Origin of the sequence: Curtobacterium sp. MCLR17_059 (assembly GCF_003234665.1) — a bacterium.
GTDB classification, from domain to species: domain Bacteria; phylum Actinomycetota; class Actinomycetes; order Actinomycetales; family Microbacteriaceae; genus Curtobacterium; species Curtobacterium flaccumfaciens.
Genome location: NZ_QKSU01000003.1, coordinates 224,447 through 281,822, shown reverse-complemented (window position 1 = coordinate 281,822; position 57,376 = coordinate 224,447). Strand labels below are relative to the sequence as shown.

At 71.3% G+C, this 57,376-nt stretch carries 54 protein-coding genes (2 of these 54 cut by a window edge); 17 read left to right on the top strand and 37 right to left on the bottom strand.

Annotated features, from left to right (window positions below):
- Together rfbD and DEJ12_RS06900 are read left to right on the top strand one after the other, a co-directional pair.
- On the top strand, positions 1-789 hold the 3' portion of the coding sequence (rfbD, locus tag DEJ12_RS06905; protein ID WP_111029467.1) for a dTDP-4-dehydrorhamnose reductase. 63 nt of this gene lie to the left of the window's left edge; the window shows 789 of its 852 coding nt (coding positions 64-852); its start codon lies off the left edge, out of view; its stop codon occupies positions 787-789.
- Between the two features lie 190 nt (positions 790-979).
- A complete protein-coding gene (locus DEJ12_RS06900) occupies positions 980-2,122 on the top strand; it encodes a glycosyltransferase family 1 protein (RefSeq protein WP_110863315.1) in 1,143 nt (380 codons plus the stop codon).
- A 13-nt stretch (positions 2,123-2,135) separates the two neighbouring features.
- Here the strand turns inward: DEJ12_RS06900 and DEJ12_RS06895 are convergent, their stop codons facing one another.
- From DEJ12_RS06895 to DEJ12_RS06870, 6 genes are all read right to left on the bottom strand, one after another.
- On the bottom strand, positions 2,136-2,903 hold the full coding sequence (locus DEJ12_RS06895) for a family 16 glycosylhydrolase (protein WP_111029466.1): 768 nt from the start codon (positions 2,901-2,903) through the stop codon (positions 2,136-2,138).
- Positions 2,904-3,139: 236 nt separating this feature from the next.
- Positions 3,140-3,412, bottom strand: a complete 273-nt coding sequence (locus DEJ12_RS06890; RefSeq protein ID WP_111029465.1) for a hypothetical protein — start codon at positions 3,410-3,412, stop codon at positions 3,140-3,142.
- A 40-nt stretch (positions 3,413-3,452) separates the two neighbouring features.
- Positions 3,453-3,965: a 5-(carboxyamino)imidazole ribonucleotide mutase gene (purE, locus tag DEJ12_RS06885; protein ID WP_206647624.1), complete on the bottom strand. Its 513-nt coding sequence runs from the start codon at positions 3,963-3,965 to the stop codon at positions 3,453-3,455.
- A gap of 9 nt (positions 3,966-3,974) precedes the next feature.
- Positions 3,975-5,072, bottom strand: a complete 1,098-nt coding sequence (locus DEJ12_RS06880; RefSeq protein WP_111029464.1) for a glycosyltransferase — start codon at positions 5,070-5,072, stop codon at positions 3,975-3,977.
- 87 nt (positions 5,073-5,159) lie between these two features.
- Positions 5,160-6,815, bottom strand: coding sequence for a glycoside hydrolase family 6 protein (locus DEJ12_RS06875; protein ID WP_111029463.1), 1,656 nt, complete (start codon positions 6,813-6,815; stop codon positions 5,160-5,162).
- A gap of 221 nt (positions 6,816-7,036) precedes the next feature.
- On the bottom strand, positions 7,037-8,173 hold the full coding sequence (locus tag DEJ12_RS06870; protein ID WP_111022330.1) for a 5-(carboxyamino)imidazole ribonucleotide synthase: 1,137 nt from the start codon (positions 8,171-8,173) through the stop codon (positions 7,037-7,039).
- Between the two features lie 113 nt (positions 8,174-8,286).
- Between DEJ12_RS06870 and DEJ12_RS06865 the strand changes: the two genes are divergently transcribed.
- Entirely contained in the window at positions 8,287-8,775 is a 489-nt protein-coding gene (locus DEJ12_RS06865) for a GtrA family protein (RefSeq protein ID WP_071406423.1), read from the top strand.
- Between the two features lie 15 nt (positions 8,776-8,790).
- Entirely contained in the window at positions 8,791-10,347 is a 1,557-nt protein-coding gene (locus tag DEJ12_RS06860; protein WP_111029462.1) for a DUF2142 domain-containing protein, read from the top strand.
- A gap of 293 nt (positions 10,348-10,640) precedes the next feature.
- Here the strand turns inward: DEJ12_RS06860 and DEJ12_RS06855 are convergent, their stop codons facing one another.
- Positions 10,641-11,672 carry a lysylphosphatidylglycerol synthase domain-containing protein gene (locus DEJ12_RS06855; protein ID WP_111029461.1) on the bottom strand — a complete coding sequence of 344 codons (1,032 nt, stop codon included), beginning with the start codon at positions 11,670-11,672 and terminating at the stop codon, positions 10,641-10,643.
- A gap of 110 nt (positions 11,673-11,782) precedes the next feature.
- Positions 11,783-13,654 (bottom strand): glycosyltransferase family 39 protein, encoded by a 1,872-nt coding sequence (locus DEJ12_RS06850; RefSeq protein WP_181433032.1) that lies wholly within the window; start codon positions 13,652-13,654, stop codon positions 11,783-11,785.
- Positions 13,655-13,760: 106 nt separating this feature from the next.
- On the opposite strand from DEJ12_RS06850, the gene DEJ12_RS06845 reads away from it, so the two are divergent.
- Together DEJ12_RS06845 and DEJ12_RS06840 are read left to right on the top strand one after the other, a co-directional pair.
- Positions 13,761-15,038 carry an acyltransferase gene (locus DEJ12_RS06845; RefSeq protein ID WP_181433031.1) on the top strand — a complete coding sequence of 426 codons (1,278 nt, stop codon included), beginning with the start codon at positions 13,761-13,763 and terminating at the stop codon, positions 15,036-15,038.
- Between the two features lie 136 nt (positions 15,039-15,174).
- Positions 15,175-16,125, top strand: coding sequence for a GH25 family lysozyme (locus tag DEJ12_RS06840; protein ID WP_111029458.1), 951 nt, complete (start codon positions 15,175-15,177; stop codon positions 16,123-16,125).
- 6 nt (positions 16,126-16,131) lie between these two features.
- Here DEJ12_RS06840 and DEJ12_RS06835 read toward each other — a convergent pair whose 3' ends face one another.
- Together DEJ12_RS06835 and DEJ12_RS06830 are read right to left on the bottom strand one after the other, a co-directional pair.
- Positions 16,132-16,359 carry a hypothetical protein gene (locus tag DEJ12_RS06835; RefSeq protein WP_111029457.1) on the bottom strand — a complete coding sequence of 76 codons (228 nt, stop codon included), beginning with the start codon at positions 16,357-16,359 and terminating at the stop codon, positions 16,132-16,134.
- 131 nt (positions 16,360-16,490) lie between these two features.
- The gene (locus DEJ12_RS06830; protein ID WP_181433030.1) at positions 16,491-17,714 is read right to left on the bottom strand and encodes a polysaccharide pyruvyl transferase family protein; all 1,224 of its coding nucleotides are present in this window, start codon (positions 17,712-17,714) and stop codon (positions 16,491-16,493) included.
- A 48-nt stretch (positions 17,715-17,762) separates the two neighbouring features.
- Here DEJ12_RS06830 and DEJ12_RS17820 point away from each other — a divergent pair, with 48 nt between their 5' ends.
- Positions 17,763-18,965 (top strand): glycosyltransferase, encoded by a 1,203-nt coding sequence (locus DEJ12_RS17820; protein WP_146245540.1) that lies wholly within the window; start codon positions 17,763-17,765, stop codon positions 18,963-18,965.
- A gap of 71 nt (positions 18,966-19,036) precedes the next feature.
- On the opposite strand, the gene DEJ12_RS06820 is transcribed toward DEJ12_RS17820, so the two are convergent.
- The 3 genes from DEJ12_RS06820 to DEJ12_RS06810 all read right to left on the bottom strand — a co-directional run bounded on the left by DEJ12_RS06820 (position 19,037) and on the right by DEJ12_RS06810 (position 21,768).
- Positions 19,037-20,344, bottom strand: a complete 1,308-nt coding sequence (locus DEJ12_RS06820) for a UDP-glucose/GDP-mannose dehydrogenase family protein (protein ID WP_111029455.1) — start codon at positions 20,342-20,344, stop codon at positions 19,037-19,039.
- Positions 20,345-20,414: 70 nt separating this feature from the next.
- A complete protein-coding gene (locus tag DEJ12_RS06815; RefSeq protein WP_071244247.1) occupies positions 20,415-20,963 on the bottom strand; it encodes a PH domain-containing protein in 549 nt (182 codons plus the stop codon).
- A gap of 4 nt (positions 20,964-20,967) precedes the next feature.
- Positions 20,968-21,768, bottom strand: a complete 801-nt coding sequence (locus tag DEJ12_RS06810; protein ID WP_111029454.1) for a biotin--[acetyl-CoA-carboxylase] ligase — start codon at positions 21,766-21,768, stop codon at positions 20,968-20,970.
- 74 nt (positions 21,769-21,842) lie between these two features.
- Between DEJ12_RS06810 and DEJ12_RS06805 the strand changes: the two genes are divergently transcribed.
- Positions 21,843-23,438 (top strand): acyl-CoA carboxylase subunit beta, encoded by a 1,596-nt coding sequence (locus tag DEJ12_RS06805; RefSeq protein ID WP_071406413.1) that lies wholly within the window; start codon positions 21,843-21,845, stop codon positions 23,436-23,438.
- The gene (locus DEJ12_RS06800) at positions 23,438-23,692 is read left to right on the top strand and encodes an acyl-CoA carboxylase subunit epsilon (RefSeq protein WP_111029453.1); all 255 of its coding nucleotides are present in this window, start codon (positions 23,438-23,440) and stop codon (positions 23,690-23,692) included. Before DEJ12_RS06805 ends, DEJ12_RS06800 begins: the two co-directional genes overlap by 1 nt.
- Positions 23,693-24,353: 661 nt before the next feature.
- Here the strand turns inward: DEJ12_RS06800 and DEJ12_RS06795 are convergent.
- From DEJ12_RS06795 to DEJ12_RS06780, 4 genes are all read right to left on the bottom strand, one after another.
- Positions 24,354-25,403 (bottom strand): hypothetical protein, encoded by a 1,050-nt coding sequence (locus tag DEJ12_RS06795; protein ID WP_111029514.1) that lies wholly within the window; start codon positions 25,401-25,403, stop codon positions 24,354-24,356.
- Positions 25,400-26,653 (bottom strand): sensor histidine kinase, encoded by a 1,254-nt coding sequence (locus DEJ12_RS06790; RefSeq protein WP_071406412.1) that lies wholly within the window; start codon positions 26,651-26,653, stop codon positions 25,400-25,402. The genes DEJ12_RS06795 and DEJ12_RS06790 overlap by 4 nt, the downstream gene beginning before the upstream one ends.
- Positions 26,654-26,658: 5 nt before the next feature.
- Positions 26,659-27,378 (bottom strand): response regulator transcription factor, encoded by a 720-nt coding sequence (locus tag DEJ12_RS06785; protein WP_017888757.1) that lies wholly within the window; start codon positions 27,376-27,378, stop codon positions 26,659-26,661.
- 176 nt (positions 27,379-27,554) lie between these two features.
- Positions 27,555-28,814, bottom strand: coding sequence for a class I SAM-dependent RNA methyltransferase (locus DEJ12_RS06780; RefSeq protein WP_111029452.1), 1,260 nt, complete (start codon positions 28,812-28,814; stop codon positions 27,555-27,557).
- Between the two features lie 14 nt (positions 28,815-28,828).
- Between DEJ12_RS06780 and DEJ12_RS06775 the strand changes: the two genes are divergently transcribed.
- On the top strand, positions 28,829-29,623 hold the full coding sequence (locus DEJ12_RS06775) for a nucleoside triphosphate pyrophosphatase (RefSeq protein ID WP_111029451.1): 795 nt from the start codon (positions 28,829-28,831) through the stop codon (positions 29,621-29,623).
- 79 nt (positions 29,624-29,702) lie between these two features.
- Positions 29,703-31,487: a biotin carboxylase N-terminal domain-containing protein gene (locus tag DEJ12_RS06770; RefSeq protein WP_111029450.1), complete on the top strand. Its 1,785-nt coding sequence runs from the start codon at positions 29,703-29,705 to the stop codon at positions 31,485-31,487.
- Positions 31,488-31,572: 85 nt separating this feature from the next.
- Here DEJ12_RS06770 and DEJ12_RS06765 read toward each other — a convergent pair whose 3' ends face one another.
- From DEJ12_RS06765 to DEJ12_RS06705, 13 genes are all read right to left on the bottom strand, one after another.
- Positions 31,573-32,247, bottom strand: a complete 675-nt coding sequence (locus DEJ12_RS06765; protein WP_146245539.1) for a hypothetical protein — start codon at positions 32,245-32,247, stop codon at positions 31,573-31,575.
- A 443-nt stretch (positions 32,248-32,690) separates the two neighbouring features.
- The gene (locus DEJ12_RS06760) at positions 32,691-34,355 is read right to left on the bottom strand and encodes a phospho-sugar mutase (RefSeq protein ID WP_111029448.1); all 1,665 of its coding nucleotides are present in this window, start codon (positions 34,353-34,355) and stop codon (positions 32,691-32,693) included.
- Positions 34,352-35,194, bottom strand: coding sequence for a purine-nucleoside phosphorylase (locus DEJ12_RS06755; protein ID WP_111029447.1), 843 nt, complete (start codon positions 35,192-35,194; stop codon positions 34,352-34,354). Before DEJ12_RS06755 ends, DEJ12_RS06760 begins: the two co-directional genes overlap by 4 nt.
- Positions 35,195-35,282: 88 nt before the next feature.
- Positions 35,283-35,561 (bottom strand): PTS sugar transporter subunit IIB, encoded by a 279-nt coding sequence (locus DEJ12_RS06750; protein WP_027466460.1) that lies wholly within the window; start codon positions 35,559-35,561, stop codon positions 35,283-35,285.
- On the bottom strand, positions 35,558-36,004 hold the full coding sequence (locus DEJ12_RS06745; protein WP_111029446.1) for a PTS sugar transporter subunit IIA: 447 nt from the start codon (positions 36,002-36,004) through the stop codon (positions 35,558-35,560). The genes DEJ12_RS06750 and DEJ12_RS06745 overlap by 4 nt, the downstream gene beginning before the upstream one ends.
- 3 nt (positions 36,005-36,007) lie before the next feature.
- The gene (locus DEJ12_RS06740) at positions 36,008-37,120 is read right to left on the bottom strand and encodes an adenosine deaminase (RefSeq protein WP_111029445.1); all 1,113 of its coding nucleotides are present in this window, start codon (positions 37,118-37,120) and stop codon (positions 36,008-36,010) included.
- A 120-nt stretch (positions 37,121-37,240) separates the two neighbouring features.
- Positions 37,241-38,539 carry a thymidine phosphorylase gene (locus DEJ12_RS06735; RefSeq protein ID WP_111029444.1) on the bottom strand — a complete coding sequence of 433 codons (1,299 nt, stop codon included), beginning with the start codon at positions 38,537-38,539 and terminating at the stop codon, positions 37,241-37,243.
- Between the two features lie 5 nt (positions 38,540-38,544).
- On the bottom strand, positions 38,545-39,027 hold the full coding sequence (locus tag DEJ12_RS06730; RefSeq protein WP_111029443.1) for a cytidine deaminase: 483 nt from the start codon (positions 39,025-39,027) through the stop codon (positions 38,545-38,547).
- 19 nt (positions 39,028-39,046) lie between these two features.
- Positions 39,047-40,339 (bottom strand): ABC transporter permease, encoded by a 1,293-nt coding sequence (locus DEJ12_RS06725; RefSeq protein ID WP_181433029.1) that lies wholly within the window; start codon positions 40,337-40,339, stop codon positions 39,047-39,049.
- Positions 40,336-41,703 (bottom strand): ABC transporter permease, encoded by a 1,368-nt coding sequence (locus DEJ12_RS06720; protein WP_181433028.1) that lies wholly within the window; start codon positions 41,701-41,703, stop codon positions 40,336-40,338. Before DEJ12_RS06720 ends, DEJ12_RS06725 begins: the two co-directional genes overlap by 4 nt.
- Positions 41,700-43,220 (bottom strand): ABC transporter ATP-binding protein, encoded by a 1,521-nt coding sequence (locus tag DEJ12_RS06715; RefSeq protein ID WP_071406403.1) that lies wholly within the window; start codon positions 43,218-43,220, stop codon positions 41,700-41,702. Before DEJ12_RS06715 ends, DEJ12_RS06720 begins: the two co-directional genes overlap by 4 nt.
- A gap of 167 nt (positions 43,221-43,387) precedes the next feature.
- Complete coding sequence (locus DEJ12_RS06710; RefSeq protein ID WP_111029442.1) at positions 43,388-44,452, bottom strand: BMP family protein; 1,065 nt, start codon at positions 44,450-44,452, stop codon at positions 43,388-43,390.
- Between the two features lie 198 nt (positions 44,453-44,650).
- On the bottom strand, positions 44,651-45,766 hold the full coding sequence (locus DEJ12_RS06705; RefSeq protein WP_071244281.1) for a mannose-1-phosphate guanylyltransferase: 1,116 nt from the start codon (positions 45,764-45,766) through the stop codon (positions 44,651-44,653).
- 154 nt (positions 45,767-45,920) lie between these two features.
- Between DEJ12_RS06705 and DEJ12_RS06700 the strand changes: the two genes are divergently transcribed.
- The 6 genes from DEJ12_RS06700 (at position 45,921) to DEJ12_RS06675 (ending at position 51,453) form a co-directional block, all read left to right on the top strand.
- Positions 45,921-47,156, top strand: a complete 1,236-nt coding sequence (locus tag DEJ12_RS06700) for a glycosyltransferase family 1 protein (RefSeq protein ID WP_228513213.1) — start codon at positions 45,921-45,923, stop codon at positions 47,154-47,156.
- Positions 47,157-47,234: 78 nt separating this feature from the next.
- Positions 47,235-47,684 (top strand): succinate dehydrogenase, cytochrome b556 subunit, encoded by a 450-nt coding sequence (gene sdhC / locus DEJ12_RS06695; RefSeq protein WP_017888739.1) that lies wholly within the window; start codon positions 47,235-47,237, stop codon positions 47,682-47,684.
- Positions 47,685-47,695: 11 nt separating this feature from the next.
- Positions 47,696-48,142, top strand: coding sequence for a succinate dehydrogenase, hydrophobic membrane anchor protein (sdhD, locus tag DEJ12_RS06690; protein ID WP_111029440.1), 447 nt, complete (start codon positions 47,696-47,698; stop codon positions 48,140-48,142).
- A gap of 49 nt (positions 48,143-48,191) precedes the next feature.
- Positions 48,192-49,985 (top strand): succinate dehydrogenase flavoprotein subunit, encoded by a 1,794-nt coding sequence (gene sdhA / locus DEJ12_RS06685; protein WP_027466445.1) that lies wholly within the window; start codon positions 48,192-48,194, stop codon positions 49,983-49,985.
- A gap of 1 nt (position 49,986) precedes the next feature.
- The gene (locus DEJ12_RS06680; protein ID WP_017888736.1) at positions 49,987-50,760 is read left to right on the top strand and encodes a succinate dehydrogenase iron-sulfur subunit; all 774 of its coding nucleotides are present in this window, start codon (positions 49,987-49,989) and stop codon (positions 50,758-50,760) included.
- Between the two features lie 51 nt (positions 50,761-50,811).
- A complete protein-coding gene (locus DEJ12_RS06675) occupies positions 50,812-51,453 on the top strand; it encodes a TNT domain-containing protein (protein WP_071244287.1) in 642 nt (213 codons plus the stop codon).
- Positions 51,454-51,520: 67 nt separating this feature from the next.
- Here DEJ12_RS06675 and DEJ12_RS18305 read toward each other — a convergent pair whose 3' ends face one another.
- The 7 genes from DEJ12_RS18305 to DEJ12_RS06640 form a co-directional block, all read right to left on the bottom strand.
- On the bottom strand, positions 51,521-52,279 hold the full coding sequence (locus DEJ12_RS18305; protein ID WP_181433027.1) for a DUF805 domain-containing protein: 759 nt from the start codon (positions 52,277-52,279) through the stop codon (positions 51,521-51,523).
- Positions 52,276-52,860: a DUF805 domain-containing protein gene (locus DEJ12_RS06665; RefSeq protein ID WP_111029439.1), complete on the bottom strand. Its 585-nt coding sequence runs from the start codon at positions 52,858-52,860 to the stop codon at positions 52,276-52,278. Before DEJ12_RS06665 ends, DEJ12_RS18305 begins: the two co-directional genes overlap by 4 nt.
- A gap of 82 nt (positions 52,861-52,942) precedes the next feature.
- Positions 52,943-53,479 (bottom strand): DUF805 domain-containing protein, encoded by a 537-nt coding sequence (locus tag DEJ12_RS06660; RefSeq protein ID WP_111029438.1) that lies wholly within the window; start codon positions 53,477-53,479, stop codon positions 52,943-52,945.
- A 102-nt stretch (positions 53,480-53,581) separates the two neighbouring features.
- Positions 53,582-54,514, bottom strand: coding sequence for an NADP-dependent oxidoreductase (locus tag DEJ12_RS06655; RefSeq protein ID WP_111029437.1), 933 nt, complete (start codon positions 54,512-54,514; stop codon positions 53,582-53,584).
- A 113-nt stretch (positions 54,515-54,627) separates the two neighbouring features.
- Positions 54,628-55,785 (bottom strand): mannitol-1-phosphate 5-dehydrogenase, encoded by a 1,158-nt coding sequence (locus tag DEJ12_RS06650; protein ID WP_111029436.1) that lies wholly within the window; start codon positions 55,783-55,785, stop codon positions 54,628-54,630.
- A complete protein-coding gene (locus tag DEJ12_RS06645; RefSeq protein WP_071244331.1) occupies positions 55,782-56,219 on the bottom strand; it encodes a PTS sugar transporter subunit IIA in 438 nt (145 codons plus the stop codon). The genes DEJ12_RS06650 and DEJ12_RS06645 overlap by 4 nt, the downstream gene beginning before the upstream one ends.
- Before the next feature lie 88 nt (positions 56,220-56,307).
- A protein-coding gene (locus tag DEJ12_RS06640) for a PTS mannitol transporter subunit IICB (protein ID WP_071406396.1) crosses the window boundary here: on the bottom strand, positions 56,308-57,376 show its 3' portion. It continues 488 nt past the right edge of the window; only the last 1,069 of its 1,557 coding nucleotides appear in the window; its start codon lies beyond the right edge, outside the window — the gene reads right to left on this strand; its stop codon occupies positions 56,308-56,310.

Genomic DNA, 57,376 nt, shown 5'->3' with positions numbered 1-57,376 from the left:
GCCGGCCGCGACGTCACCGCGCTGTCGCGGGCGGACCTCGACATCACCGACCCGGCCGCGGTGGACGCCGCCGTCGCCGGGCACGACGTCGTGATCAACTCCGCCGCCTACACGAAGGTCGACGACGCGGAAGACCACGAGGACGACGCCCACGCGGTCAACGCGACGGGGCCGAAGCTCCTGGCCGAGGCCGCGGTCCGCCACGGCGCGAAGCTCGTCACCGTGTCGACCGACTACGTCTTCGACGGCAACGGCACCGCGCCCTACGCCGAGGACGCCCCGACCGACCCGATCAACGCCTACGGCCGCACCAAGGCCGCCGGCGAGGCGTTCGTGCGCGCGATCGCCCCGGACACCTCGTACGTCGTCCGCACCGCGTGGATCTACGGCGCGCACGGGCCGAACTTCGCCGCGACGATGCTCCGGCTCGCAGGGTCGCACGACACCGTCAGCGTCGTCACCGACCAGGTCGGCCAGCCGACGTGGACGGGCGACCTCGCCGCACGGATCCTCGAGCTCGTCGACGGGGACGCCCCCGCGGGCATCTACCACGGGACGAACGCCGGCCAGGGTTCCTGGTTCGACTTCACGCAGGCCATCTACCGCGAACTCGGGCTCGACCCGGAGCGCGTGCTGCCCACCGACAGCGCCGCCTTCGTCCGGCCGGCGCCGCGCCCGGCGTACAGCGTGCTCGGCCACGACGGCTGGTCGCGTGCCGGACTCGCGCCGATGCGCGACTGGCGCGACGCGTTGCACGCTGCGGTCGCGGCGGGTGCGCTGACCGCGTAGGCACGGCTCTCGACCGGGAGGCGCGGGTCGGGTTCCGCACACCGCGGACCCGACCCGCGCCTCCTGTCCGACCACCGACCGCGCCCAGGGGGCGCCGGGACCACCCTGGTAGTGTCGGGCAGCCGAGCGCGGGGCCGGCCCTCGGCCCCCTGACCACGGGTCCACGAACCACGACGAGGAGCACAGCACCATGACCACCCTCCACGTCATCGTCGACCAGATCGTCGCGCCCGTGCCGGGCGGCATCGGGCGCTACGCCGAGGAGCTCGCGCGACACCTCGTCGAGCACGCGCCGAGCGGCTGCGAGGTCGCGGGTGTGGTCTCCGCCGTCGGGTCCGACGAGATGGCGCACCTGCGGACGCTCCTGCCCGGACTGTCCGACCTGCAGCGACTGCCGCTGCCGCGTCGTGAGCTGTCGCTCGCCTGGCAGGGCGGGTTCGTGGGCGGCATCGCGAAGGGCATGGTGCACGCGCCGAGCGTGCTCGCACCACTGGTCAAGCACGACCGTTTCCAGGACCCGGGCCGGCAGACCGTGGTGACCGTGCACGACGTGGTGCCGTGGACCAACCCCGAGACCCTCACGCCGCGCGGCGTCCACTTCCACAAGGCGATGGTGAAGCGGGCGTGGAAGCACGCCGACGCCGTCGTGGTGCCGACCCACGCCGTGGCGGGGGCGCTGAACGAGATCCACCGGTTCGACGACCGGCTCCGCGTGATCGGCGGTGCCCCGAGCGGACGCCTCCGCCTGCCCGTCGACGCCGACCTGCGCGCCGAGCGCCTCGGCCTGCCGGACCGCTACGTGCTCGCGGTCGGCACGCTCGAGCCGCGCAAGGCCCTGGCGTCCCTGATCGAGGCGATGGCCCACCCGGATGCCCCCAGCGACGTGCCCCTCGTCATCTCCGGCCCGGACGGCTGGGGCGACGTCGACGTGTACGGCACCGCGGAGCGCGCGGGCCTGTCGCGCGACCGGGTGAAGGTCCTCGGCCGCATCGACGACGCGGACCTCGCGGTGGTCTACGACCGTGCGACGGTGTTCGTGTTCCCCAGCCTCGCCGAGGGCTTCGGCCTGCCCGTGATCGAGGCGATGAGCTTCGGCACCCCGGTGATCCACTCCGACGACCCCGCCGTGGCGGAAGTCGCGTCGGACGCTGGCGTCACCGTCGCCCGGTCACCGCGGGAGTCCTACCCCGCACGGCTCGCACAGGCCGTCTACCAGGTCGTGAACGACCCGCAACTGTCCAGCCGGCTGGCCGTGGCGGGGCCGGACCGTGCACGCATGTACGACTGGTCCGACTCCGCCGCGGAGACCTGGCAGCTGCACGCCGACCTCTGACGGCCGGAGCGCGTCAGCCCTTGTACGTGTAGGTGCTGACCCAGTCGATGTACAGGTGCCCCGCGTCGCCCCAGTCGCCCACCTGGAACATGTAGCGGTGCGCGGTCTTCGGCACGTCGTAGGTGATCGTCTTGATCACCTTGCCGTCGAGGCGGTAGCGCACGGACTTCCCGGGGATCCACTCGATCGAGTACGTGTGCCACGAACGCCACGAGACGCCGGTGCTCAGGCTCGTCGCGTTGGCCTCCTGGCCCGCGATCATCGAGTGGTGGTGCAGCATCGGCTGCTGGTCGAAGTTGGCCTCGGGGTAGTCGATCTCCCCGTCGGCCCAGCGGTCGGACGACGGCCAGAGCATGAAGGCCGCGCCGTTGCCGGCACCGCCCGTGGCCTTGGCGCGGACGATGAACTTGCCGCCCTTGTGGCCCCAGGCTCCCGTCGGTGTGCCGAAGGTACCGGCGGCGCCGTGCTTGCCGTCGAGCTTGACGTCCATGTACCCGTTGTGCGAGCTGATCTGCGAGCCCGAGTAGTACATGCCGCCGGTCCCGTCCGGGTACGGCTGCCACGAGTTGGCGTACTTCTTGGCGAAGGCGCCCTTCGCACTGGCCGCGGTGCTGAACTGCTCGCGGAAGGTCTGCTTGAAGTTCCCGACGTCGCCGAGCGGTGCCGAGCTGGCGGTCGCTGCGGTCCCCTGACCGAGCGGTCCGGCGACGAGTGCTGCTCCGAGGAGCACGACGGCGAGTGCGGCCCTCCTGGTGGTGCGCTTCTGCATGAGGTCGGTCACTCCCTGACGTGACTGTTCGCACCCGTTCCCGTGGATGCCGGACGCCGGATCTCGGCTACCCGGCGTTCACGGTAGTTGCTGTCCACAATCTGCGCCCGGGGGTTGACACGACTGAGCACCCCCAGTACACGGGGCTTGCGCGAGGATCTGCCGTCGGGCAAGAAGCCCTGGTCAGTGCGCGTGGCGTGGCATCGGCATCGTTCGGATCAGCTGCGCGCCGACGTCGCGTGGTGAGGTCAGGGCCGTGCGCGACGGCGCCGAGCGACCACGGCGAGCACGACGGCGGCCACCACGGCGAGGACGGCGACGACCGCTGCGGTCTCGGCGACGTGGAGCGCCGCGAACCACGAGTCGAACTGCGACTTCGTCGCCACGACGTCCTGGCCCGCGCCGCGGAACCACCCCGCCACGGGGTTCACCGGACCGGCCGCGCGCGCAGCGACCACGCAGACCACCGCGGCGACCACGGCGACCGCGGAGAGGACGAGGACGGGGACGGCGCGGCGCATCCCGCTACCGTAGCGCGGCTCGGACCCCGCAGCGGCGGCCTCAGAGCGAGTCGCGGAGGCGCGCCGCCTTCTCCTCGACCAGGCGCTCGAGCCCGTCGGCGTACTCGGTCAGGCGAGCGGCGACGGCCGGCTCCGAGGAACCGATGATGCGCGCGGCCAGCAGACCGGCGTTGGCGGCACCGTTGATCGCCATCGTCGCGACCGGGATCCCCGCCGGCATCTGCACGATCGAGAGCAGCGAGTCGAGGCCGTCGAGACGCGCGAGCTGCACCGGGACACCGATCACCGGGAGCGTCGTCATCGAGGCGACCATGCCCGGCAGGTGTGCCGCGCCACCGGCCCCGGCGATGACGACCCGGATGCCACGGGCGGCGGCGCCGCGGGCGAAGCGGGTCATCTTGTCCGGGGTGCGGTGCGCCGACACGACGTCCGCCTCGAAGGGGATGCCGAGTTCGGTCAGGATGTCCGCCGCGGCCCGCATGGTGGGCCAGTCGGAGTCCGACCCCATGATGATCGAGACGAGCGGCTGTGCGGGTGCGGCGGTGTCGGTCACGCGACGAGCCTAGCCGAGCAGCACGCGTCGCCAGGTGTCGCCGTCTCGGCCGATCGTGCGGTCCTCGGCGACCCAGCGGGCCGCCTCCTCGTCCGCCCGGCCACGGTCGACGGCCGACCGGACGGCGTCCCGCCACGCCGACACGTCGTCCGGCACGGCCACGGCCCCGTGGGCCCGTGCGACGGCGTAGGAGGGGCGGTCGGACACCACGGCGGGCAGCCCGAGCGCGGTGTACTCGAGGAACTTCAGGTCGCTCTTCGCGCGGTTGAACTCCTCGTCACGGAGCGGTGCGACGCCGGCCCGCCAGCGCTCCCGGTGCGCCACGAGCCATCGGGAGAACGCCGGGTAGTGCCCGTCGGGGACCTCGACCCGGCGGAACCAGTCGGCACCGCCCTCCTCGGTCACCCCGATGACCTCGAGCCGGATCGGGGTGCCGTCGGCGGTGGTGAGGTCGGCGAAGACGTCACGCAGGAGCTCGAGGTCGGCGGCGTGGGTGAGCGTGCCCATGTACAGCACGCGGTGCTCCCCCGTGGGCCGCTCGTCGTCGTCCACGGTGGGGCCGGCAGTCCAGATCGTCGGGTCGAGGGCGTTCGGCACGACCACGACGTCCCGCGCGACCGGACGGACCACGTCGGCGAGTTCGGGCGTGCTCACGACGACGGTGTCGGCACCGCGCACCAAGGCGTCGATCGAGGCGAGCCGGTCGGGGTCGTACTCGGCGCGGGCCAAGCGGGCGCGTCCGGACTCGGTGAAGAAGTCGTCGTCGACCTCGGCCACGACGCGGATGCCCCGGGAGGCGGCGGCCGCCAGGAAGGGCTGGACGTCGGCACGGGGAAGGATGTCCCGCTGCACCAGGAGTGCGGCGTAGGGCGCCTGGTCGGAGCCGTCGACGAACGCCGCCGGGTCCACCTGGCGCACCTCGGCGGTACCGCTCGCGGCCAGGTGCTCGGTGCGGCGCACGACACGGACGTGTGCTGAGGCCGGGTGGGCGCCGCCACCGCCCGCGACGACGTACCCGAGGACGGGCAGGGGCGCCGGCTGTGGCGGGGCACCTGCGACGGCGCGGCGCAGGCGTCCCGCGGCCCGGCGGACGAGATCACGCGGCATGCGCCCATCCTCTCGCACGCCGCGCACCGTGCGACGAACGCCGCACGGCGAACGCCGCACGGCGAACGCCGCACGGCGGACGCCCCCTCAGCGCACCGTCACCGTCCGGCACGGCGACGCCCTGCGGTCCGCTCCGCTCCCGGTGTTGTGGACGATCGCGCAGACGGTGTGCTTGCCGACCGCCGCCCGGACGGTGCCCGCGAAGCCGTGCGACCCACCGGAGCCCCAGGTCGCGTCCACGTCGGCGCGCTTCCGACCGGCGTCCAGCGACGTCACCCGCTTGCCGTCGACGGTGATCGCCACCCGGCTCGCCGAGGCCACCGCGTCGCCGTCGAACGCCCAGCCGCGCACCGCGATGCCACGGGTCACGGCCTTCGCGGACTCCAGTTCGGCGTACGGGTCGTGCCGGTAGGCGCGGACGGTCGAGCAGCCGAGCGGGGTGTCCGACCCCGCGCCGATGTTCACCGCGGTGACGCAGACGCGGCGAGCGCCGGCCGCGGTGGGCACCACGACGTCGAAGCCGTGGGTCGCGCCGACCCCGAAGCGCGCGTCGACGTCCGGCCGGTCGAGCCCGGCGGTGGTGACGCCGGCCGAGACGCCGTCGACGGTGGCACGGACCCGCACGGGCTGCGTGGGGTCGTCCTCGTCGTAGGCCCACCCGGACACGCGGACGCCGCCGCCGGTACCGGCGACGGCCTCGAGCGTGCCACGGGGGGTCAGGTCGGCGGCGGGCACACCCAGGCGTGCGTTCGCGACGAGGGCCTGGGCGTAGGTCGAGAACCACTTGCCGGCGGCCGGCGCCCCGTTGCAGGTGCCGTCGCTCGCGCCGGGGGTCTTGACCCACAGCAGGGCGTCGAGCGCCGTGCCGTCGGACACCACCCGGGGCGAGGTGCCGAGCCCGGCCCCCGGCCCGTTGCACCAGGTGCCACGCCAGCCCTGCCCGTTGCGCGAGGTGTCGATGACGTAGTGCGAGCCCCCGGTGGCGGCGGACACCTTCTGCGCGTACGCCTGCTCCTGGGCGGTCGGGTAGTAGTTCGCGACGTTGGTGAAGAACCCGCGGGCCTGCTGCACGCCCGCGCTGTTCAGCCGCGACGCCATCAGCGCGGGCTGCACCCAGTTCGAGTTGCCGGCGTCCAGGTAGGCGGGGACTCCGGCGGCGGTCAGCCCGGCGACGGTGCGGGACAGGATCCGGTAGCGCTGCTCGTCGAGCGCGGTGCTGCACTTGGCGTTGCTGAGCATCGCGAGCGAGTCCGGTTCGACGATGACGGCTGCGCGGTGTCCCGCCAGCGCCGCGGTGACCTGGTCGACCCAGGCGTCGTAGGACCCCTCGTCGAAGCCGCCGGCGGAGTACCCGCCGCAGTCACGGTCGGGGATCGCGTAGAGCACGAACACGGGGGTGGTGCCGGACTGTTCGGCACCGGTGAGGGCGGTGCTGATGGTCTTGGTCAGCTGCGTCCCCTGGCTCCAGTCGCCGAGCCAGGTCGCGACGGGGTACCCGGCGATGGTCTTCGCCGCCGCGGCCCCGGCCGGGTCGGTGGCGGCCAGGGCGGCCTGCGCCTTCGCGGCCTCGCTCGTCGGCGACCGGTACGGCCCGGCGCCGTAGAGCGACGCGGACGTGCCCGAGCGGATGGTCGAGGCCGAGGTCGCTGCGGACGCGGTCGCGGTCGGCAGCAGGCCGGCGACGGCTGCGACGAGGGCGATGGCTGCACCGCAGACGGCGGCACGACGCGGACGGCGGCGCATGGGACTCCCTGGACGGTGGGCGCGGACTGTACCAGGGGAACACGCGCTCCCGGCTCCCGCCAGCCTCCCGAGCGGGTGCCACCCGAGGGGGTGTCCGCAGAGCGGCCGACAAGTGTGTCCCGCACCCGTGACGGACGGGAGGCCCGTGGCGGCGTCGCCACGGGCCTCCCGTCCGTCATCCGGTCACGTCGAGGACGCCACCCGGTGTCGCGGACACCGTCTCAGTCGTCGAAGTGCGCCGCGGCCGCGCGGGCGCGGTAGACGACGTCGTCGACGTCGTCGCCGAGCACCGTGACGTGCCCGATCTTCCGGCCGGGCCGGGGCGCCTTGCCGTAGAAGTGGTACTTCGCCTCGGGGAAGGCCTCGAGCGCTGCGGGGTACCGGGCGGCGAGGTCGCCGTCCGCGGGCCCGCCGAGCACGTTGACCATGACGGACGCGGGGGCGAACGAGCCGGTTGCTCCGAGCGGCAGGTCGAGGACGGCGCGCAGGTGCTGTTCGAACTGGCTCGTGGTGGCGCCGTCGATGGTCCAGTGCCCGGTGTTGTGCGGACGCATCGCGAGTTCGTTGATGAGGATGCGCTCGTCGTCGGTCTGGAACAGCTCGACCGCCAGGACGCCGGTCACACCGAGTTCCTCCGCGATGCGGACGGCGATCGACTCGGTCAGGTCGGCGATCCGGCCGGCGCTGTCCGGGGCCGGTGCGATGACCTCGGCGCAGACCCCGTCGCGCTGCACGGTCTCGACGAGCGGCCAGGCGACGACCTGCCCGGAGGGACGGCGTGCCACGGACTGCGCGAGCTCGCGGGTGAAGGGGACGAGCTCCTCGACCAGGAGGGCCTGGTCGCCGCCGGCCTCGGCCACGGCGATGAACCAGTCGTCGACGTCGGACGCGTCGGAGACGACCCGGACGCCCTTGCCGTCGTACCCGCCCCGCGGCGTCTTGACGACGGCACGGCCACCGTGGTCCGCCAGGAACGCTCGGAGGTCGTCGGGTCCCTGCACGGCGGCCCAGTCGGGCACCGGCAGTCCGAGCTCGCTCAGCCGGCGACGCATGGTGATCTTGTCCTGGGCGACGGCCAGCGCGTCCGGTCCGGGGTGGACCGACACGCCCGCGTCGACCAGGCTGCGCAGGACGTCCTGCGGCACGTGCTCGTGGTCGAAGGTCACGACGTCGACCTGTCGGGCGAACTCGAGCACCGTGGCGGCGTCGTGGTAGTCACCCTCGGCGGTGGCGGCGATCGCGGCGGACATGCCCGGCCCCTCGGCGAGCACCCGGATGTCGATCCCCAGTTCGACCGCGGCCGGCACCATCATCCGTGCCAGCTGTCCCCCACCGATGACCCCGACGCGCAACGCCATGCTGTGTGATCCTTCCGGCGCTCCCACCGTGCGGTGGGAACGCGTTGTCTACAATCGCTGTTCGGGTCGCGCTCTGCACGACCGGTCACAACTCTACGGATCCTGGAGGGCTCGTGCGGCGCCTCATCGCCCAGCTGGCACGCTTCGGCGTCGTCGGTGCCGTCGGCTTCGTCGTGGACACCACGGTGTTCAACGTGCTGCGCATCACCGTCCTGAACCCCGAGGACGTCCACTCGGGGCCGTTCTGGGCGAAGGTCATATCCACCGTCGTGGCGATCTTCGTGAACTGGATGGGCAACCGGTACTGGACGTTCCGCGAGCAGCGTCGCGCCGTGGCCACCCGCGAGGGCATCGAGTTCGTCGTCGTGTCGCTCGGCGGCATGGTCATCGCGCTCGCCTGCCTCGGGGTGTCGCACTACGCGATGGGGCTCACCTCGGTGCTCGCCGACAACGTCGCGAACATCATCGGGCTCGTGCTCGGCACGGTCTTCCGGTTCTGGCTCTACAAGGTCTGGGTCTACCACCCCGAGCGCACGGCCACGCAGCCGGCCGCCGCGGACGAGTCGGTGTCCGACGGCCCGCGGGTCCCCCACGACGTCTGACCTAGGATCGGTGGGGTGACGGCCGAGACGACCACCACCCCCGCCCCACCCCGCACCGCGCGCTGGGAACGTGTCGCGATCGCGGTGATCACGGCGACCTTCGGGCTCTGGCTGGTGGCGTGGGCGTTGCTCGTCCCGGTGTTCGAGGCCCCCGACGAGACCGCGCACATCGACGCCGCCGTGCACGTCGCCCTCGGTGACGCCTGGGCGGCCCCCGGCGAGCTGCACGTCACCAACGCCGTGCAGGCCGCGAAGGTCGAACAGGCGACGAAGCCGTCCGACGAGTGGTCGACGGTGAGCGAGCTGCTGCAGAACGCACCAGGACCCTCGGCGACGGTCAACCAGATGACCCAGCACCCGCCGACCGCCTACCTGGCCGGAGCCGCCGTGCTGCGGGCCGTCGACTTCGGCGAGCTCCGCTGGGACCACGCGTTCATCGCCCTCCGCCTGGCCGACGTGCTGGCCGTCACCGCGCTCCCCCTGCTCGCCTGGGCGTCGGTGCGCCGGGTGACCCGCAGCCCCCGCGCCGCGCTGATCGGGGCCCTCGCCGTGTTCGCGACGCCCGAGCTCGCGTCCATCGGCTCGTCGTTCTCGAACGACGCCCCGGTGCTGCTGGTCGCCGGGATCGTCGTCTGGCTCGCCACCCGTCTGCTCACCGGCGACACCCGCTGGCGCACCACGATCGCGCTGGCGGTGGCCCTCGGGGCCCTGGTCTGGATCAAGGGCACCGGGTTGCCGGCGGTGCCGTTCGTCGCGGTGGTGGTGCTGTTCGCCGGCGCCGGGGTGCTCTCCCTGCGGCAACGGATCGTCCGCACGGTCGTCACGATGGCGGTCTCCGGCGGCATCGGTGCCTGGTGGTGGCTGCACAACCTCGTGTCGTACGGCCGGATCCAGCCGAACGGCTACACGGCGATGCGGCCCCCGAAGAACTTCCCACCGGGCGAGAGCCCCACGCTCGGACACTTCCTCGACGTCAGCTGGGGCACCCTGTCGCGCACGTTCTGGGGCAGCTTCGGCGGTCGCGCCCAGGTGACCATCGGCGACCTGTTCACCGCCGTCCTGACCCTCGTCGCCCTCGTGGTGCTGGTCGGCTGGGCGTTCCGCCGGGGCCCGGACCTGCGGGTGGCCCTGTGCCTCGCGGTGTTCCCGGCGCTCCTGATCGGCATCCAGAACCGCACGAGCGCGCACTCGTACCTCACCACCACCGAGGTCGCCGCCACCCAGGGCCGGTACTACTTCCCCGCGATCGTCTGCCTGATCGTGCTGAGCGCGCTCGCGTGGCGACGACTGGTGCCGGCCGGCCGGGCACGCACCTGGGCCGCGGTGGCGCTGGCCGTCGTGCTGCCCGCGGTGGGCGTGTACGGCTTCGCGGTGGCGTCGGCCTGGTTCTGGAACGCGGCGCTGTTCCCGGTGACCGGCCGCGGGCTGCTGCGGTACTCCGAGATCGGGCCGGTGCCACCCGCGGTGCTCGTCGTCGTCGTGGCCCTGGTCGCGGTGGGGCTCGTCGCGTCGGTCGTGCAGGTCGCGCGCGCCGACCGTCGGACCCTGGCGACGACGGTTCCCGTCCGCTGACACGCCCGGCCGCGGAGCGCTGCGGTCGCACGACGTGCCGCAGGCGCGGCGCCGAGGGGTCGTGAACTGTCGGCAGGCGAGGCCGCAGCCGACACTTCGTGACCCCTCGGCGGACGGCGCGCGGCGTGCGGTGGGCGCACCCACCAGACGGACGGGAGGCCCGGTGCCAGCTGGCACCGGGCCTCCCGTCCGTCATCACGCGCGACCGGTGCCCCACTCCGTGAGCAGGAATGGTCGGGTCCGTCATCCGGACCCGACCATTGCTGCTCACGAAGCGCTGCGCGCGCCGCGCGTCAGGCGGCGGGGACGCCGCCCTCGACCGCGGAGGGGTCGTCGGTCGGGCGGTTGCGCCGGAACCACGTCGGGGCCGCGGCGCAGAGCAGGAAGAGTCCGTCGACCGCGAGGCTCCAGACACGGGTGACGACGACCACGACCAGTGCGATGGGCGCCGGCATGACGAGCGCGAGCAGGAGGGCCTGCACGCCCTCGCGGACGCCGAGCCCGCCGGGGGCGAAGACGGCCAGCATGCTGATCGCCGAGGCCATGCTCGCGGCACCGATCACGAAGGCCGCGTCGGTGAGCTTCAGCGACGGGTACACGCCGAGGGTGATGAAGTAGTACGCCGTGCCGGACAGCACCGCACCCGCGACGTAGAGCCCGGCTCCGCCGAGGACCGTGCCGAGGTTCGGACGGACGTCGGCCTCGAGCGGCTTGCGACGCAGGATCTTCAGCGCGATCCCGATCAGGAACACGAACACGCGCGGGATCAGGCAGACGACGCAGCCCACGAACGCCGCGATCATCAGGACGATGAGCCACGGGTCGAGGTTGTGCGTCCGCGGGTCGATGAGCAGCAGCACGAGCGCCAGGGCCAGGGTGGCGGCGATCTGCAGCGCACCTTCCAGCAGGCCGCTGACGCCGAGGCGGGCCTTCGAGACGCCGTGCTTCGAGGCGAAGTAGACCTTGCCGATGATCCAGGTCGCGGCACCGGGGATGTAGCGGCCCATCCAGGACTTCGCGTACACGTAGGTCAGGGTGACGCCGCTGCCCTTGAGCCCGGTCGCGCCGAGCCGTCGCAGCAGGTAGAACCAGATGCCGACGCCCCAGTACCGGAAGCCGAGGCTGATCACCGTCGCGAGGATCACCCACGACCACTGCCAGTCGAGCCCGGCGAGCTGTCCCCAGTCGACGCTCCGGACGTACAGCACGAGGAACACCGCGAGCAGGACGTAGAAGGCGATGGGGATCGCCTTGCCGAGGAACCGTCGTCGCTTCGACGGACGCTTCCCCTCGGGCGCGGGGGTGTCGCTGGTGCTTGCGGACAAACGGGTCTCCTGCTCAGGTCACGGGCTCAGGTCATGGTAGACGCTGGGTCGGGCCGCTCCCTGCGGTGCTGCCGCAGGGAGCGGGTACCGGGGACGTCAACGATCGAGCGTCACCGGGCGAGCTTGACGATCTGCACGCGGCAGGGGATCTCCGGGTCGGTGGAGCGGTCGGCGCTGCACGAGATCGTCGCGTTGTACGTGCCGACCAGCTTGCCGGCCACCGAGTAGTCGCGGGCCGGGGCGGTCGCCGGGTCGAACTGCACGAAGTACTGCACGCCCTCGTCGATGAACAGGTTGCGCATCGCGTCCGAGTGGTACGTGTAGCCCTGACCTGAGCGACCGTACACACGCGTGTCGGTCAGGAACGCGAGCGAGGAGAGCGAGCGGTAGTTCGAGCCGATGACGGTGGCGTCCTCGGGCAGCGCGCCGCTCGCCCGGATCTGGTCGGCGAGCCGGACGATCTCCGGCACGTCCGTCGGCCCGAACACGCGCAGCGCCTCGGTGCGGTTGACCGACGGGTAGAACGGCGCCGGAGACCCGAACCAGTTCTGCGTGTACGAGGCGACCGGCACGACGGCGATCGCGACGCACGCCACGATCGTCCGGACCACACCCCGACGGCGCACCAGCCGCCAGACGGCCGGCAGCATGAGCGCGCCGATCATCGCCGTCAGGTAGAACAGCGGCCAGTAGTACCGGGCGTTGCCGCCGCCGCTCGACGACGAGGTGATCATGCCGTAGCCGACGAAGTACACCAGGGTCGTCGCCGCGACGATGCAGGTGAACGCGTAGCGGCGGAACCGCACGACACCGATGACGAGTGCCGCCGCGAAGAGCAGGGCGATCGGCGCCGCGAACGGGGCGAAGGTGCTGATCTTCTGCAGGTAGTACGGCAGGGCGAGCATGCGCTCGTGCAGGTAGTACCCGGCGCGGGCCGCGATGCCGGACTCCTTCGTGACCTTCGGCGCGGTGTCCTCGGTGGTCGACTGCGTGGGCGGCGGAACCACGGCGGGGTCCGGGTTGTCCATCGGGCCCTGCTTGTAGACCGACGGGGTGAAGTCCTCGTTGGGCGAGAAGGCGTGGTCGTTGGGCGGCACCGGCAGGAACGGCCAGTCCGTGGCACGGCCGCCGTCGTCGAACTTCGAACCGATGTTGACCGAGAGCGACGACCCGAGCGTCACCGTGCCGTACTTGAGGGTCAGTGCGCCGACCCACGGGGCGATGACGACGGCGAACACGACGATCGTGGCGACCGGGGCCGTCCACCAGTGCCGGACGGGCTCACGGCGGCGACGGGCGGACCAGACGCGCAGCAGCAGCCAGAGGATCACGGCACCGACGGCCACGGGCAGCAGGAAGAGCTTGGTGAAGTACCCGAGCGCAGCCACGACGCCGAGCACCGCGCCGGAGGCGACCCGCGCACGCATCGAACCGTGCAGCGCCTGGTCGGCCCACCGGAGCGCCCAGAGGAACCCGACGATCCACGCGACGACGAGCAGGTCCGGGGTCTGCACCGACACGGCGCTCATCAGGGCGGGGATCGCGGTGACCATGAAGAGCACGGCCGGGACGATGCGGTGGTTCTGCGACCAGACCAGCCACCCGCCGATGCCCAGCACGACGGCCACGGCGAAGCAGTTCACGATCGCGAAGGCCGTCTGCATGCCGAGCCCGAGGGCGATGAACGGCGCCATCATCCACGAGACCAGCGGCGACCAGTACGCGTTGATCGCGTCGGGCAGCCAGCCGTTCGCGTACTCGCGCGCGATGCCCATGTAGGAGATGCCGTCGACGTTCGTCACCCCGAGGCGGTTGTGGTACGCCACGGCGGCGCTCAGGGCGACCCCGATCACCACGAGGACGCCCAGGATCAGGGGTGCGACGACGTGCCGGTACCGTCGCGCACCCGCCCCCGAACGCCGTCCTGCGGGCTCGTGGGTGCTCTGCGGTGCTGCGGTCGTCGTCACGGTCACGTGCTTCATCATGACATCCGATCGCTTGCCGGACCGCACCGAGGCGGATCGCGGGCCCCGCTCGGCGTGTGGGAGACTGCCGGGGACCCCGCTCCGACCACCTCGAGGACGTTCGTTGGCCACCGAAACCCGCGCAGCCGAATCCGCAGCCGAACCGACGGCGGCCGCTCCCCGCGCAGGGGGCCGGCTCGAGTTCCCGTACCTGGACGGGCTCCGCGGTCTCGCCGCCCTGGCCGTGGTGTTCTACCACGCGTACCTCTTCACGGGGACGACCGGCACCGGGCCGACCGAACTGCCGTGGCTCCGACCGTTCATCGGCTGGGGCTACCTCGGCGTCCCGCTGTTCATCGTCCTGTCCGGCTACGTCCTGATGCTGCCCGTGGTCACCCGGTTCGACCGCTACCGGTTGCCCGGTGGCTTCTGGAAGTTCATCTGGCGCCGCGCCCGACGGATCATCCCGCCGTACTGGGCGTCGCTCGTCGTCTTCGCGCTCATCATCCTGTTCGTCCCGGTGATGGGGCAGCCCGGCGGCACCCAGTGGGACACGAAGCTGCCGATGGGCTGGGGCACGTTCCTCACGCACTTCTTCCTGGTGCACGACTTCTTCCCGCAGTACATCGGCAAGATCAACGGCCCGATGTGGACGGTCGCCGTCGAGTGGCAGATCTACTTCCTCATGCCGCTGCTGATCCTGCCGCTCTGGAAGGTCTTCGGCGGGTGGGCGACCGCGTCCTCGCTCGTCCTCATCGGCATGTGGATGGGCTCCGAGAGCCGCTACTCGTGGATGCACCCGTGGTTCGTCGGCCTCTTCGCGGTCGGCATGCTCGCCGCCGAGCTCACCGTCAAGGCCCGTGACGAGCACCTGACCGGCAAGCTGAACGCCTCGAAGCTCGGCGGTCCGCGGTGGCAGAGCGGCGTGTTCGTGGCCGCGATGTTCGTCGGCATGCTCCTCGTCTTCTTCCGCAACCGCGACTACTGGCAGCACCAGACCTGGCCGTCCGAGGTCGTCCTCGGCATCTTCGCGGGCATCCTGCTGACCTGGATGGGCCGCAAGGCGGTCACCGGGGAGCACACCTGGCTCGCACGCTTCTTCGCGTGGAAGCCGTTCGTGCTCGCCGGCCTCGTGTCGTACACGATCTACCTCTTCCACAGCCCGTTGCTCGGACTCGGCAACCTGCTGCTCCTGCCGATGGGCCTGTACCCGAAGTGGCAGTTCCTGATGATGGTCTTCGTGGTGATCCCGATCACCCTGGCGATCTGCGTCGGGATGTGGTGGCTCGTGGAGCGCAACTTCCTGAACCGCCGGCAGAAGCACGCCACCCGCGAGGTCTCCTCGCGCGGGCGCCTGCCCGAGGTCGAGACGGACGACGAGGGCACCCGCACCGCCCGCTGACCCCGACAGCGGACACCGCATCGGACGCTGCCCCTGTGCGCGTCACGGACAGGTGTCGCCGAGTCCGGGTAGCATCGCTCGGACCGCGGCGTGGGAGATCAGGCCCACGGCATCTCGACAGGGAAGACGAGACCACATGCGCGCACCCATCAGCAGGATCCTCGGGCTCGGCACCGCTGCCGTCGTCGCCGGGGTCATCACCTTCGGCAGTGGCCCGGCGGTCGGCGCGACCGCCACCGAACCCGCCGGCACCGACACCGGTCAGCAGCTCTCCATCGCCGAGATGGACCGCACCGGCAACCACACCATGGGTGCCGGCATCGCCGCCCACGCCGGTGAGACCCACGTGACGACCTCCCCCGACGCGACCTCGGACGGCGGCGTGAGCGCACAGTCCCTCAGCTCGTCGGCCGCTGCCGCCACCGCCGGCGGGCCACCCCCCGGCCGGGTGCAGGGCTTCGACATCAGCGCGTGGCAGCCGAGCGTCAACTTCCTGCAGGCCTACCGCAACGGCGCCCGGTTCGTGTACGTGAAGGCGACCGAGGGCACCTCGTACGTCAGCTCCACCTACAAGCAGCAGTACGCCACCGCCAAGCAGCGCAACCTGTACCGCGGCGGCTACGTCTACGCCCAGCCGAGCCAGGCGAGCGGCGCCGCGACCGCGAACTACTTCTTCGCCCACGGCGGCCAGTGGAGCAAGGACGGCAAGACCCTGCCGCCGCTGCTCGACATCGAGTACGGCAGCGCCGCCCAGGGCACCTGCTACGGCAAGTCGTGGGGCGCGATGCGCACCTGGATCAAGGACTTCAACCGGACCGTCGTCGCCAAGACGGGTCGGTACCCCGCGATCTACACCACGACCGACTGGTGGAAGCGCTGCACGAACAACAGCAACCAGTTCTCGAAGAACCCGCTGTTCGTCGCGATCTACCCGGTGAAGAACTTCACCACCCCCGGCACCCTCGGACGCAGCTGGTCGAAGTGGACCTTCTGGCAGTGGGCGGCCAGCGGCACGCTCCCCGGCGACCAGGACGTCTACCGCAACGACATCACGTACCTGAAGCGCTTCGCGTCCCGGACGAGCTGACGCCCGTCAGGGACGTCGCTGCGATCGACGGCCCTGCCACCAGCCGACGGCGAACAGCACCGCGCCGACGAGCAGGAACGGCCCACCCGCGAAGACGAGGAACGCCGCACCGAACGGGAAGCTCCCGCCGGTCGCGGCGTACACGGTGAGGATCAGCGCCCCGGTTCCGGAGACGGCTCCGCCGATGGCGGCGGTGACGCCGCCGGCGACGGTGAGGGATCGACGCTCGGTCATGTCGTCAGCCTAGGGGCGCGCGCCCCCGGCGCTCGGCCGCCACGAACGGACAGGAGGCCCGTGGCGGTGTCGCCACGGGCCTCCTGTCCGTCACGGGCGCGCGTTCGCACCCGCCGTGTCAGCGCAGAGTGTCAGCGGACGTCGCGCGTCGCCTCGGCGAAGTCGGCGTCGAGGGCGGTCGCCATGCGGGCAACGCCCTGCGCGAGCTGCGCGCGGACCGCGTCGCGGTCCGCGTCGAGCGCCTCGAGCTGCGCCGTGACGTCGTCGACGAATGTGGGCTCGAGTGCCGCCTCGATCGGCTTCGAGTAGGCCTGCTGGCCCATCTGCTCGAAGAACAGCCGGCCCTTGTCGACGTAGTAGAGCACCGCGGCGGGGACCCCGGCGATGGTCGCGACGATCGCCGAGTGCAGGCGGCTCGCCAGGAACAGGCGGCTGCGCGACATCAGCCCGGCGTACTCGGACGGCGAGAACTCGTCGGCCTCGACCACGTGGGTGCGGTCGGCGTGCCGCATCAGCGCGATGACCTCGCGGGCGAAGGCGGCGTCGCCCTCGGACGCCTCCATGTGCATCGGGTAGAACACGACGTCGGCGTCCCAGCGGTCGATCACACGGTCGGCGAGGTCGGCGACGGCCTGCCGGTAGGTCACGAGCTTGTCGCTGTCGACACCGGTCTGGCGGAAGCGCTTCGGCAGGAACCGGAACGGGATCCAGCCGCTGCGCTTGTAGTGGAACCAGCGACGGACGCCGAAGCCGATCGAGCCGTCGAGCTGCTCCGCGGTCAGTCCGGTGGTGCGCTCGAGCCGCTCGAGCACGTCCGCGTCGGGCGGGGTGACCGTCCCGACGACCGCCGGGTCGAAGGACGACACGATCGGCGTCTTCACGCCCCAGGACAGGAGTTTCTCGCGGGACTCGTCGTCGCGGACGGCGAAGGCGCTGCAGAGGTCGACGGTGGCGCGGATCAGGCGCTTGCTGACCCCGGCGGTGGTCGGGCCGATGCCCTGGAACGCCCCGACGAGGTTCTTGTTGACCGCGCGGACGAGCAGCATCTTGCCGAACCAGTACACGAGGCCGAGCTTGTTCGTGTAGTCCTTCAGGATCTCGCCGCCGCCCCAGAGCACCACGTCGGCGCCGCGGGCGGCACGGAGCAGCGCGAACAGGTCGCCGATGCCGGTGCTGTACGGGGAGACCGGCAGGAACCGGATCCCGAACCACGCGGCGTCCCGCTCGGGGTACTGCGACAGGGACACGATCTCGGCGTCCGGCCACCGGCGACGGACGAGCTCGACGTTGCCGGCGAGGATCGCCCGGTCCCCGCGGTTGTGGGGCGAATCGCTATTGTGGATCAGTACGCGCACGGGGTGAGAGCCTACCGGACCGTCCCCCGCCAGCCCCGGAAAGGCACGATGTCCCGCACCACTCGCTCCGCCCGCTCCCGCCAGGACCGCCCCCGCCTGCTCGTCCTGGGCTCGACGTTCCCGGCCCGTCCGGACGACGGCGTTCCGGCGTTCGTGCTCGACCTCGCCCACCAGGAGGCCACCGAGTTCGACACCCTCGTGCTCACCCCCCGCGTGCCGGGCGGTGCCGCGAAGGAGCGCATCGGCGACGTCGCGGTGCGCCGCTACCCGTACTTCCCGCGTCGCTTCGAGGACCTGGCCGACGGCGCGATCCTCGACAACCTCAAGGAGCGGCGCTCCCGCATCGTGCAGGTGCCCGCGCTGGTGCTCGCGCAGTACCTGGCCGTGCGGCGCGTGGTGCGCGCCGCGAAGCCCGACGTCATCCACGCGCACTGGGCCATCCCGCAGGCCCTCGTCGCGACGCTGGCCGCACCGGGTGTGCCCGTCGTCGTCACGACCCACGGCGGGGACATCTACGCGCTCCGCGCGGCTCCCCTCGTCCGGCTCAAGCGCTGGATCTTCGGACGGTCGGCGCACGTCACCACCGTGAACTCCGAGATGCGCGAGCGCCTGACCGAGTGGGGCGTCCCCGAGTCGCGCTCGACCGTGATCCCGATGGGTGTCGACCTCGGCCCGGCCCGCGACACCCGTGCCCGCGTCGCGCCGCAGGAGCACCACGTGGTCGCCGTCGGTCGTCTGGTCGAGAAGAAGGGCTTCGGCAACCTGATCGAGGCACTCCGCGGCCTGGGCGACGACGTGCCCTGGCGGCTCACCGTGGTCGGCGACGGCCCGCACCGCGCCCAGCTCGAGCAGCAGGCGGCGGGGCTGCCGGTGACGTTCCTGGGCCAGCGGGGCCGCACCGAGGTGCTCGAGACCCTCGCGTCGGCCACCGTCGTCGCGGTGCCGTCGATCCCCGCGGCGAACGGCGACCAGGAAGGGCTGCCGGTCACCCTGCTCGAGGCCGCGGCGGTCGGGGCCGCGATCGTGGCGAGCGACCTGCCGGGCATCCGGGACGTCGTGCAGGACGACGTGTCCGGCGTGCTCGTGCCCCCGGGCGACGTCCCGGCGCTCCGCGCAGCACTGCAGCGCGTGCTCACCGACGACGCAGCGCGCTCGCGCTACCAGGAGCAGGCCGTCGTCTCGGCAGCGGAGTTCTCCACCGAACGGATCGGCGAGCGCTACCGGGCGGTGCTGCGCGCGGCCATCGGCTGACGACGCGGCGAACACGCCGGAGGCCCGGTGCCGGTCCCACGGACCGGCACCGGGCCTCCGGTCGGTCGCGGCTAGCGCCCCATGCCGCGGTACGTGAAGCCGGCGGCGGTCCACGCGTCACGATCGAGGCAGTTGCGGCCGTCGATGACGACGGGCGACGCCACGAGTGCGGCGGCGGCGGTGGCGTCGAGCTCCCGGAACTCGGTCCACTCGGTGAGCACGAGCACGAGCTCCGCCCCGCCCAGCGCCTCGGCCACGCTCTCGACGTAGTCGAGCTCGGGGTGCACGCGGCGTGCGGTGACGACGGCCTCGGGGTCGTACGCCGAGACGACGGCGCCGAGTTCCTGCAGGCGGGCTGCGATGTCCAGGGCCGGCGAGTCGCGGACGTCGTCGGAGTTCGGCTTGAAGGCCAGGCCGAGCACCGCGACGCGCTTGCCGCTGACGACCCCGCCGAGCAGCTCCTGCGCCAGCTCGACGACGTGCGCACGACGGCGCAGGTTCGTGGCGTCGACGTCGGCGAGGAACGCCAGGGACTCCCCGACGCCCAGCTCGTTCGCCCGCGCCTGGAACGCGCGGATGTCCTTCGGCAGGCAACCGCCACCGAAGCCGAGGCCGGCGTTCAGGAACTTCCGGCCGATGCGGGCGTCGTGGCCGATCGCGTCGGCGAGCGCCGTCACGTCGGCACCGGCGACCTCGGCGATCTCGGCCATCGAGTTGATGAACGAGATCTTCGTGGCGAGGAACGCGTTGGCGCTGATCTTCACGAGCTCGGCGGTGGGCAGGTTGACGGCGAGTCGGGGCGTGCCGGTGGACAGCGCCTCGGCGTAGACCTCGTCGAGGGCGGCGACGGCCTGTTCGCCGGCCTCGCCGTCCGGCACGCCGTAGACGAAGCGGTCCGGCGCGATGGTGTCCTGCACGGCGAAGCCCTCACGCAGGAACTCGGGGTTCCAGACGAGCGTGGCACCGGGGACGGCCTCGCTGACCTCGGCGGCCAGGCGTGCGGCGGTGCCGACGGGAACGGTCGACTTGCCGACGACGAACTCGCCGGCGGACAGGTGCGGGGTGAGCGCGGCGACGGCGGCGTTGACGTAGGTCAGGTCCGCGGCACCGGTGGGGCCCTGCGGGGTGCCGACGGCGAGGAAGTGCACGCGGGCACCGGCGACCTCGGCCATGTCGGTGGTGAAGCGGATCCGACCGGACTCGAGGGCCTCGGTCAGGATCTCGGGCAGGCCGGGCTCGAAGAAGGGGGCCTCGCCCGCGGCGAGCCGCTCGATCTTGGTGGGGTCGACGTCCACGGCGACGACCTCGTGTCCGAGTTTGGCCATGGAGGCGGCGTGCACGGCACCGAGGTAGCCGCAGCCGATCACAGAGATACGCACGTCGAAGAAGGTACCGGTTTCTCGCCGAAGTCTCATCACGGCGCCCGCGGCGACGCTCACAGCGGCCGGGTCAGGCCCGCACGTCGCCCCACGGCGGACGGTCCGGACCACCGACGATCTCGTCCCAGTCCGGCTCACGGTGCCGGCGCCTGGCCTCGTACGCCTCCACCAGGTCGTGCAGGACGGCGACGACGAGGTCGGCGTGCGGCACGTCGGCGAGGACCACGGCGGGGTCGTCCCCGGGGAACACGAGCACGTCGCCGGAGCGGAACAGCCCCTGCAGCCCGCGGCGCCGCACGGTCACGTCGTAGCCGCGGGAGTGCAGGAGCTCCCGTCGGGTCCGCGTGCCGAGTCCGTTGACCACGACCAGGCGACGCGTGGTGACGACGTACCGCTCCGACATCCAGCGGAACAGCGGGACGGCGCCGCCGAACACGACGAGCACCACGACGACGAGCGCGACGACGGCGTTCAGCCACGCCAGCTGCGCCTGGAACACGCCGAAGCCGAACCCGCCGGCCGCGGTGACGAGCACGACGAACACCGCCGGGCGCACCAGCCGACGGGCGTGTGGTCGCAGGCGTGCGACGACACGTTCGGGCGGGGGCTCGGCGGTCATGCCGTCATGCATACCGCAGGTGGGTGACGTCCCCCACCGCGACGCCCCTGGTGCCGCCCGCCTGGTCCCGGATCGTGATGCGGCCGGCGTCGTCGATGCCGGTGGCGTCGGCCTCCTCGACGGTGCCGTCCGGCAGCTCGAGGCGGATGCGGCGACCGATCGTGCCGCACGCGGCGCGGACGTGGGACCGGACCGTCTCGGCGGCGGGACCCCCCGTGACCAGGCCGGCCACCGCCTCCAGGACGGACCGCAGGAAGGCGGACAGCACCGCGTCGGCCAGGGCGGGTGCGTCGTCCACCGCGCCGGCGAGCAGGAGCGAGGTGGACGTCGGGGTGGGCAGCCGATCAGCCGGGATCGTCAGGTTCACGCCGGCCCCGACCACGACGCTGCCGTCGGCGGCGACCTGGCAGAGGATCCCGCACACCTTGTCCCCGGCGACCTGCACGTCGTTCGGCCACTTCACGACGACGTCGGCGCCGGCGGGGAGCACCGACGCGATCGCGTCGCGCATCGCCGCCCCGGCGACCAGCGGCAACCAGCCGCGGTCGTGGTCGTCCAGGTCCGCACGGACGAGCACGCTGGCGGCGAGCGTCTCACCGGCCGGAGCGGTCCAGGTGCGGTCCAGCCGACCCCGGCCCGCGGTCTGGTGCAGGGTCGCGAGGACGCTGCCGTGCTGCTGCTCGGGGGCGGCGGCGAGCAGGTCCGCGTTGGTGGACCCGGTCTCGGCGGGGACGGTGATCGTCGCGCCCGTCGACCGGACAGCCTCGCTGGTGGCGGGGAACGACGGCGACGGGGATGTGGACATGCACGCAAATGTACGGGCAGGAACCGTGGGGGTCCTCCAACCGGCAGCGTGGCACCCGCCGGTAGGGTGAGCGGGTGACTTCAGGAGACACCCCCGATCTGTCGACGACGGCCGGCCGACTGGCCGACCTCCGCGACCGGTACCACGAGGCCGTGACCGCCGCGGGCGAATCCGCCATCGCCAAGCAGCACGCGAAGGGCAAGGGCACCGCGCGCGAACGCATCGAGCAGCTGCTCGACGAGAACTCCTTCGTGGAGTTCGACGAGTTCGTGCGGCACCGCACCACGTCGTTCGGCATGGACGCCAAGCGCCCCTACGGTGACGCGGTCGTCACCGGGGTCGGCACGATCCACGGCCGCAACGTCGCCGTCTACGCCCAGGACTTCACGGTCTTCGGCGGGTCGCTCGGCGAGGTCGCCGGCGAGAAGATCATCAAGGTCATGCAGCATGCGCTCAAGACGGGCGTGCCGATCATCGGCATCCTCGACTCCGGCGGCGCCCGCATCCAGGAAGGCGTCGTCGCGCTCGGCAAGTACGGTGAGATCTTCCGCCTGAACACCCAGGCCTCCGGCGTGATCCCGCAGCTGTCGATCGTGATGGGCCCGGCGGCCGGCGGCGCGGTGTACTCCCCCGCCCTGACCGACTTCGTCATCATGGTCGACAAGACCAGCCACATGTTCGTCACCGGCCCCGACGTCATCAAGACCGTCACGGGCGAGGACGTCGGCTTCGAGGAGCTCGGCGGCGCCCAGACGCACAACGCGGTCTCCGGCGTGGCCCACTACCTGGCCGAGGACGAGACCGACGCGCTCGACTACGCGCGCTCGCTCATCGGGTTCCTGCCGGACAACAACCTGTCCGACCCGCCGGCCTACGACGTCGCCCCGGAGCTCGAGACCACCGACGCCGACCACGAGCTCGACCTCGTGATCCCGGACTCGACGAACCAGCCGTACGACGTCACCACGATCATCGAACACATCGTCGACGACGGTGAGTTCCTCGAGGTCCAGCCGCTCTTCGCGCCGAACATCCTGATCGGCTTCGGCCGGGTCGAGGGCCGCACGGTCGGCATCATCGCGAACCAGCCGCAGGCGATGGCCGGCACGCTGAACATCGACGCCGGTGAGAAGGCCGCCCGCTTCGTGCGGTTCTGCGACGCGTTCGGCATCCCGATCCTGACCCTGGTGGACGTGCCCGGCTACCTGCCCGGCACCGACCAGGAGTGGACCGGCGTCATCCGCCGCGGCGCGAAGCTGCTGTACGCCTACGCCGAGGCCACCGTCCCGCTCGTCACCGTCATCACCCGCAAGGCCTACGGCGGCGCGTACATCGTCATGGGTTCCAAGCAGCTCGGTGCCGACATCAACCTGGCGTGGCCGACCGCCGAGATCGCCGTCATGGGCGGTCAGGGTGCCGTCAACATCCTGTACCGCGCCGAGATCAAGCGCGCCGAGGAGTCCGGCGAGGACGTCGCCGCGGTCCGCACGAAGCTCGCGAACGAGTACACGTACAACGTCGCGTCGCCGTACCTGGCGGCCGAGCGCGGTGAGCTCGACGGCATCATCCAGCCGCACGCCACGCGCGTGTCGGTCATCAAGGCCCTCCGGTCGCTGCGGGGCAAGCGCGCCACGCTGCCCCCGAAGAAGCACGGGAACATTCCCCTCTGATGGGTCGCCACGCAGCAGCCGTGCCCTCGGACGAGCCCGCTTCAGTGGCGGACGTCCGGGTGGTCTCCGGCGACCCCAACCCCGAGGAACTCGCCGCCGTCGTGGCCGTCCTGCAGCGCCAGGCCGACGAGGCCGCTGCCGCCGGGCGCGCCGCCGTGGTCGTCGAGCCCCGCACCGGGTGGGACGCCGCGGCCCGCGGACTCCGCCGCCCGCTCGATCACGGACCGGGCGCCTGGGGCCGATCGCTCCGCTGATGTACCCCTGGTGCACTGGCGACCGGAACGGTTGCAGGGCGCACTTCCCGGTCGGTATCCCCTCACTCGGGGGACACGTTCAGCGGATACGGACCGGAAATGCCGGAATTGTCCCCCATAATGACGACTGACATGCGGCTCGTGCGTGGGCATAGTAGTTGGTGTTCGGTGTCCTTCAATGAAAGACATCGCAGGACGGTGGCCGACTAGGGTACGAAGCCACCGCCCGCTGCGAGGCAGGGCGACATTCGGGTTGTCGCTCAGCCTCGGGTCGTGAACGGGCCGGTCGGTATCCGACCGGCCCGTTCCCCGTTTCCGGGGGTCTGTCGCGGGTGCGGGCGGGCATCCGTGCGGTTGGCGGGGCGGCTGGCGAGGCCGATCCGGAACGACACCGTCGACGTCGTACGACAGCGACATGGTCGCTTCCGTGCGCGCGCCAGCCCGGCGCACCCACGTGACGGCCGGGAGGCCCGTGGCGGCGCCGCCACGGGCCTCCCGGGTGTCCCCCATCGCGTCCACCGCCGCCCGCACGCCCGGCGCACCACGCGCGTCCGCTGCGCCGTCCGCACCACGTTCGCGACGATCCACGCGTCGATCACGTGGTGCATGGTCGCAACACGCGCGCACGCGCTGCCGCTCGCTGTACCGGGCGTGCCGCGCGCTATGCCGGCTCGTGCCGCGGGATCTCCAGCCAGAGCGCGACGGAGTCGTCCTCGTCCCCGTCGTCGTCGTCCATCCCGGCTCCGAGCGCCGCGGACTCACTGGCCGCGCCGTCGAGGCGGAGTCCGACGACGGTCACCGCGGAGTCGGACCCCTCGCCGACCGTCCGCACGATGACGTTGTCGGCGTCGCGGGCCTGCCGGAGCGCCTCGGCGACACGGGCGTGGATGCGCCGGATGTCCGGGGCGTCCAGGTCGTCGAGCCCGCCGTCGTCGTGCAGCTGGACGGTCGCTCCGCGGCGACGCAGGCGCATCACCTCGTCGCGGACGTCGTCGGACAACAGGGACCGACCGCGGATCTCGTCGCGGATGGCCTGCTCGAGGTGCAGGCACTCGGCGCGGTCGGCGTCGTCGAGGTCGCCGCAGGAGTCGATGATGCGCTGCAGCATCGGCAGGGCCATCCGGGTGGTCTGGCTCAGCCTGAACTGCCGCTCGAACACGTGGGCGTCCTGCGCGGCCTGCCAGTCGGCGGTCTCCTGCTCGGCGAGGACGAGTTCACGGGTGTTCCGGATGGCGCGGCTCATCGCGGCGGCGAAGACCGTGGCGATCGCGACCCAGGCGACGCTGCCGACCACGCCGAGCCCACCGAGCGCGCCGAGGCCGGCCCAGGCGACGGTGTACACGGTCAGGAACAGCACGCCGGCCCACGCGAAGGGGCCCCGACCGCGCACGACGAGCACCACCATGAGCGTGCCGATGGCCGCGATCCACCAGGTGGCGGAGCCCGGACCACGACCATCGACGAGGACGGGGGCGGCGATCACCGGCATCACGATCGCGGTGGCGAGGGAGAAGCAGGCCGTCCAGACCGGCAGGACCCTGCCGGGGACGAACAGTGCGAGGCCGGTGGCCGCGGCGTACAGGACCATGCAGGCGATGATCGGGGCGACCTGGTCGACGCGCGGCAACGTGGCCGCGGCGAGGACCAGGTGGTAGAGGGAGAACAGCGACGCGAGTCCGAGGGCGATGCTCGCCGGCAGGGAGACCTTCATGCGGTCGTCCTCGCGGCCGGCGACCACGTCAGCACGATGCGGGTGCCCTCGCCCGGGGCGGTGTGCACCTCGGCGCGACCGTCGACGGTCGCGACCCGCTCCACGATGGAGCGGCGGACACCGAGCCGTTCGGCGGGGATGGCCGCGACGTCGAACCCGCGGCCCTCGTCGCCGACCTCGACGAGCACCCCTTGGCCCTGCTGCTCGACGCGGACCCAGCGGGAGACGTCTGCGTCGCCGGCGTGCTGCACGCTGTTCACCGCGGCCTGCAGCGCCGCCGAGGCCAGCGCGTCGGCGACCGACGCGGGCAGGCGGACCGACCCGGTCGGCGTCGGCACGAGGCGGACCGGAGCGGGCAACGCACCGACCCCCTCGCGGATGCGCGCCCGGAGTTCCCCGAGGGCGACCGGCGCGACGTCACCGGGACCGTCGGTGGCGGCGGCCTCGAGGTGGTCGATCGCGTTCCGTGCCATCCGCGCGGCGAGGGTCTTGGCCTCGAGCGTGTCGGCACGTGCGGCGGAGAGCAGCGTCGTGAGCACGCTGTCGTGCACGATGGCGTCCACCTGGACCCGTTCGACCTCGGTCGCGTGTTCCCGGATGGCGAGCGAGTACCGCCGCACGGCCGTGGACTGCGCCGTGTCGACCGACGTGGCCGCTCGCCGCAGCACCACGGCGATGACGAGCACCGCACCGCTGAGCAGCGCCGTGTACACGCCGTCGAGCAGGACCGCGAGGACCCCGACGTCGCCGCCGAGCGGGCTGAGCCGGATGACGACGTACACCGCCGGCACGAGCGCCGTGTAGACCGTCGCACGCCACGTGGCGAAGCCCATCGCCGCCGCCGTGCAGCCGACCGTGCAGAACCACCACGGCCACGGCTGCTGCGCCGACGGGATGGGCTCCTGCACGGTCGCCGTCCACGTCACGAGCACGACGAGGAACAGCAGCGCGCAGACGATCTGCGCCAGCTGCGCGACCCGCTGCACGAAGGCCGAGACCCCGATGAACACGAACGACGCCGCGAGGGCGAGCATCAGCGTCGGGCCCCAGAACGGGTCGAGGTACGGCAGCTGCTGCAGGACCGCGGGCGCGTCGACGATGCCGAGGCCGATCGCCGCCATCGCGAGGAGGATCGCGAACGCGCGTTCCACCGACGCCTGCGTGATCGAGGCGCGGACGCTGCGCGCCGGATCGGCGCCGAAGGGCGCCGGTTCGACGACCGTCCGCGCCGACTCAGCCGCGGTCGCCATCCGTGTCAGCGACCGTCGCCGTCGGGGTCGATGCCCGAGTCGAGCCCGGGGAGGATCCCGTCCTCGACGGCTCGACGCAGCAGGTCGACCTTCGTCGGGGCCGGGCGACCGACCTCGACGTACTTCACACGGATCCGGTCGAGGTACTCACGGGCCGTCGAGTAGCCGATGCCGAGCTGCTGGGCGGCGAGCTTGAGCGGGAGACCCGAGGCGTAGAGGTGCAGGATCTCGCGCTCGCGACGGCCGAGCTGCGCCTTCGCGAAGTCACGGTCGGCGTCGATGGCGCTCGCCCACTCGAGGTTGTTGAGCACGTCACCGCGTGCGACGGTGGCGACCGCGGCCATCACCGTCTTGGTGGCCGAGGACTTCGGGATGACGCCGGCAGCCCCTGCTGCGAGCGCCTCACGCACGTTGGCGACACGGTCCGCGATGGAGTGCACGAGCACCGCCGATCCCGTCCCCTGCACGCCCTTGACGTTCTCGGTCACGGTCGAACCGTCACCGAGGGACAGGTCGAGGACGACGACGTCGACCTCTCGCCCGTCGAGGTTCTGGACGTACTCGGGGACGCTGGCGGCGGTGAGCACCACCTCGAACCCTTCGTTCTGGCACGCCGCCTGGATCCCGAGTCGGACGGACTCGTGGTCGTCGACGATCGCGACCCGGACCGGCCTGGTGGCCGCCCCTGACGTCTCGGTGCTGGTGGTTGTCGTTCCTGCTGCCACAGTGGCCTCTCGTTCCGATGCGCGACGCCGGCCCCTGAAACCGGAGTGCCATCAACGACCCAGGATACCCAGCCCGGACTCAGGTGCGGGGCTTCTCCGCTGCGCCACGCTGGCCGGTCCGCCGATTGGTGGACACCCCGACACGCAAGGACCCGCGGTCGAGCGACCCCCGGACCTCAGCGCGTGGGGACCAGGCGTGCGACGGCTTCCAGGTGGTGCGTGTGCGGGAACAGGTCGAAGGCCCGCAGTGCTTCGAGTCGGTAGCCGAGGTCGGCGAACGTCGCGACGTCGCGGGCCAGCGCCACCGGGTCGCACGCCACGTAGACGACCTGCTCCGGCTGGAGCGCGGCGATCTGCACGACCACGTCACGACCGGCACCGGCGCGGGGCGGGTCGAGCACGATCGTGCCGGCGCGGAAGCGGTCCTTCTCGGCACGCGAGGCGTTCGCCACCGTGTTCGTCAGCCAGCGGTCGACGCGGCCGGTCTCGGCGCGGGCACCGAGCCACTCCGACAGGTTCTCCTGCGCGTGCTCGGTGGCACGGGCGGCGCTCTCGACGCTCGTGATGCGTGCCTTCGGGCCGGCCAGGTCACCGAGGGCGGCGGCGAGCAGGCCGACACCGCCGTACAGGTCCAGGTGGGTGCCCTCGGGGTCGAGTCGGTCGCGGTCGACCAGGTCCTGCACGGCCTCGGTGAGCACGGTCGCCGCGGCACGGTGCACCTGCCAGAACCCGTTGTCGTCGACCTGGAACGTGCGCTCCCCCACGACCTCGGTCACCACGGTGGGCTTCTGGTCGTCGATGACGAGCCGCGCGCCCTCAGAGCCGCTCGGTGCGAGGACGTCGATGACCGAGGACCCCGGCAGCGCACCACGGCCGAGCGGGGCGCTCTGCTGCACGACGGCGGTCGCGAGCGGCAGGCCGGTCACCTGGATGACGGAGTGGGAGCGGGCCGCGAACGGGCCGGCGGTGCCCTGCTCGTCGACGTGCAGCCGGACGCGCGTGCGCCAGCCGAGGCCGTTCGCCGCGTCGTCGCCGGGCGCGGCCTCGACGACGACGTCGTGGCCGAGCACCTCGGCGAGGTCCATCCGCGCGAACCGCGCGAACGAGTCGACGAGGACGTCGTGCTTCAGCGTGCGCTGGTGTGCGAGGGCGATGTGACCGAACTCGGCACCACCCGGGCGCGTCTCGGGGTCACGCTCGAGCGCGGCCTCGGGCCAGACGTGGTCGACGCGGTGCTCGCTCGGCGTGATGACGCTGACCGTGTCGGCGCGCCAGAACGACTTCTTGCGGTCCTCGGTCACCCGGGCGACGACGCGCTCCCCGGGGATCGCGTCCGAGACGAAGACCACCCGTCCTTCGTGCCGTGCCACCGAGATGCCGCCGTGGGCGATCCCGGTGACGTCGAGTTCGAGCAGCGTGCCGACGGATTCACCCATGGTGAGATGGTCCCATGCGTCTGTACCTCGCGAGTACATCCCCCGCCCGCCGAGCACTCCTCGCCCAGTCCGGGATCGAACCCGTGCTCGTGTCCCCCGGGGTCGACGAGGACGCCGTCGGCGCCGCAGCAGCGGCATCCCTCGGCCGCGACCTGACCGGTCCGGAGCTCGTCTCGCTCCTCGCCGTCGCGAAGGCGTCCGCGGTCGCCGACTCCGCGGTCGCCGGGTCACCGGTCGACGGCGTGGTGTTCGGCGGGGACTCCGCCTTCGAGGTCGACGGACAGCTGTACGGCAAGCCGCACGACCCGGCGGTCGCCCGGGAGCGCTGGCGGCAGATGCTCGCCGCCGGCGGCGGGACCCTGTGGAGCGGACACTGCGTGATCGATCGACGACGCGACGACCGGCACCGGGACCCGGAACCGGCCACGGGACGGCCTGGAGGCGCGGCACCGGCCCGCACCGTGCCTCCCGTCCGGTCCCTGGTCACGTTCACCGCCGGCGTCCCGCAGCTGGGTGCCGTCGCGCCCGGCGGGTCGGCGCTGGCCGCCGCCGGCGACCGCGTGGTCGCGGTCGACAGCGCGGTGCTGACCTTCGCCGACGACGTGTCCGTCGACGAGATCGACGCGTACGTCGCGACGGGCGAGCCGCTCGAGGTGGCGGGTGCCTTCACCATCGACGGTCGGGCCGCGGCGTACATCACGCGGATCGACGGCGCACCGTCCGCCGTGATCGGGATGTCGCTGCCGGTGCTGCGGTCGATGCTGCTCCGGGGCTTCGGCATCGCCTGGCACGACCTGTGGGCACTGTAGACATCCGCACCTCTTCCGGGTGGTTCTTTGTGGGTGCCAGTCAAAACGCACTCCCGCCGCACGAATACGCTGCTGTGTCATGCCCCGTATCAGCAAGGTCCTCATCGCGAACCGCGGCGAGATCGCCGTCCGCATCATCCGCGCGGCCCGCGACGCGGGCAAGGCATCGGTCGCGGTCTACGCCGACCAGGACCGCGATGCCCTGCACGCCCGCCTCGCCGACGAGGCCTACGCGCTGAACGGCACCACGAGCGCCGAGACGTACCTCGTCATCGACAAGATCATCTCGGTCGCCCGCCGCTCCGGTGCGGACGCCGTGCACCCGGGCTACGGGTTCCTCGCCGAGAACGCCGACTTCGCCCGCGCCGTCATCGACGCCGGGCTCGTCTGGATCGGCCCGTCGCCGGAGTCGATCGAGCGCCTCGGCGACAAGGTCTCCGCGCGCCACGTCGCCGAGAAGGTCGGCGCACCACTCGCCCCCGGCACCATCGAGCCCGTGCAGGACGTCTCCGAGGTCTTCGACTTCGTCGACCAGGTCGGTCTGCCCGTCGCGATCAAGGCGGCGTTCGGTGGCGGCGGTCGTGGTCTGAAGGTCGTCCGCGACCGTGCCTCGGTCGAGGAGCTCTTCGAGTCCGCCACGCGTGAGGCGATCGCCGCGTTCGGTCGGGGCGAGTGCTTCGTCGAGAAGTACCTGGACAAGCCGCGCCACGTCGAGACCCAGTGCCTGGCGGACGAGCACGGCAACGTCGTCGTGGTCTCCACCCGCGACTGCTCGCTGCAGCGACGCCACCAGAAGCTCGTCGAGGAAGCCCCGGCGCCCTACCTGACGCCCGAGCAGCAGACCGCACTGTACGAGTCGTCGAAGGCGATCCTGCGCGAGGTCGGCTACGTCGGCGCCGGCACCTGCGAGTTCCTCATCGGCGCCGACGGCACGGTGTCGTTCCTCGAGGTGAACACCCGCCTGCAGGTCGAGCACTGCGTCTCCGAAGAGGTCACCGGCATCGACCTGGTGCGCGAGCAGTTCCGCATCGCCGAGGGTGGCGTGCTCGACTACTCGGACCCCACGCCGCGAGGACACTCGTTCGAGTTCCGCATCAACGGCGAGGACCCGGGTCGCAACTTCTTCCCCGCGCCCGGCCCCGTGCACGCGTTCAACGCACCGTCCGGCCCCGGCGTGCGCGTCGACTCGGGCGTCGTCTCCGGTGACGTCGTGTCCGGCTCGTTCGACTCGATGCTCGCGAAGCTGATCGTCACCGGCGCCACCCGTGCCGAGGCGCTGGAGCGTTCGCGTCGTGCACTCGCCGAGTTCGAGGTCACGGGCCTGCCGACCGTGCTCCCCTTCCACCGTGCCGTGGTGTCCGACCCGGCGTTCGCGACGGCCGACGACGAGCCGTTCAGCATCTACACGCAGTGGATCGAGACCGACTTCGTGAACGACATCCCGGCGTGGAGCGGTTCCCCCGAGGAACTGCCGGCGCCGGCTGCGCGCGACAGCGTCGTGGTCGAGGTGCAGGGCAAGCGCATCGAGGTCACCATGCCGTCGATCGTCGGTGGCGGTGCTGCCGGCGGCGTCGCCGGTCGTCGTCCGGCCGGCCCCACCGCTCCCCCGAAGCGCCGCTCGTCGGCCGTCCGCGGGGGCCTGGCGAAGTCCGGGTCGTCCGTCGCGTCGCCGATGCAGGCCACCGTGGTGAAGCTCGCGGTCGCCGAGGGCGACTCCGTGGTGAAGGGCGACCTGCTCGTCGTGCTCGAGGCCATGAAGATGGAGCAGCCCGTGCAGGCGCACAAGGACGGCGTCGTCACCGGGCTGAACGCCCCGGTCGGCCAGACGGTCTCGTCCGGTCACGTGCTGCTCGAGCTCGCGTAGCGCGGGGGTTCCGTCTCGCCCCCGGAACCAGGTTCCGGACACAGCACCGTGCATCTACACGGTGCTGTGTCCGTTCCCCGGTGCGTCACCACGTCGGTGTCGTGCGGCTCGCCAGTGGGACCGGGAGTCCGGACCTCCGGAGCGTGATCGGAGCATCGCCGCCGGGCAGAACCTCGCGCCAGATCAGCCTCGCGACACCGCGGACCCCCGGGACTGCACGCACCGCGTCTTCTCGGAACTTCTCCGCAATCACCACTTCTTCTGCCGTCCGCGCGCCCCGAACCTCGCCGGCCCGGTACTTGACGAGTCCGTCGAACTCCACGACCACCCCCTGCTCCGGAAACCAGAAGTCGACCCGTGCGATGCATCGGCCGTCGACGGAGAACTCGTGTTGCAGCTCCGGCCGTGGCAACCCGAGATCGTGCATCACCAACAGCGCGAGGCTCTCTCCGGCGGACTCGATCCGACCGTCCGCGAGCTCGAGGAGCGCTCGGACCCGCTGGACACCGCGGCGTGTCGGTCGCGACTCGAGTTCGGCCAGCAGGTCGTGACGGTCGCCCCCTCGTCGGAGCACCGCGTCGAGGATGACCAGGGCATGGCCCCGGTCGGATCGGAGCGCAACGTCGATGGCCGTGGTCACCAGGTCCGTCGTCTCGACCCCGTCGATGAGCACGGTTGCCACGTCTCGACCACGTGCCGGCACCTTGTCGCTGAACCGCAGGCGCTGCGCGCGGTCGCGCGTGGGGTCGGTGAGGGCCACGCGATCCGGGAGTGGCCCGAACCAGGGCAGCTCGTGCATCACGACGGCCGACGCGTGCGACACGATCAGCCCCGGACGGGAGGCAGCGAGGACGGCATCGATCCGAGCACGGTGACGAGCCGCTTCCGACGCATCCCGGAACGCCTGGGCGGGGGTCGAAACGCCGTGGCCGATGCGGAGGAACTCGCCCCGCTCCGTTCTGCGCCGCATGCTGCGAGCCGTTGCGCTGTCCACCGGAGTCGTCATGAGCGTGAGGCGTTCCATCGGGACAGCGTGGCGTCCGGGCGGCCGCTCACGGCACGATGACCCGGTCGCTGTGGAGAACCAGCAGACCCGTTGCCATTGTGGAGCGGTACCGGGCTTACGCGACACTGCGGAATGGACACAGCACCGCGAAGATGCGCGGTGCTGTGTCCGGAACCTGGTTTGAGCGGGACCGCGCCCTACGACACCAAGGGGCGCACCGACTCGGCGAGGGCGTCGACCAGGCGCTGGGCCTCGGCGGGGGTGTCCGCGACGGTGTCGATGTACACCTTCACCTTGGGCTCGGTCCCGCTCGGGCGGACGATCACCCGGGCGTCGCCGGACAGGTCGTAGCGCAGGATGTCCGAGGGCGGGAAGCCCGCCACCCCGTCGGCGTAGTCCGTCACCGTGTGCACGTCCAGCCCGCCGAGCGTCGACGGTGGCGTGGACCGGAGCGACGCCATGATCTCGCCGATGCGCGACAGGTCGTCGACGCGGGTCGCCACCTGGCCCGATGCGAACGCTCCGAACTCGGCGGCGAAGGCCTCGAGGTGGTCGGCGATGGTCGAGCCCGATGCGGCGAGCTCGTCGGCGAGGGACAGCAGTTCGAGCGCAGCCGAGATGCCGTCCTTGTCGCGCACGACCGACGGGTCGACCAGGTAGCCCAGGGCCTCTTCGTAGCCGAACAGCAGCTCGGGCACCCGCGAGACCCACTTGAAGCCGGTCAGGGTGTCGCGGTACTCCAGCCCGTGGCGCGCAGCCACCCGGGCCAACGCCGGCGACGAGACGATCGACGCGGCGAGCGTGCCGGTCGCGCCCGACTCGGACGCCCGTGCAGCGGCACGCCACCCGAGCAGCCAGCCGACCTCGTTGCCTGACAGCCGGCGGTAGGAACTGGACCCGTCCGGGATCGCGAGTGCGAGCCGGTCGGCGTCGGGGTCGTTCGCGATCACCAGGTCGGCGCCGACGGCGAGACCACGGGCGATCGCCAGGTCCATCGCACCCGGCTCCTCGGGGTTCGGGAACGACACCGTCGGGAATGCACCGTCCGGCTCGATCTGCTCCGGCACCACCGTCGGTGACGCGAACCCGGCCGCGGCGAACACCGCGCGAGCGGTCTCCCACCCGACGCCGTGCATGGCCGTGTAGACGACCTTCGGCTGCTCGTCGACCCGGAGTGCCGGAGCGGGCACGATCGCGGCCGTGGCGGCCACGTAGGCGTCGACCAGGGCCGACGACGCGACGGTGTAGTCCGTGCCACGCGGCAGGTCGGTGACGGAGCCCGCGGCGACGGCGTCGATGGCGTCCGCGATCTCACCGTCGACGGGCGGCACGATCTGCGAGCCGTCGTCGTCCTGACCGAGGTAGACCTTGTACCCGTTGTCCCGCGGCGGGTTGTGGCTCGCGGTGACCATGACGCCAGCACCGACGTCCAGGTGCCGGACGGCGAACGCGAGCACCGGCGTCGGCAGGGCCGAGGGCAGCAGGGTGACCTCGAGCCCGAGGCCGCGCATGACCTCGGCCGAGTCACGTGCGAAGACGTCCGAGTTCACCCGGCCGTCGTACCCGATCACGACGCTGCGCGAGCGCCCGGTGCCGATGAGGAACCGTGCGAGCCCCGCAGCGGCCTGGGTCACGACGACCCGGTTCATGCGCAGCGGGCCCCAGCCGAGCTCCGCGCGGAGTCCGGCGGTGCCGAACTGCAGCCGGCCGTCGAACCGCTCGGCGAGCGCCCGGACAGCGGGACCGTCACCGTCGGCCGCCGCGTCGATCGCCGCGGCCAGCTCGTCACGGGTCTCCGGGTCGGGGTCCTGCGCCAGCCACGCCCGCGCGGTGCCGAGCACCTGGTCGAGGTCGAGCTTCACGAGGCCGGCTGCCCGAGTGCGGCGACCACGCGTGCGAGCAGGTCGGCGATCACCGGCTCGGCCTGCTTGCCGGCCTCGAGCACCTCGGTGTGCGACAACGGGGTCTTCTGGATGCCCGCGGCGAGGTTCGTGATGAGCGAGAACCCGAGGACCTCCATGCCGGCCTGACGGGCCGCGATGGCCTCGAGCGCGGTCGACATGCCGACGATGTGTCCGCCGATGGTCTTCGCCATCTGGACCTCGGCCGGGGTCTCGTAGTGCGGGCCGCGGAACTGCGTGTACACGCCCTCGTCGAGCGACGGGTCGACCGTCCGGGCCAGCTCGCGCAGACGCGCCGAGTACAGGTCGGTCAGGTCGATGAACGTCGCGCCCTCGAGCGGGCTGTCCGCGGTCAGGTTGATGTGGTCGCTGATGAGCACCGGGGTGCCCGGGGTCCAGTGCTCCTTGATGCCGCCGGCGCCGTTGGTCAGCACCATGATCGAGGCACCGGTCGCAGCGGCCGTGCGGACGCTGTGCACGACCCGACGGACTCCGTGACCCTCGTAGTAGTGGGTGCGGGCACCGATGACGAGCGCGTGGCGGCTGTCGGCGAGGCGGATCGACCGGATGGTGCCGGAGTGTCCGGGGACGGCCGAGGCGCTGAACCCGGGGACCTGCTCGGCCGGGATCTCGGACACGGTCTCACCGATGATGTCGGCGGCCTTGCCCCAGCCCGACCCGAGGGTCAGGGCGATGTCGTGCCGCTCGATGCCGGACTGCTCGGCGATGACGGCGGCGGCGGCCCGCGCGACCTCGAACGGGTCGGCAGCGGGGTCGTTCAGCGGGTTCTCGGTGCTCATGCCCCAACTCTAAAGGGCGGACGCCCGCCGCAGCGCCCGCCGCAGCAGCCGCCGCAGCGCCGCCGCAGCGGCCGCCACCGCACCCGCCTCAGTGCTCGCCGAGCGCCCGGTCCACCGCCGCCGTGATCTCGCCCTGGTCGAAGTGGTTCGCGATGACGATGACCTCGGCGTAGGTGTCACCGATCGCCTCGACGAACTCCTGACTCGTCAGGATCACGTTGGCGTCGTCGGAGACGTCCCGCACAGACGCGACGTCCGCCGCGACGACCGACGCCGACAGCCCGAGGGCGTCGAGCGCCTTCTCGGCGTTCACCTTGAGGATGCCGCTCGACCCGATGCCGGCGCCGCAGATGGTCACGATCTTCACGCGGAGACCCCCATGATCGCGCGGACCTCGTCCGCGGTGGTCGCCGCCGCGATCCGTCCGGTCACGGTGGCGTCGTTGAACAGGTTCGCGATCTCGCCGATCGACTCCAGGTGGGTGCCGACCTCGGCCACCGCGAGCCCGAGCACCACACGGACGGGGTCGTTGTGCGGGTGGCCGAACGCCACCGGCGTCGCGAGCGTCACGATCGCGAGTCCGTCCCGCACGACGGCACCACCCGGCCGGGCGTGCGCGAACGCGAGCCCCGGCGAGATGACGATGTACGGCCCGTGCTCCTCGACCATGCCGATCATGGCGTCGGTGTACTCGTCGGTGGTGGCGCCCGACGCGACGAGCGCACCGCCGACCAGGCGCATCGCGTCACGCCACGCGGGCGCGTCCGCACCGAGGAGGACGGCGGTGTCCGGCAGCGGTGGCAGTCCCATGCGTCAGGCCTCCTGGTACCCGGCCGTGATGGTGGCGATGATCTCCTCGCGGTCCTCCAGCGGCAGGAACGACCCGAGCGCGGCGTTGATCTGGAACGCCGCCAGGTCGTCGAGGTCGTACCCGAACGTGCCGGCGAGCAGTGCGAGCTCCTTCGACAGCGAGGTGCCGCTCATCAGGCGGTTGTCGGTGTTCACCGTGACGCGGAAGCCGAGCTGGTAGAGCACGTCGAACGGGTGGTCGGCGAGGTCGTCGCCCCACGCGGCGATCGCCCCGGTCTGCAGGTTGGACGACGGCGAGACCTCGAGCGGGATCTCGCGGTCACGGACCCACGAGGCGACCTCGCCCAGGGAGGCCAGCGTCGAGCCGTCCCCGGCGTCGGACAGGGCGACGTCCTCGAAGATGCGGACGCCGTGCCCGAGGCGGAGCGCCCGGCCGTCGACCAGCGCGGACCGGATGGAGGCGAGCCCGTCGGCCTCGCCCGCGTGCACGGTGACGGGGAACAGTTCGGACGCCAGGTAGTCGAAGGCGGCGCGGTGGTTCGAGGCGGGGAACCCGGCTTCGGCACCGGCGATGTCGAAGCCGACGACCCCGGCGTCACGGTGCCGGACGGCGAGCTCGGCGATCTCGAGCGACCGGTCGGCGTGCCGCATCGCGGTGACGAGCTGGCCGACGCGGATGCGCCCACCGGCGGCGTCGACGGCTTCCTCGATGCCGGCCTGTACCGCCTCGACCGTCTGGTCGAGGGTCAGTCCGCCCTGCAGGTGCTGCTCCGGCGCCCAGCGGACCTCGCCGTAGACGACGCCGTCGGCGACCAGGTCCTCGACGAACTCGCGGGCGATCCGGGTGAGCTGCGGTGCGGTCTGCATCACCGACGTGGTGACGTCGAACGTCTTCAGGTACTCGACCAGGGAGCCGGAGTTCGACTGGTCGGCGAACCACTGCCCCAGCTCGGCCGGGTCGGTGGTGGGGAGCGACACACCCGCCGAGGCCGCGAGCTCGATGATGGTCGCGGGACGCAGGCCGCCGTCGAGGTGGTCGTGCAGCGAGACCTTCGGCAGGTCGTTGATGACCTCCCCGGCGTCGGGCAGGCGGTAGGTCGGGGCGTCGGCGCTCATGCCCCCAGGCTATCGGTGGTCACCGCCGCCGCGCAGGCACCTGTGCACAACCCACGACCGAAGACACTGGAGGCTCCCCACAGGTGTGCAGGGAGCCTCCGGTCGGTCGGGTGGCCCGGTTCAGGACCCGATGCGCTCGCGCACGATCGGCCCACGTGCCGCGGCAGCGGAGCCCTCCGGGCCGATGGTCCACGCGCCCTCGAGCGACTCCAGCGCACGCGGGATCCGCGACGCGTCGTCGGAGTGCAGCGTCCAGAGCGGCTGGCCCTCGATCACGGTGTCCCCCGGCTTGACGTGGAGCTCGATGCCCGCACCGGCCTGCACCGGGTCCTGCGCGCGGGCACGACCGGCCCCGAGCCGCCAGGCCGAGACGCCGAACGGCAGCGCGTCCTGCTGCGTGAGGACCCCCGACGTCGGAGCGGTGACGACGTGCTGTTCGCGGGCCACGGGCAACGCGGCGGACGGGTCCCCGCTCTGCGCCTCGATCATCCGACGCCAGGTGTCCATGGCGCGGCCGTCCGCGAGCGCCGCGGCCGGGTCGGCGTCGGGCAGTCCCGCCAGGGTGAGCATCTCGGTCGCGAGCGCAACCGTCAGCTCGACGACGTCGGCGGGGCCGCCGCCGGCGAGCACCTCGACCGACTCCCGCACCTCGAGCGCGTTGCCGATCGTCAGCCCGAGCGGGACCTCCATGTCGGTCAGCAGCGCCGAGGTCGCGACCCCGGCGTCGTTGCCGAGGTCGACCATGGTCTGCGCGAGCTCCCGGGACGCCTCGTACGTCGGCATGAACGCGCCGGACCCGAACTTGACGTCGAGCACGAGCGCCCCGGTGCCCTCGGCGATCTTCTTCGACATGATGCTCGACGCGATGAGCGGGATGCACTCGACCGTGCCGGTGATGTCGCGGAGCGCGTAGAGCTTCTTGTCCGCGGGAGCCAGGCCGGACCCGGCGGCGCAGATGACCGCGCCGACGTCCTGCAGCACCTGCATCATGCGGTCGTTCGAGATGGACGCCTGCCACCCGGGGATCGACTCGAGCTTGTCGAGCGTGCCGCCGGTGTGGCCGAGCCCGCGGCCGGACAGCTGCGGCACGGCGACGCCGAACGACGCCACCAGGGGTGCCAGCGGCAGGGTGATCTTGTCGCCGACCCCGCCCGTGGAGTGCTTGTCGACCGTCGTCTTGCCGAGCGACGAGAACGACATCCGCTCCCCCGACGCGATCATCGCGAGCGTGAGGTCCTTGATCTCACGCCGCTCCATCCCGTTCAGGAAGATCGCCATCGCCATCGCGGCCATCTGCGGGTCCTCGACGTAGCCGCGGGTGTACGCGTCGACGAGCCAGTCCACCTCGGCGGTGCTGAGGGCCCCGCCGGAGCGCTTCGTACGGATGAGGTCGACGGTGTCGAACGGCTCGACGGCCATGTGGATCAGTGCTCCTGCTGGTAGGTGGCGAGGGTCCGCGGCCCGAAGGCGTCCGGCAGGACCTCGTCGATGGTGCGGATGCCGGAGAGCGTCTCGAGGAGCATGCCCACGGTCGAGTGCTCGAACAGCAGCTGGCGGCAGCGGCCGCACGGCATCAGGGTCGCCCCGTCGCCGTCGACGCACGTGAACGCGACGAGCTTGCCGCCGCCGGTCATGTGCAGCTGCGACACGAGGGAGCACTCCGCGCAGAGCGTCACCCCGTAGCTCGCGTTCTCGATGTTGCAGCCGGAGACGATCCGGCCGTCGTCGGTGAGCGCCGCGGCGCCCACCGGGAACGACGAGTACGGCGCGTAGGCGCGCCGCATCGCGGCCGTGGCGGCGTCCCGCAGGGCGCCCCAGTCCACGTCGTCGACCGGGAGGCCCGTGGCGGCGTCCGCCGGGTCGGTGGCGGTGACCGCCTGGTCACCTGCAGCGTGTGCGTCGGTCATGTGTCGTGCCTCCAGGCCGTCAGCTCTTGATGTAGGGCTTGCCGGACGCGGCGGGGCCGCGCGACTGCCCGACCAGGCCGGCCACGGCGAAGATCGTCACCACGTACGGCAGCATCAGCAGGAACTCGCTCGGCACGGGCGAGCCGACCGCGCTGAGCGTGTTCTGCAGGTTCGACGCGAAGCCGAACAGCAGGGCGGCGAGCGTGGCCTTGATCGGGTCCCAGCGGCCGAAGATGACGGCGGCCAGGGCGATGTAGCCCGCGCCCGCGGTCATGTCCTTCGTGAACCCGCCGGTGGCGTCGAGCGTGAAGTACGCACCGCCGAGGCCCGCGATCGCACCGGCGAGGGAGACGTTCCAGAACCGGGTGCTCGTGACGTTGATGCCCACCGTGTCGGCGGCCTGCGGGTGCTCGCCGACGGCGCGGAGTCGCAGACCCCAACGGGTCTTGAACAGGCCGAAGGTGACGACCGCGACGGCGACGTAGGCCAGGTAGACGACGACCGACTGCTCGAAGAAGATCGGTCCGATGATCGGGATCTGGTGGAGCACCGGGACCTCGAACTTCGGGAACCGGATGCCGATGTTGAGCGTCTGCTGGTTCGGGGACAGCACCTGCGAGTACAGGAAGCCGGTCAGGCCCGAGATGAAGGCGTTGATGACGACACCGACGATGACCTGGTCGACGAGGTACTTGATGCTGAACGCCGCGAGGACGAACGACACGAGCACACCCGCGACGAGGGCACCGACGAGGCCGACCCAGGGCGACCCGGTGAGCGAGGCGATGAGCGCCGAGGTGAACGCACCGGCGAGGAACTGACCCTCGATCGCGATGTTCACCACGCCGACCCGCTCGGAGATGACGCCGCCGAGGGCACCGAAGACGAGCGGGACCGCGAGGCCGAGCGCACCGAAGAGCATGCCGGGGATGGTGATCGAGTCGCCGGCGACCGCCCATGCGAGGAAACCGACCACGAAGACGATCGCGAACACCGAGGTCACCCAGAGCGGCACACGTCGCGAGGCACGGGTCTCGACGATCGCGTACACCGTGGCGAGCGCGAGCAGCACGGTGACGACGATCCCGGTGGCCGTCGCCGGCAGCGGGAGGTTCGGCAGCGCGAAGAAGTCGCCCTTCGACGCCAGGCGGAGCGTCGCCGTTCCGGGGCGGTGTCCGAAGCCGAACAGCACGAGCGCGAGCAGCGTGAACACGCCGTACCCGATCGGGAGCTTCCAGCTGCGGGTCGTCTCGACCGGGCGGTCGTCCAGGGGCATGCGCGGCGCGGCCGCGGTGGGGCTGATGGTGCTCATGCGGCGACCGCCTTCTTGCTGGTCTTGCTCGTCTTCGTGCGCTTGCGTGCACCCGGCTGCGGGATCCGGAAGATCGCGCGGACGAGCGGCGGCGCCGCGATGAAGAGGACGATGAGGGCCTGGATGACCCCGACGATGTCGATCGGGATGCCGTTGGCGGCCTGCATGGCGTAGCCACCGTTCTTCAGCACGCCGAACAGGATGGCTGCCCAGAAGACGCCCCACGGCTTGGAGCGGCCGAGCAGGGCCACGGTGATGGCGTCGAAGCCGATGCCCGCGTCGATGCCCGAGGTGAAGCCCGTGGTGACGGCGCCCTGCACCTGGTAGGCGCCGGCGATGCCGACCAGGGCACCGGAGATGACCATGACCCAGATGGTCAGCGACGGGACGCTCATGCCGGCCACACGGGCGGCACGGGGGTTCTCACCGATGGTGCGGAACCGGAAGCCGAGCGACGACTTGTTGACGAGCCACCAGACGACGACGACCGCGATGATCGCGACGATGAACCCGAGGTCCACGCCGTACCGCACACCGAAGAGCTGCGGCAGGAGCGCGCTGTCCTTCGTGGCGGGCGAGATCGGGTTGCTGCTGCCCGGGGCCTGCAGCAGGCCCGGGGTACGGAGCAGGTAGCTGACCAGGTAGAGCGCGACGTAGTTGAGCATGATCGTGACGACCACCTCGTTCGCACCCGTCCGGGCCTTGAGCACCCCGACGATGCCGCCCCAGACTGCGCCGCCGACGATGCCGGCGAGGATCGTGAGCGGGATGTGGATCGCGGCGGGCCCGTCGAACGAGAACCCGACCCACCCGGCGGCAGCGGCGCCCATCAGGATCTGCCCCTGGCCGCCGATGTTGAACAGTCCGGCGCGGAAGGACAGCGCGATCCCGAGCCCGGCGGCGATGAGCGGCACCGAGTAGTCGACGGAGCGCGTGAGCGGCCCGATCGCCTGCTGGAACGAGTCCGCGCCGAAGTTGAACACCGAGCCCTGGAACAGCGAGGCGTAGGCGCCGCCGACCGCGGTGCCGATCGCCTGGAGCATGTCGGTGGGGCGGGCGAAGAAGTAGCCGGCCGTGGCACGGACGTTCTCGTCCGTCACCGCGATGAGGATGCCGCACGCGACCAGCGCGAGGACGACGGCGAGGACCGTGACGAGCACGGAGCCGTTCAGGATCCCCTGCAGGGCGGCGTGCCAGCGGTCGCCACCGGCGCCGTTGCGGCGCTCGGTGTCCTCCGCCGAGTCCGTCATCAGGTGCGGGGTCGACTCGACCTCCTGCAGACGGTCGTCGGTGAGCGGGGCGTCCGCGGTGCCGTGCGCAGCCGGGGTCGGCTGCTGCGTGTTGTCTGGTTCCTGCGCGGTCACGCGGCCAGCTCCGTTCCTTCAGGGATCTCCCCGGCCATCATGAGGCCGAGGACGTCGCGGGGGGTGGTCGCGGGGACGATGCCGACGATGCCGCCGCGGTACATCACGGCGATCCGGTCGGCCAGGGCCACGACCTCGTCGAGCTCGGTGGAGACGACGATGACCGGCACACCGGTGTCGCGGGTGGCGACGATGCGCTTGTGGACGAACTCGATCGAGCCGACGTCGATGCCACGGGTGGGCTGCGCGGCGACGAACAGCCGCAGCTCACGGCTCAGTTCGCGCGCCAGGACGATCTTCTGCTGGTTGCCACCGGAGAGCCGACCGGCCGCGGTGGTGCGACCCGGCGTCCGGATGTCGAACTCGGCGATCTTCTCGTCGGCGAAGGCGTCGCGCTCGGCCGAGCGGATCGTGCCGGCGCGGACGAACTCGGCGTGGTCGGCCCGATCGAGCATCAGGTTCTCGGCGATGGTGAACTCGCCGACCAGGCCGTCCTCCTTGCGGTCCTCGGGGACGAAGCCGACGCCGGCGTCGAGCACCTGCTTGACGCTCCGGCCGGTGAGTTCCTTGCCGTCGAGGGTGATGCGGCCGGCGTGGGCGGGCTCGAGGCCGATGATCGCCTCGGTGAGCTCGGTCTGCCCGTTGCCCTGCACCCCGGCGATCGCCAGGACCTCGCCGCGGCGCACCGTGAAGGAGACGTCGTCGACGAGCACGATGCCGGACGGGTCGGTCACGGTCAGGTTCTCGACGACCAGGGCGTCCGCGCCACCGGTCGCGGGAGCCTTGTCGACCACGAGCGAGACGGCACGGCCGACCATCAGCGCGGCCAGCTCGTTGTTCGTGGCGGTCGGCGATGCCTCGCCGACGACCTTGCCGAGGCGGATCACCGTGATGCGGTCGGCGACCTCGCGCACCTCGCGGAGCTTGTGGGTGATGAAGACGATCGCGGTGCCGGCTTCGCGGAGCTGGCGCATGATGCCCATCAGCTCGTCGGTCTCCTGCGGCGTGAGGACGGCCGTCGGCTCGTCGAACACCAGCACGGAGGCGTCGCGGGACAGCGCCTTGATGATCTCGACGCGCTGCTGCACACCGACGGGCAGGTCCTCGACCTTGGCGTCGGGGTCGACGTCGAACCCGAAGCGGTCGGAGATCTCCTGCACGCGCTTGCGGGCACCGGCCAGGTCGAGCCGCCCGCCGAAGGTGGTCTGCTCCTGCCCCAGCATGACGTTCTCGGCGACGGTGAACACGGGCACGAGCATGAAGTGCTGGTGCACCATGCCGATGCCGGCGCGCATGGCGTCACCGGGGCCGTCGAAGTCCTGCACCACGTCGTCGAGCAGGATCTCGCCCTCGTCGGCGTCGTACAGGCCGTACAGGACGTTCATCAGGGTGGACTTGCCGGCGCCGTTCTCACCCAGGAGGCAGTGGACCTCACCCGGCTCGACGGTGAGCGAGATGTGGTCGTTGGCGACCAGGGCGCCGAACCGCTTGGTGATGCCGCGGAGTTCGAGCTTCATGTTCGGGAGTCTATTTCTGTCTCGCGCGCGCCACGCGGGCGCACGGTGTCGCGTGCAGCCCGCGGATGCACGATGTGGTGTGCGCCGCCGGGCGCACGATGTGGTGTGCGCCACCCGGGCGCACGAGAACGCGGGCGAGGGATGCTCCCCCGCCCGCGTTCATCGGGTCAGGACTGGGTCTTGACCTTGATCGAGCCGTCGATGATGCCGGCCTTCACATCGTCGAGCTCGCCCTGCAGGCCCTTGTCGACCTTGGACTCGAAGTCGTGGAACGGCGCGATGCCGACGCCGTCGTTCTTGAGGGTGCCCACGTACGGGTCCTTCGAGAACTTGTCGTCAGCCGCCTGCTCGACGACGTCCTTCACGGCCGGGCGCATGCCCTTCTCGACCGAGGTGAAGGCGATGTCCTTGTAGCGGGGGTCGGCCTCGTAGAGGTCGCTGTCCGCACCGATCAGGACGGAGCCGTTGTCGGCGTCCTTGATGGCCTCGGCAGCGGACTGGTAGATCGGGCCACCGACGGGGAGGATCACGTCGGCGTCCTGGTCGAGGAGCGTCTGCGCGACCGACTTGGCCTGCGTGCCGGCCTCGAAGCCACCGGTGAAGGAGCCCTTGCCGGTGTCGACGTTCCAGCCGACGACCTTGACGTCCTTGTCCTTCTGCTCGTTGTAGTACTTCACGCCGTCCGCGAAGCCGTCCATGAAGATGGTGACGGTCGGGATCTGCATGCCGCCGAAGGTGCCGACGACGCCGGTCTTCGAGTAGGACGCCGCGGCGTAGCCGGCGAGGAACGCCGCCTGCGAGGTGTCGAACGTGATCGGCTTGACGTTCTTCGCGTCGATCGAGTTGTCGTCGATGATCGCGAAGTCGGTGTCGGGGTTCGCAGCGGCCTGCTTCTTCGTGGCATCGGCCAGGTTGAAGCCGACGGTCACGACGAGGTTGCAGTTCTGACCGATGAGCTGCTCGATGTTCGAGTCGTAGACGGTGGCGTCCTTCGACTCGGCCTCCTTGTAGGTGGCACCGAGGTCCTTGGCTGCGTCCTTCATGCCCTCGTAGCCGAGCTGGTTGAACGACTTGTCGTCGAACCCACCGGCGTCGGAGACCATGCAGGGGCGGAAGTCGGTCTTCTTCGCCGAGTCGGTGGTGGACGGCGCCGAGGCGCAGCCGGCCAGGACGGCGACGGTGCCGGCGAGCGCGAGGCCGCTGAGGACGACCTGTCGGGTACGAGATGTCACGGGTTGGTTCCTCCGGGGAGCGTGCCCGGACCACGTGCGTTCCGGGCGATCGTGGCGACAGTACACGACCGTCGGGTCGGTACAGGACCCGTTGCGGGGGTCCTGCGGATCGGTTACGGGATCGCGACCCCGCCGAAACGCGCCCGTAACGCGGGGCCACTCATTCACCCCCAGTTCGAGGGGTTTGTCGATGGAGCGCTACAGGACGTCGCCGCGGCCGCTGATCTTCAGGGCATCCACGACGCCCTTGACCCGCTGTGCGTTCGCGCTCGTGGTGACGAGCAGCGCGTCCGGGGTGTCCACGACGACGATGTCCTCGACACCGATGAGCGAGATGAGCCGCTGGCTGTGCGAGATCACGATGCCGCTCGACGAGTCCGCCAGGATGCGGGCGCCGTCCCCGAGCACCGCGAGGTTGTTCGGCCGGCCGCCGGACTGCAGCTTGGCGAGGGAGGCGAAGTCGCCCACGTCGTCCCAGTCGAAGTCACCGGGGACGACCGCCATGCGTCCGGCGGCAGCGGCGGGCTCGGCGACCGTGTAGTCGATCGCGATCTTCTCGAGCATCGGCCAGACGGCGTCGACGACGGCACCCCGGGCCGAGGTGTCCCAGGCGTCGGCGAGCTCGTTGATGCCGGCCAGCAGCTCGGGCTTCGTCCGGCCGATCTCGGCGAGCAGCACGTCGGCGCGCGCGATGAACATGCCGGCGTTCCAGAGGTAGTTGCCCTGCTCGACGTACGAGCGGGCGGTGTCGAGGTCCGGCTTCTCGACGAAGGACTTCACCGCGTGTGCGGTCGGGGCACCCTCGATGTCGAGCGCGGCGGTGTCGGCGTTGATGTAGCCGAAGCCGATCGCGGGTTCCGTCGGGGTGATGCCGATGGTGGTGACGTAGCCGGCACGGGCGACGGCGACGGCTTCGCGCACCGAACGACGGAACCCGCGGGCGTCACCGATGACGTGGTCGGCGGCGAACGAGCCGATGACGACGTCGGGCTCGCGGCGCACCAGGATCGCCGCGGCCAGGCCGATGGCCGCCGTGGAGTCCTTCGGTTCGCTCTCGAGCACCACGTTGTGGTCCTCGACGCCGGGCAGCTGCGACTCCACCGCGACCCGGTGCGCACGGCCGGTGACGACCATGATCCGCTGGTCGCCGGCGAGCGGCGCCAGGCGGTCCCAGGTCTGCCGCAGCAGCGAGGTGCCGGATCCCGTCAGGTCGTGCAGGAACTTGGGTGCGTCCGCGCGCGACAACGGCCACAGGCGCGATCCGATGCCCCCTGCGGGGATGATCGCGTAGAAGTCTTCGAGAGCGTCAGCCACGCGCTCACCGTACCGGTCCCACCGGGCGGATCCTGGGTGGTCTCCGCACGATTCCCGCATGCGGGCTCCCGCAGCGTTGTTCACCCGGCGCGCGCGTCCCGTTCACGTCGGCGGCCCCGCCGGGTCACGTCACGCCCGGAGCATGGGCAGCACCATGAGCGCACGCAGCGTGGAGCGCGGCACGTCCCCCCGGACCGTCGCCGTCGTGACCGAGAGCTTCCTGCCCACCCTCAACGGCGTGACCACCAGTGTCCTGGCGGTCCTCGACCACCTGGAACGACGGGGTCACCGCGCGGTCGTGATCGCCCCGGACACCCCCGGCCTGGCGCAGTTCCGGTCGCGCAGCGCCGTCGAGCGCTACCGCTCCTTCGACGTCCACCGCATCCCCGCCGTCGCCTACCGCCAGTTCCCGGTGGCACTCCCCCACCCGGTGCTCGACACGATCCTCGCCGCCTCCGGCGCCGACGTGCTCCACGCCGCCAGTCCGTTCCTGCTGGGTGGGCGCGCGATCACGGCAGCCGGGAGGCTCGGCATCCCCTCCGTCGCCGTCTTCCAGACCGACGTGGCCGGGTTCGCCCGCCGCAACGGCCTGACCGCGACCGTCCCGTTGGTGCGGAAGATCCTCGGACGCATCCACGCCGGCGCCTCGCTGACGCTCGCCCCGTCGAGCGCGACGGCCGCGATGCTCGCCGAGGAGGGCGTGCCCCGCGTCGCCCGCTGGGGTCGCGGCGTCGACACCGAGCTGTTCCACCCCGCGCGCCGGTCGACCGGGCACGTGCGGGCACTCCGACGCCGCCTGGCACCGAACGGCGAGACCATCGTCGGGTACGTCGGACGCCTGGCCCCGGAGAAGGAGGTCGAGCGGCTCGCCGAACTCGGCGGCGTCCCCGGCATCCGGGTCGTCGTGGCTGGAGGGGGTCCGTCGCGGGCGATGCTCGAACGTCGTCTCCGGCACCTCGACGTCACCTTCACCGGCCCCCTGCGCGGCGACGCACTCGCCGACGCGTACGCGTCGCTCGACCTGTTCGTGCACACCGGTCCGGCCGAGACCTTCGGACAGACCCTGCAGGAGGCCCACGCCTCCGGCCTGCCGGTGATCGCACCGGCGTCCGGCGGCCCGCTCGACCTGGTCGCCCCGGGGCTCGACGGCGAGCTCTACGACGCCGATGCGCCGCAGGCCCTGCGGCACGCGGTCCTGCGGCTGCACCACGACCGCGCGCTGGCGGAGCGGATGGGTTCCGCCGGTCGGCTCCGGGTCGAGGGCACCACCTGGGAGGCCGTCGGCGACCAGCTCCTCGACCACCACGACACGGCCCGCACCATCGGCGCGCCGCCCGTCGGACGGGGCCTCCGGGCAGGTCGGGACGAGAAGGTCAGCGCCCGCGCATAGGATGGGTCGTGTTCCACACGAACACGAACGGCAAGGGCTCGCCGATCGGGCGAGCCCGTCCTATGGAAGGACGAGCTCATGGCTGAGCACACCGGCGGGGGTACGGCGACCGCGGTGCCCGACGTCTCGATCGAAGCCCCGCGGGCTTCTCGGACGCCACAGGGCACGCTCTACCGCGGTTCGATCGGGATGTGGTCGTGGGTCCTCCACCGCATCACCGGCGTCGCGATCTACTTCTTCCTGCTCGTGCACATCCTCGACACGGCGCTCGTGCGGCTCTCCCCAGAGGCGTACAACGCGGTCATCGGCACGTACAAGACCCCGATCATGAACCTCGGCGAGATCGCGCTCGTCATGGCCATCGTTTTCCACGCCTTCAACGGCCTGCGGATCATCCTGATCGACTTCTGGTCGAAGGGCCCGAAGTACCAGCGGGCCATGTTCTGGATCGTCATGGTCCTGTGGGCGGTGGCGATCGCGGGCTTCCTGCCCCGCCAGCTCATGAACCTCGTCGCGGACTTCAACTGAGGGGCACGAAGATGACCACGCAGATCGTCGAACCTCCCCGCTCGGCCGCAGCCGCCCGCAGCACCACCAACTGGGAGAAGTGGGGCTGGGTCTACATGCGCGCCTCGGGCGTGCTGCTCGTCGTGCTGATCTTCGGCCACCTCTTCGTCAACATGGTGGCCGGCGAGGGCGTCAAGCAGATCGACTTCGCCTTCGTCGCCGGCAAGTGGGCCAACCCCTTCTGGAAGGTCTGGGACTCGCTCATGCTGGTCCTCGCCCTCATCCACGGCTCGAACGGCATGCGCACGATCGTCAACGACTACGTGTCGAAGCCGGGCATCCGGAAGACGCTCCTCGTCGCGATCCTGGCCGCCTGCGTCGTGCTGATCGTCCTCGGGCTCCTCGTCTGCTGGACCTTCGACCCGTGCCCCGCCGGCGCCGCTGCCGCCGACCTGCCGTCCTTCTGCCCGGCGCAGTAGCACCACCACCGTTGCTGCCCGCGTTCCCACCGTCTACGGAAAGACCCCTGTGACCGAGACCACCGTCCACCACCACCAGTTCGACATCGTCATCATCGGCGCCGGAGGCGCGGGTATGCGAGCCGCGATCGAAGCCGGCCCGAAGGCGAAGACGGCCGTCATCTCGAAGCTCTACCCCACCCGGTCGCACACCGGTGCGGCGCAGGGCGGGATGGCCGCGGCCCTCGCGAACGTCGAAGAGGACTCGTGGGAGTGGCACACCTTCGACACGATCAAGGGCGGCGACTACCTGGTCGACCAGGACGCCGCCGAGATCCTCGCGAAAGAGGCGATCGACGCCGTCATCGACCTCGAGAACATGGGCCTGCCGTTCAACCGCACGCCCGAGGGCAAGATCGACCAGCGCCGTTTCGGTGGCCACACCCGCGACCACGGCAAGTCCCCGGTCCGCCGGGCCTGCTACGCCGCCGACCGCACCGGGCACATGATCCTGCAGACACTGTTCCAGAACTGCGTGAAGCTCGGCGTCGAGTTCTACAACGAGTTCTACGCGCTCGACCTCATCATGGTCGACGTCGTCGGTGACGACGGTGTCACCCGCCAGCAGCCGGCCGGCGTCGTCGCGTTCGAGCTCGCGACCGGTGAACTGCACGTCTTCCACGCCAAGGCGATGATCTTCGCGACCGGCGGCTTCGGCAAGATGTACAAGACCACCTCGAACGCGCACACCCTGACCGGCGACGGCGTCGGCATCGTGTGGCGCAAGGGCCTGCCGCTCGAGGACATGGAGTTCTTCCAGTTCCACCCGACCGGGCTCGCCGGGCTCGGCATCCTGCTGACCGAGGGTGCCCGTGGCGAGGGCGCGATCCTCCGGAACGCCTCGGGCGAGCGCTTCATGGAGCGGTACGCCCCCACCATCAAGGACCTCGCACCGCGTGACATTGTCGCGCGCTGCATGGTGCAGGAAGTGGCGGAGGGTCGGGGTGCCGGACCGAACAAGGACTACGTGCTGCTCGACTGCACGCACCTGGGGGCCGAGGTCCTCGAGACGAAGCTGCCGGACATCACCGAGTTCGCCCGCACGTACCTCGGCGTCGACCCGGTCGTCGAGCCGGTGCCCGTCATGCCGACCGCGCACTACGCGATGGGCGGGATCCCGACGAACGTCAAGGCCGAGGTCCTGTACGACAACACCACCGTCGTCCCCGGCCTGTACGCCGCCGGGGAGTGCGCCTGCGTCTCCGTGCACGGCTCCAACCGCCTCGGCACCAACTCGCTGCTCGACATCAACGTCTTCGGCAAGCGCTCGGGCAACAACGCCGCCGAGTGGGTCCAGACCGCCGAGTTCCTCCCCCTGCCGGAAGACCCGGCGGCCGGCGTCCGCGGCATGCTCGACCAGCTCCGTGCCTCGACCGGCACCGAGCGCGTCTCTGCCCTCCGCAAGGAGCTGCAGGAGGAGATGGACAAGAACGCCCAGGTGTTCCGCACGGACGAGTCGCTCGCCCGCGTCACCGAGACGCTGCACACGCTCCGCAACCGCTTCATGCAGGTCTCCGTGCAGGACAAGGGCAAGCGGTTCAACACCGACCTGCTCGAGGCCGTTGAACTCGGGTTCCTGCTCGACCTGGCCGAGGTCGTCGTCTACTCCGCGCGCAACCGCAAGGAGAGCCGCGGCGGCCACATGCGCGACGACTACCCGAAGCGCGACGACGAGAACTACATGCAGCACACCATGGCGTACCTGACGGGCGACCCGCACTCGTCACTCGCCGACGACCACATCACGCTCGACTGGAAGCCCGTCGTCATCACGCGGTACCAGCCGATGGAGAGGAAGTACTGAGATGACCGACACCCTGGTCTCCGAGGCACCCCGCACCGACACCGTGCAGGACGCCCCTCCCGGATCCTTCTCCGTCACGGTCATCGTCCGTCGCTTCGACCCCGACGTCGACGACGAGCCGCGCTGGCAGGACTTCGACGTCATGATGCTGCCGACCGACCGCATCCTCGACGCCCTGCACAAGATCAAGTGGGAGCAGGACGGGTCCCTGACCTTCCGCCGCTCGTGCGCACACGGCGTCTGCGGGTCCGACGCCATGCGCATCAACGGTCGCAACCGCCTGGCGTGCAAGACCCTGATCAAGGACCTCGACGTCTCGAAGCCGATCTACGTCGAGGCGATCAAGGGCCTGCCGCTCGAGAAGGACCTCGTCGTCGACATGGAGCCCTTCTTCCAGAGCTACCGCGAGGTGCAGCCGTTCCTGCAGTCCTCGTCAGCCCCGACGCCCGGCAAGGAGCGTGTGCAGTCCGTCGCCGACCGCGCCCGCTTCGACGACACCACGAAGTGCATCCTCTGCGCCGCGTGCACGTCGTCCTGCCCGGTGTTCTGGACCGACGGGCAGTACTTCGGCCCCGCCGCGATCGTGAACGCACACCGGTTCATCTTCGACTCCCGCGACGACGCCGCGAACGTCCGCCTCGACATCCTCAACGACAAGGAAGGCGTCTGGCGCTGCCGCACGACCTTCAACTGCACCGACGCGTGCCCCCGTGGCATCCAGGTGACGAAGGCGATCTCCGAGGTCAAGCAGGCGATCATGCGCGGCCGCGCGTAGTCCCGGCTCCGTCCAAGGCCCAGCACCACGTCGACCGATAGGCTCCCGACCATGACGTTCGCGGACACCCGCCCCATCCTCGACCAGCTCGGCTACACGACCCGGTACGTGCAGCTCCCCGGCGAGACCCTGCACGAACCGCCGGTCGAGGGGGCGCTCCGCATCGTCCAGACCGACGCCTCCGGCTACGCGCTCGAGGTGGTCGACTACGGCACGGCTCGTCGTCTCGCGCAGGCCACGGGCGAGGACGACGCGGTCGAGATGCTGCGCCGCTTCCTGAACCGTCCGTTCCCGGAGCCGCGCGACATCCCTCGTCATGAGCTCGAGGGGCTCCGCGACCGCGCGGCGTCGACCTACCCGCAGCTCGCGCAGCAGGTCGCGCAGGCCGGCGAGCAGGGGCTGACCATCCAGATCCCGGCCGGTGTCCCCGTCGACCGCATCGGTGGCCCGGACGGCTACCTGCTGCACCCGCTCGACACCCCGCTGCCCAGCCGGTCACTGCCCCCGCACGTGACCTCCTCGCCGGAGACCCACCGGTACGTCGTCGACCGGCCGTTCCTGGTGAACGTCCGCTTCGTCCAGCCCTGGTTCGAGCAGCCGGGCGGCGCCCTGCGCTTCCAGATCGCCGACCCGTCGGCCACCGTGCGTGACCTGGTGGTCGACGGCGCGCTCGTCCGCCTCCGGGTCGTCTGAGCCCACCGATACACGAACAGCCCGCCCCGCGCTCGATGCGCGGGGCGGGCTGTTCTCGTTCGTGGAGCTACCGCAGGTCGGGGCGGTCGTACCGCGCACCGGCCGGGTTCGACGGCAGGCAGCCGAACACGATTGCCGCGGGGCTCGCGATGAGCGACACGAGCCAGAGCGGGCCCGGCAGGTTCGCGTCGTGAAGCCGGCGCCACGCGAGTGCCAGGTTCGGCACGAGGGTGGCGAGCCACCACAGTCCGAAGAGCCCGAGCAGCACGAAGGCGAACGGCGAAGGCGCCCCCGACACGTCGCGCGAGTACCCGTAGTCGTCCACGACGGTGGTGGTCGGGCTGGTGGCGATCAGCAGGGCGATGAAGCCCCCGTAGAGCACGATCGTGACGATGGCGTTGGCCAGGAACCAGTACCAGTACTCACTGCGACCGGCACGGCCGTCGAAGCGGGCGTACTTCTTGAAGAACCGGAGGAAGGCGTCGAGGAACCCGATGCCGTACCAAGGGGCCCACAGCGGCGGAACGCCATCCGGGCCGACCGGTATCGGCTCCGCCAGCTGCGGGTACCCACCGACGTACGGCTGGGCGTACTGCTGGTACGGCTGCTGTCCGTAGCCGGGCTGCTGTCCGTACCCAGGCTGCTGCCCGTAGCCGGGCTGCTGTCCGTAGCCCGGCTGCTGCCCGTACCCAGGCTGCTGCCCGTAACCCGGCTGCTGCCCGTAACCCGGCTGCTGCCCGTAGCCGGGCTGCGCGCCGGCCCCCGGCTGTCCCTGCTGCTGATCGCCGCCGGGCTGGCCCCACTGGGGCGTCCCGTCGTTGCTCATCGGCTCGAGACGGGGCGGTCGAAGCGCGCGCCCTGCGGGTTCGAGGGCAGCAGGCCGAAGACGATGCCGACGATGCCGACGAAGATCGCGATGATCCACAGCGCACCGGGGAGGTTCGCGTCGTGCAGGCGGCGCCAGCCGAGGGCGAGCGTCGGGATGATGATCGCGAGTCCCCAGAGCAGGAACAGGATGCCCGAGATGACGAAGAGTGCGGACGGCTCGGTGACGGTGGACTGGACGCTGGTCGACGTCGAGGACGACATCGACACGGTCGAGCGCTCGGAGGTCGCGAAACCGATGGCGTACAGGATGCCGAGGACGATGCCGACGATCGCGTTGGCGAGGTACCACCACCAGAACTCGCTCCGGCTGGCACGACCGCTGAACGTGGCGTACTTCTTGAAGAAGCGGCCGACGGCCTTGCCGAACGAGATCCCGTACCACGGTGCCCAGAGCGGCGGTTCGCCGTTCGGTCCGGTCGCCGGCTGCTGGCCGTACTGCGGTGCGCCGCCGTACTGCGGTGCGCCGCCGAACTGGGCGTTCGGCTGGTTGTTCGGATCCTGCGGGTACTGGTCGCTCACGTGGTCCCCCTCGAGTGTTGGCTGATGTTCGCGTCTGAGTCAACCAGAACTCCTGAGCGGCGGTCAGAACCGGTACCGCGCGTCACCCCTGCAGCGGACGGTCGTACTGCTGCCCCTGCGGGTTCGACGACATCAGGCCGATGATCAACGAGAACAGGATGCCGATCGGCGGGATGATGAACAACAGGGCGAGCAAGCCACTGAGGTTGACGTCGTGCAGCCGTCGCACGGTCAACGCGATGAACCCGAGTGCGCAGGCCAGGCTCCAGAGACTGCCGAGTCCGTCTGAGCCGTCGTCGACGAACGGCAGCACGTCGAACCCGCTGCCGATGATGCCGGCGGCAGCCGAACCGATGAGGTACCAGAGCGCCCAGAACCAGTACTCCGACTGACTGGCCCGACCGTCGAAGCGCACGTACTTCTTCCAGAACCGCCGGAAGGCCTGGGGGAAGGGGATGCCGTACCAGGGTGCCCAGAGCGGCGGCTCGGACCTCCCACCATTCGGCCGACCCGGACCGGGCTGCCCGTACTGCCCCGGAGGCTGCTGCCCCCACGGTTGCTGTCCGTACGGGCCCTGCTGCTGGCCGTACGGGTCACGGGGCGGGTACTGGTCGCTCATCGGTCGGTTCCTTCCGGCGCGGCTGTCGGTCCACACAGAGTGTGGCACTCCCCCGAGCCGGCGAGCGTCATCCGCGGGAACGACTCCTGTCCGACGATGCTGTCAGGGCAGGAGCGCGAGCTTGCCCCCGGGGTGCCCGGACTCCAGCAGCTCCGCCGCCGCCTTCGCCTTCGCCAGCGGGAAGGTCCGCGCCACAGGTACCTCGAGCTGTCCGGCACCAGCCAGATCGATGAGCCGCTGCCGCACCGAGTCACGGAAGGCCTTGCTCGCCGGCTGCGCGCCGCCCACCGCGGCGATGCCGTCCGATGCGGCCCGCGCCTGCGCGGCGATCGTCACGATCCGTGACCGGTCCGCGACCAACGCGAGCGAGACGTCGACGGCCTCGTCGGTACCGACGCAGTCCAGTGCCACGTCGATGCCGGAGGGAGCGAGATCACGGACACGCGCCTCCAGGCCGTCGCCGTATGCGACCCACTCGCCACCGAAGCGTCGCACGACGTCCGCACCACGCTCCGACGCGGTGCCGATGACGCGGGTGCCGAGCAGCCGCAGCTGCTGGAGCAGGCTGACGCCGACCGCGCCCGAGGCGCCGTGCACCAGGACGGTGTCGCGCCCCTCCGCGCGGGTGACGCGGAGCATGTCGGCGGCGGTCGAGCCGGCGAGGAGCAGGTTGGCGGCCTCCGGGAAGCCGAGCGAAGCGGGCTTCGCGAAGACGTCGGCCGCAGGCACCGTGACCGACTCGGCCCAGCCGCCGCTCACGCGGAAGGCGAGGACCTCGTCGCCGACCGCTCCCCCGCCGGACGCGATCTCGGTGTCGGGGCCGACGGCGGACAGGACGCCGGCGACCTCGTAGCCGACGGCGATGGGCAGGTCCGCGGGGTCGCCCTGGCGGGTGTGCTTGGTGTCTGCAGGGTTCATGCCGGCGGCGCGGACGGTGATGGTGACCTCGCCGGGGCCGGGTACCGGCACCTCCGCCTCGACGTACTCCAGGACTTCGCTGCCGCCGAACCGTGGGGCCACCCAGTGCTTCGTCATGCGGGCGACGGTACGCGTCGCGACCCCGGAACGGACGGGAGGCCCGTCACCAGCTGGTGACGGGCCTCCCGTCCGTCCGTGCGGACGTCGTCAAGCCGCCCTTGCGGACGTCATCAGGCGCGCGCGGACCGGATCCGCTCGGTGAACGCGGCGTGCAGCGGGTGCTCCGCGGTGAGACCGGTGATCTGCGTGGCGACTTCCGCGTCGGACGCGCCCGACGCCAACAGCGCCTGCAGCTCGACGCTCTGCTCGTCGTCCGCGACGTCGAAGCGGAGCGCCGCGGCCATCGCGTCGAGGAGCGCGGTCGGCTCGGTGCCGTCCTCGGCCAGCGCGGCGGCGGGCGAGACGAACCGCTCGTCGCGCGACAGCTTGCGGAGCGGCTGACGGCCGACGCGGGTCACCGTGTCGGGCAGGTGCGGGTTCTCGAACCGTCCGATGATCGCCTGCACGTACGCGCGGTGCACCTCGGGGTCGAGCTCGTGCCGGCGGATGAGCAGGTCGCTCGTCTCGGCGAGCACGGACTCGAGCTCGGAGCGCACGGCGGGGATCGCGATGGCGTCGGAGATCTTGTCGGCCCCGGCGACGAAGCCGTGGTACGCGACGGTGGCGTGCCCCGTGTTGACGGTGAAGAGCTTGCGCTCGATCGAGGCGGCGAGTCCGTCGACGTAGTGCGCGCCGGGGATCTCCGGCTCGTTCCCACCGAACGGCGTGCGGTCGATGGCCCACTCGAAGTAGGTCTCCACGGTGACGTCGAGTCCGCCACCCTCGGGCTGCGCGGGCACGATGCGGTCGACGGCGGTGTTCGCGAAGACGGCCTTGGCCAGGGCGGCGTCGCGGCCGTCCTCGGGCAGGGCGGCGACGATGAACTCGCGCAGGCGGTCCGTGGCGTTGAGGGCGTTCTCACACGCCATGACGGCGATCGGCGCGGCGTCCGCGTCACGGGCGACGAGCGCGCGGGCGATGACCGGGGCGATGAACTTCAGGACGTTCGGGCCGACGGCGCACGTGACGATGGCGGCCTTCGCGATCTCGGCGACCACGCCGTCCTCGTCCTGTGCGCTGTTCAGTGCGCGGAAGTTCGCGACCTCGTGGTCCTGGGCCCCGGCCCCGACCTCGTGCACGGTGTACGAGTCGGCTGCGGCCAGGGCATCGATGAGCGGGGCGGCGACGTCGGCGAAGACGACCTCGTACCCGGCCTCGTGGAGCAGGAGCCCGACGAAGCCGCGGCCGATGTTGCCGGCGCCGAAGTGGACGGCGGTGCTGGTGCTCACTCGTTGACCTCGCCGAGGATCGACAGGATCGCGGCGGTGTCGGCGGCGTCGGTGAGCTTCTGGACCTCGTCCTCGTCGGAGAACACGATCGCGATCTTCGACAGGATGTCGAGGTGCTCGTTGTTCACGCCGGCGATGCCGACGACGAAGCGCACGGGGTTGCCGTCCCAGTCGATCGGGCTGGCGTAGCGGATGAACGACAGGGCGGACGACTTGATGGCGTCCTTCGCGTCGTTGGTGCCGTGCGGGATGGCGAGGAAGTTGCCCATGTAGGTGGACACGCTCTTCTCACGCTCGAGCATGGCCGGGTAGTAGTCGGCCGTGACCGCGCCCGCAGCCTCGAGGATCTCGGCCGCCTCCTTCATCGCTTCCGACTTGGTCGGCGCGGTGTCCTCGGTGTGGATGCGGATCTGGCTCTCCTGCAGGACGGGCATCGGGGGTTCTCCTTGTGTTGAGGACGAGATGGAGGGGACGGGTCAGCCCCGTCCCCTCCGATACTGCACTTCGTTACTGGTTGTGGCGTTACTGGTTCTTCAGCTGCTCGACGACCTGGTCGTACTGCGGAGCGTTCATGAAGTTGCCGACCGACACGTGCTGCGCGTTCGGGTTCTTCTGCTTCGCGCGGTCCGTCAGTTCTTCCTGCGTGATGATCAGGTCCTCGTCACCGGACAGGTTCGCGATCGCCTTGTTGGAGACCGTGACCCCTTCGATGCCCGCCTTCTTGATCTTGTTGCGCAGGACGCTGGCGCCCATCGCACTCGAGCCCATGCCGGCGTCGCAGGCGAAGACCAGGTTCTGGACCTTCGTCGCCGTCGCCGTGCTGGCCGAGCCGACGCCGCCGAGGGAGGCCTCGGCCTCTTCCTCGTTGGCCGGGGAGTTGTTGCCGAGCAGGCCGGCGGTCGCCGAGTTGACGTCGCGGCCCTTGTTCGCCTGGAGCTTCGCCATGGCGGCGCTCATGTCCCCGCCACCGTTCGCCAGGTCGCGCTTGCGGCTGGCGAGGAGGAAGAAGGACGAGACCGCGAACGACACCGCGGCGGACAGGATGACCGACAGGATCACGCCGAGGAAGCTGTTGCGCTCCGTGGCACCGAGCACCGCGAAGATCGAGCCGGGCGACGCCGGGGCGACGAGGCCGGACTGGAACGCGACGTTCGTGGCGACACCCGTGGCACCACCGAGGATGACGGCGATGAAGAGGATCGGCTTCTGCAGCACGTACGGGAAGTAGATCTCGTGGATGCCACCGAAGAACTGGATGATGATCGCGCCGGGAGCGGTCGAGCGGGCGATGCCGACACCGAAGAAGGTGAAGGCGAGCAGCAGACCGAGGCCGGGGCCGGGGTTCGCCTCGAGCAGGAACAGGATCGACTTGCCCGACTCGGCGACCTGCGCCGCACCGAGCTGGTCGAGCACACCGTGGTTGATGGCGTTGTTCAGGAAGAACACCTTCGCCGGCTCGATGATGACGCTGGCGAGCGGCAGGAGCGAGTGCTGCACGAGGAAGTCCACCGCGGAGCCGAGGCCCTCGGCGATGAGCTTGAACAGCGGCGCGAGCCAGAAGAACCCGATCATCGCGAGGACGAAGCCCAGG

Coding starts and splice junctions, on each gene's coding strand:
- DEJ12_RS06815 (WP_071244247.1), bottom strand. CDS start 20,963: ATGACCGCCGAGCCCCCGCCCGAACGTGTCGTCGCACGCCTGCGACCA.
- DEJ12_RS06835 (WP_111029457.1), bottom strand. CDS start 16,359: ATGACCGAGCGTCGATCCCTCACCGTCGCCGGCGGCGTCACCGCCGCC.
- DEJ12_RS06800 (WP_111029453.1), top strand. CDS start 23,438: ATGGGTCGCCACGCAGCAGCCGTGCCCTCGGACGAGCCCGCTTCAGTG.
- DEJ12_RS06880 (WP_111029464.1), bottom strand. CDS start 5,072: ATGCCGCGTGATCTCGTCCGCCGGGCCGCGGGACGCCTGCGCCGCGCC.
- DEJ12_RS06725 (WP_181433029.1), bottom strand. CDS start 40,339: ATGAGCACCATCAGCCCCACCGCGGCCGCGCCGCGCATGCCCCTGGAC.
- DEJ12_RS06795 (WP_111029514.1), bottom strand. CDS start 25,403: ATGAAGGTCTCCCTGCCGGCGAGCATCGCCCTCGGACTCGCGTCGCTG.
- DEJ12_RS06655 (WP_111029437.1), bottom strand. CDS start 54,514: ATGACGAAGCACTGGGTGGCCCCACGGTTCGGCGGCAGCGAAGTCCTG.
- DEJ12_RS06870 (WP_111022330.1), bottom strand. CDS start 8,173: ATGGCGTTGCGCGTCGGGGTCATCGGTGGGGGACAGCTGGCACGGATG.
- DEJ12_RS06740 (WP_111029445.1), bottom strand. CDS start 37,120: ATGAGCGCCGACGCCCCGACCTACCGCCTGCCCGACGCCGGGGAGGTC.
- DEJ12_RS06675 (WP_071244287.1), top strand. CDS start 50,812: ATGACGTTCGCGGACACCCGCCCCATCCTCGACCAGCTCGGCTACACG.
- DEJ12_RS06780 (WP_111029452.1), bottom strand. CDS start 28,814: ATGGGTGAATCCGTCGGCACGCTGCTCGAACTCGACGTCACCGGGATC.
- DEJ12_RS06715 (WP_071406403.1), bottom strand. CDS start 43,220: ATGAAGCTCGAACTCCGCGGCATCACCAAGCGGTTCGGCGCCCTGGTC.
- DEJ12_RS06890 (WP_111029465.1), bottom strand. CDS start 3,412: ATGCGCCGCGCCGTCCCCGTCCTCGTCCTCTCCGCGGTCGCCGTGGTC.
- DEJ12_RS06775 (WP_111029451.1), top strand. CDS start 28,829: ATGCGTCTGTACCTCGCGAGTACATCCCCCGCCCGCCGAGCACTCCTC.
- DEJ12_RS06730 (WP_111029443.1), bottom strand. CDS start 39,027: ATGACCGACGCACACGCTGCAGGTGACCAGGCGGTCACCGCCACCGAC.
- DEJ12_RS06810 (WP_111029454.1), bottom strand. CDS start 21,768: ATGTCCACATCCCCGTCGCCGTCGTTCCCCGCCACCAGCGAGGCTGTC.
- DEJ12_RS06840 (WP_111029458.1), top strand. CDS start 15,175: ATGCGCGCACCCATCAGCAGGATCCTCGGGCTCGGCACCGCTGCCGTC.
- sdhD (WP_111029440.1), top strand. CDS start 47,696: ATGACCACGCAGATCGTCGAACCTCCCCGCTCGGCCGCAGCCGCCCGC.
- DEJ12_RS18305 (WP_181433027.1), bottom strand. CDS start 52,279: ATGAGCAACGACGGGACGCCCCAGTGGGGCCAGCCCGGCGGCGATCAG.
- DEJ12_RS06790 (WP_071406412.1), bottom strand. CDS start 26,653: ATGGCGACCGCGGCTGAGTCGGCGCGGACGGTCGTCGAACCGGCGCCC.
- DEJ12_RS06745 (WP_111029446.1), bottom strand. CDS start 36,004: ATGGGACTGCCACCGCTGCCGGACACCGCCGTCCTCCTCGGTGCGGAC.
- DEJ12_RS06755 (WP_111029447.1), bottom strand. CDS start 35,194: ATGAGCACCGAGAACCCGCTGAACGACCCCGCTGCCGACCCGTTCGAG.
- DEJ12_RS06770 (WP_111029450.1), top strand. CDS start 29,703: ATGCCCCGTATCAGCAAGGTCCTCATCGCGAACCGCGGCGAGATCGCC.
- DEJ12_RS06850 (WP_181433032.1), bottom strand. CDS start 13,654: ATGAAGCACGTGACCGTGACGACGACCGCAGCACCGCAGAGCACCCAC.
- DEJ12_RS06875 (WP_111029463.1), bottom strand. CDS start 6,815: ATGCGCCGCCGTCCGCGTCGTGCCGCCGTCTGCGGTGCAGCCATCGCC.
- DEJ12_RS06700 (WP_228513213.1), top strand. CDS start 45,921: ATGAGCGCACGCAGCGTGGAGCGCGGCACGTCCCCCCGGACCGTCGCC.
- DEJ12_RS06900 (WP_110863315.1), top strand. CDS start 980: ATGACCACCCTCCACGTCATCGTCGACCAGATCGTCGCGCCCGTGCCG.
- DEJ12_RS06645 (WP_071244331.1), bottom strand. CDS start 56,219: ATGCCCGTCCTGCAGGAGAGCCAGATCCGCATCCACACCGAGGACACC.
- sdhC (WP_017888739.1), top strand. CDS start 47,235: ATGGCTGAGCACACCGGCGGGGGTACGGCGACCGCGGTGCCCGACGTC.
- DEJ12_RS17820 (WP_146245540.1), top strand. CDS start 17,763: ATGTCCCGCACCACTCGCTCCGCCCGCTCCCGCCAGGACCGCCCCCGC.
- DEJ12_RS06735 (WP_111029444.1), bottom strand. CDS start 38,539: ATGGCCGTCGAGCCGTTCGACACCGTCGACCTCATCCGTACGAAGCGC.
- DEJ12_RS06680 (WP_017888736.1), top strand. CDS start 49,987: ATGACCGACACCCTGGTCTCCGAGGCACCCCGCACCGACACCGTGCAG.
- DEJ12_RS06660 (WP_111029438.1), bottom strand. CDS start 53,479: ATGAGCGACCAGTACCCGCCCCGTGACCCGTACGGCCAGCAGCAGGGC.